We start from the raw sequence: 57,671 nt of genomic DNA on the forward strand, positions 1-57,671 counted from the left end.
GAAAAGCTTTACTAGGAGCTAGCTCCTAGTAAAGCTTAACAAATGGAAGACTTCAAAATAACATTTTAGGTCTCACATCATTGACAAAGGTACATAATGACAGATCCCTTTCTCTAAAAAGATTACTTTTTTATTTATATAAGATTTTTTTCACAATCTATCTTGACAAAATCGTAAGATTACTATACTATTATTGCAATTCAATTAAATAAAACCGAATGATGTTCATCAGGAGAAGATAGTTTTTTCAGCTATCGCCGAAGGAGTTAAACTCTCAGGTGCCTTTTATGAGGTGGGACTGATTTACTGACGGACTTCTGGAGAGACCTCTTTAGTGAGGCGCCGAAGGGGCAAGGCATGGCTCAATCTCTCAGGCAAAAGGACAGAAGAAAATACACCCTCAATCTTTTGGGATTTTTCAGCAAGCCTAAAAGAGAACGTGGGTTGTTTTAGATACTATCTATCCTTCAGTAAGTTAAAGAGAGTTGTGGCTAGCAGCTGTCTTTTTTTCTTTGATGACCATCCTTCACTGGAGGATTATGATGATTTCTTTTTTTACAAGTTTAAATAATCTTGTCTGGGGCCCACCCCTACTTATCCTTTTAGTCGGTACAGGAGTCTATCTGACCCTAAGACTCAAGCTCTTACAGGTGTTCAAACTTCCTAAGGCTTTCCGCCTAATCTTTACTGAGGATAAAGGCGAAGGGGATATTTCTAGTTTTGCAGCCCTAGCTACTGCTCTGGCTGCAACTGTCGGTACCGGAAATATCGTAGGAGTGGCGACAGCTATCAAGACTGGTGGCCCAGGAGCTCTTTTTTGGATGTGGGTGGCGGCTTTCTTTGGTATGGCTACCAAGTATGCCGAGGGCTTTCTAGCCATTAAGTACCGCACCAAGGATGCCAATGGTGACATCTCAGGTGGACCTATGTATTACATCATTAATGGTATGGGCAAAAAATGGTCTTTTCTAGCCATCTTTTTTGCCATATCAGGGGTTTTGGTCGCTTGGTTTGGGATTGGGACCTTTGCTCAGGTCAACTCCATTACGGCATCGCTAGAGCATTCCTTTGGTCTTTCACCCAAAATCGTTAGCATTATAATTGCTCTGATAGCTGCTACCGTTATCTTTGGTGGTATCCAGTCTATTTCTAAAATTTCTGAAAAGCTGGTTCCTTTTATGGCTGGTCTTTACATCTTATTTGCTAGTATTATTATCCTGGCTAATCTCTCAGAATTGCCCAAAACTCTATCCTTGGTTTTTGTCTCTGCCTTTTCACCGACTGCTGCTGTCGGTGGTTTTACAGGAGCAGTGGTACGTGATGCCATCCAAAAAGGGATTGCGCGTGGGGTCTTCTCTAATGAATCTGGTCTTGGTTCAGCACCTATCGCGGCTGCCGCGGCCAAGACTAACCAACCCGTCGAGCAGGGACTGATCTCCATGACAGGAACATTCATCGATACCATCATCATCTGTAGCTTGACCGGCTTGGCCATTCTCATCACCGGACAATGGACCAGTTCTCTAGAGGGAGCTCCATTGACTCAAGCCGCCTTTGCTACATCTTTTGGGGATTTGGGGAGTCACGCGCTGACTCTATCGCTAGTTTTATTTGCCTTCACAACCATTCTGGGGTGGTCTTACTATGGTGAACGTTGTTTTGAATTTCTATTTGGCGTGCGTTTTTTAAGTGCTTATCGCTTGATTTTCGTTGTCATGGTGGGACTGGGGGGATTTTTAAGTCTTGATCTTATCTGGATTATCGCTGACATCGTTAATGGTCTCATGGCCATTCCAAACTTGATTGCGTTATTAGCGTTATCACCGATCATTGTAAGTGAGACAAATCGCTATTTTTCCAGCAAGGCAAAGTCTAAATAAGAAAAACTAATTTTTGAGTATTTGACAAATGAATTCCAATCGCTATATAATAGACGACGGCAGTTTTGAATCACGATTGCCATCATTTACCATCTTATTAACTTACAGAAAGAAAATACGATTTTTATGTACGAATTACTGTCATCGATTGATGGCTATGTCTGGGGACCGCCACTACTTATACTGCTAGTAGGAACTGGGATATACTTGTCTGGTCGTCTAGGCTTTATCCAAATGTTGAAATTACCAACTGCTATCAGGCTTATCTTTACGGATAATGCTGATGAAGATGGGGATATTTCCAGCTTTGCCGCTCTAGCAACGGCCCTTGCAGCAACTATTGGAACGGGGAATATCGTCGGTGTAGCAACTGCTATCAAACTTGGTGGTCCTGGAGCTCTCTTTTGGATGTGGGTCGCTGCCTTCTTTGGGATGGCTACAAAGTACGCTGAGGGCCTTTTAGCGATCAAGTATCGCGTCACTGATGAAAATGGTGAAAAAGCTGGCGGACCTATGTACTACATCACCAACGGACTTGAAAAAAAATGGAAGTGGCTAGCTATTCTCTTTTCCATTTTTGGTACAATGACCGCACTCTTTGGTTCTGGAACATTTACACAGGTCAATTCGATAACCGAGTCCTTGCGGAATACAACAGGACTATCGTCTCAGCTAGTTAGTCCTATACTGGCTATCCTTGTTGGCATTATCATATTTGGCGGTATCCAATCGATATCCAAGGTTTCTGAAAAAGTAGTCCCTTTTATGGCGGGTATTTATGTTCTAGCAGCACTAACCGTGATCATCTTTAACGCTCATAATTTGATCCCAAGTCTGCTCCTCGTTTTCAAGTCAGCTTTCACAGGTCAAGCTGCTATGGGTGGTTTTGCTGGAGCAGGTTTCATGTTAGCTATCCAATCGGGAGTTGCACGTGGAGTATTCTCTAATGAATCTGGCCTAGGATCAGCACCTATTGCAGCTGCTGCTGCTCGGACTAATGAACCAGTCGAACAAGGATTAATCTCTATGACAGGAACCTTCATCGATACTATTATTATCTGCACGTTAACAGGTCTATCCATTATTATCACAGATGCTTGGTCGACAGATCTCAACGGCGCTGTTCTAACACAATATGCTTTTAGCACTATTTTTGGCGATATCGGTCAAATAGCTTTGGCTGTCAGCCTTGTTCTCTTTGCTTTCACAACTATCCTTGGCTGGTCTTACTATGGTGAACGTTGTTTTGAATTTCTATTTGGTAGCAAGGCTATCCTCCTCTATCGCATCATTTACGTCCTAATGATTGCTATCGGTGGCTATATTAGTTTAGAGACAATTTGGGTGCTAGCAGATATCGTTAATGGTCTCATGGCTTTTCCCAATTTAGTGGCACTTTTGGGGCTCTCTCCGGTCATTATCTCTGAAACGCAAAAATACTTTGCTAAAAAGAAATAATCTGGAACTCTGCTACTATACTGAAATAGCAGGAAAGTCACGGGAACGAAATTCATCTCAGTCACCCTTTTAATAGCATAAATAACAAGGAGTTAGTGACTATTTCTTAAATGATTAAGAAATAGTCACCGATTCCTTTTCTTATGGTATAATGGTCAAATGATTATTAGCGAAAGGAAATACAATGTCTAATCCATCTGGAAATCTTCGCCTAGCCAAACGAGGACCTATTTTAAGTATTTCTGCCTATCTTCTCTTAACAATTGGGAAACTAATTTTCGGTTATTTATTAGATTCATCATCACTTATCGCCGATGGATTTAACAACCTCTCTGATATTGTTGGCAATGTCGCCTTACTTATTGGCCTTCATTTAGCCAGTCAGCCAGCGGATGAGGACCATCGTTTTGGACATTGGAAAATTGAAGATCTCTCTAGTCTTATCACATCATTTATCATGTTTTTGGTTGGTTTTCAGGTATTAATCCAAACCATTCAGAAAATACTATCAGGTAATGAAACTAGCATTGATCCCCTTGGTGCTATTGTCGGCCTTGTATCGGCTATGGTTATGTTTAGTGTTTATTTCTACAACAAGCGACTTTCCAAAAAAGTAAAATCTAGTGCTCTTGTCGCTGCCTCTAAAGACAATCTCTCTGATGCCCTAACATCTTTGGGAACTTCAGTTGCTATTATTGCAACCTCACTACACTTTCCTATTATTGATCAACTAGTCGCAATCATTATTACATTTTTTATTTTAAAAACAGCCTACGACATTTTTATGGAAGCCACTTTTAGCCTTTCGGATGGCTTTGATCAATCTCAACTCAGGCAATACGAGACAGCCATCTTAGAAATTCCTAAAATAGCAGCTGTCAAATCCCAACGCGGCCGCACCTACGGTAGTAATATCTATCTTGATATTGTTCTAGAAATGAATCCTGACCTCTCTGTTTACGAAAGTCACGATATTACAGAACAGGTCGAAAAAATGCTTAGTGAACGTTTCTCAGTTTATGATATTGACATCCATGTTGAACCTGCTGCTATCCCAGAAGATGAGATCATTGGCAATGTTGTCAAAAAACTATATAAAAATGAAATGATTATTTTGTCAAAAATTCCAGATTTTGAACAATACATTTCTGAAAATTTTTTTATGATTGAAGCTGATGGACAAATTCTTAATAAAGATCAAGTTATCAATCAAAAAATCTTTTACCCTGCCAACTTTACCAACTTTCAAGTCCAAAACATCAGTCAAAAAACCAAATTACTGACCTATACTTTAGAAAATAAACAACACATGAGCCTTTGGCGCAGAAATAAAAAATGGTATCTCATCTATCACCAAATTACCAAAATAGATCATCATTAACCAAAAAGTGAAGCTGAATTTTGTGTTCAACTTCACTTTTTTACTTACTTTCATTAGTCTAAGTGTTTCTGATTGACTTAGACTCCCCTTAATCTTCTTTATAAACTGGTAGTGCTCCAAAACTTTGAGATGTTGGCATAATCTCGATACGATTAACATTCATATGTTCAGGCTGTTCAAGCAACCAGACAACCGTTCTAGAGATATCTTCTGGTCGCAGACTGTTCGCTTTTTCATAAACTTTATATACCTTATCATCATCGCCTTTAAAGCGAACATTTGAGAACTCTGTTCCTCCAGCAAGGCCAGGTTCAATATTGGTTACTCTAACATGGGTTCCAGCTAAATCAGCTCGAAGATTTAACGAAAATTGCTTGACAAAAGCCTTAGTTGCCCCATAAACATTACCGCCCGGATAAGGATAAGTTCCTGCAATTGATCCGATATTAATCACATATCCCAATTGACGCTCTACCATACCAGGTAAAATTTGACGAGTCAGATAGGTTAGTCCCATCACATTGGTCATAATCATCGTTTCCCAGTCTTCAAAAATAACCGCGTGAGCCTTTTCAAGTCCCAAAGCTAGGCCAGCATTATTGATTAGAATATCAACTGTTCTAAATCGCTCCGGAAGCTTACTTAGAGCTAAAGAGATATTTTCTTTTGAAACAAGATCCATTTGAAGAGGAAAAAAGGCATCTCCTAACTCCTTTTTCAAAGCGTCTAAACGTTCAAGGCGACGGCCCGTTCCGATAACTTGATAATCTTTTGCTACTAAATCTCTAGCAATTGCAGCGCCAAAGCCAGAAGTTACTCCAGTAACTAATACAGTTTTTACCATAATGAATGTTCTCCTTTTTGTACGACAAAAGCCGAGTATGTACTCAGCTTTTTGCATTATTTTTCCTCTAGCGCTTGGGCAGCTGTGATAATACCAAGTTTGTAAATATCATCAGCACTTGAACCACGTGAAAGGTCATTAACTGGTTTGTTGAGACCTTGAAGAATTGGTCCCACAGCATCGAACATCCCTAAACGCTGAGCAATCTTATAGCCAATATTACCTGATTGAAGGTCTGGAAAAACAAATGTATTGGCTTGGCCAGCAACATCACTGTCTGGCGCTTTAATAGCAGCTGTTGCTGGAACAAATGCAGCGTCAAACTGCAACTCACCGTCCAATGCTAAATCAGGAGCTAATTCTTTAGCAATCTTAGTCGCTTCTACTACCTTATCAACTTGTGATGATTTTCCTGATCCCTTGGTTGAGAAGCTTAACATCGCGACTTTGGGATCAATATCAAAGATACGCGCTGTCTCAGCTGTGTTTACTGCAATTTCAGCCAATTCTTGAGCATTCGGATCAATGTTAATGGCACAGTCAGCCATGATATAACGTTCATTAGTATTTTCACGGTTCATCAAGAAAACACCTGAGGTACGAGAAATACCTGGTTTTGTTTTGATGATTTGAAGAGCTGGACGAACAGTATCAGCTGTTGAATGAATGGCACCTGACACCATCCCATCAGCAAGTCCCATTTGAACCAACATAACACCAAAGTAGTTCACATCATGAAGCACTCTCTCTGCATCTTCTAGAGTTGCTTTTCCTTTACGCAGTTTAACAAACTCCTCTTTCATCGCTTCAAAATCCTCATAAGTTTCAGGATCGATAATTTGCGATTTTGGATCCTCAAAGCCTAATTTTGCCAACAAGGCTTTAACCTCATCTGGCTTACCTAAGATAATAGGATCTACCAAACCTTCAAATTTCAAACGAGCAGCGGCACGAACTACACGTTCGTCATTACCTTCGGGAAATACAATCTTAACATGTTTTCCAGCAATTTTTTCACGTAATCCACCAAAAAGTGAACGAATACTCATGTTTTACAATACCTCTATCTATTATTTTTCTAGTGACATGATAACGTTTCCGAAATCATTTGTCAAGCCGAGCTCATGAACCACACGTTCTTTTTTGAACGGATCGAAAAATGAAAGTGTATGGCAATGCAAGGCTTGTCTGGTAATACCTAAGTCCATCCGTCCACCATACAAATCATCCCCTAAAAGAGGAAAGCCCAGGTGTGCAAAATGAACACGAATTTGATGGGTTCTCCCTGTATGTAGTTGGATATCAACCAGATGAACCTTGCCATACGAGGCAACCACCTGGTAGCTTGTATGAGCATACTTTCCTGATTTGTGAACACGCCTTGTGATGATTGAGTCCTCGTCGCGCGCAATAGGTGCAATAATTTCTCCTTTTGAAGGCAACTCGTCATCACCTGACACCAGCGCATAATACCGTTTCTCAATAGCTTTTTGCTGTAGTTGCTTATCCAATCGCGCATGAGCGTAACCGTGTTTAGCAAATAACATGAGACCACTTGTATCACGATCTAGACGAGTCACAATATGAACCTGCAAATTAGGATACTGTTTTTTCATAAAGTAGCCTTTTACAAAATTGGCCATAGTATTAGAATGATTGACGCTAGGAATACTAGCAACCCCCGAAGGTTTATTGAGTACTAAAAAATGATCATCTTCAGCAACGACCGATAAAGGAACCTCAATCGGTTCTAGCTTCTCGTAAGGCAATTCATCTGGAATATCTACCGTAATAGTGTCTCCAATATCTACCATGTAAATAGCATTTCTCTCATGACCATTGACATAAATAGCACCGCCCTTGAATTTGATTTTGGCTAGGAGACCTTTTGAAATATCATGCTCTTTTAAAAGCGACTTTACCTTACCAGGTCGATGCACATCAAATGAAAATCTCATGAATCCAAATCTCCAATGAAAGCATCTTTTACTCGTGCCCAGAAACTGGTGTGACTCGGTGTCGCTAAGAAGTGAATCTTAAAATTAGAAATATAAAACTCCACTTTAGCAACATTCTTATAGTGATAAGTTTTGTTATCGATCGAAACCGTATAAGTTCCCAAGCGCTTAGGAACAATCACAATGCGGTCATCTTTGGGAATAATAATGGAAGATCCCAATGTCCGAAACACACGATTATTAATAGATGAAATTTCAGTCATTTGAAGGGCTTCAATAGTTGGGTGTAAAATGGCACCACCTAAAGATTTGTTATAGGCAGTACTGCCTGTTGGCGTCGCTACTAAGATACCATCACCTCTGAACCGCTCAAATTTGACTTTATTAATCATAACATCTGCTACCATTGTTTTCTCAATCCGCTTTACAGTAGCTTCGTTCAGTGCCCTCGCGCGGTAAACCCTACCATCATCCAAAGTCACTTTGACCTTCAAAATCGGATAGGAGATGCTGTCTCCTTTATCGTTGCGAAGATTATCAATCAGCTTATCCACTTCAAAATCACGGTAATCCGTATAAAATCCGAGATGACCGGTATGAATACCAACAAAACGTACACGATCTAATTCTTTTTCATACATATGGAAGGCTGATAAAAGCATGCCATCACCGCCGATAGTAATGATAACATCTGGATTTTTTTTACTCAAATAAAAATCAGGCGCATCTCGAAGCGCATTAAATAACTTGGAGGCAATACGCTTACTCTGGTATTTGCCATTTGCGATTATGGCCACACGCATTGGCTTATCTATAATATTCGTCTGTGTCATCACTATTTCCTACACCATCACTTAAACTTCTACTTACAGGGTCGAAAAGTAATTGCGCTTCCTGGATATCCTCCCTAATTTTACGCATTTCCTCATCCAACTCTAAGGCAATTTTAGCGGTAACCTCCAAACGCTGTTTAATATCATCTGGAAAGTCCCCGCGGTATTTATAATTCAAAGAGTGCTCAATTGTTGCCCAAAAATTCATGGCTAACGTCCTAATCTGAATCTCAGCAAGAACCGTTTTTTGCCCATCTATAGTATCTACAGGGTATTCGACAACCACATGATAGGAGCGATAACCACTAGATTTCATATGCCGGATATAATCTCGCTCTTGAACAACCGTTAAATCATGTCTCTGCCTTAGAAGTCGTAAGACTTCGTCAACGTCATCCACAAACTGAACCATCACCCTCAAACCCGCAATATCTTGAATATCTTGAGCGACATTTTCAAGAACAACACCTCGGAGAGCCATCTTCTCTTGAATGCTTTCAACGGATTTTACCCGTCCAGTGACAAACTCTATTGGAGAATGCTTTTGTTGCTTGCGGTATTGCTTACGAATACCTCTAAGTTTTATTTTTAATTCACCGACAGCCTGAATATAAGGATCTAAAAATTCTTCCCAATCCATTGTCATCTAGGACTCCTATCTAACTAATCTCAACTACATGGTACTTTCTTGAAAAAAAGAGGACTTTTTTATAAAATGAACCTACCAATCATTATATCATAATATTCAGACCAAAAAAGGAAAGCGCCTATGAGTAATCTCGAAATTGAATACAAAACCATGCTTAATAAAGCTGAATTTAACCACCTCCAGAGTCTCTTAATGCACGTGCCGGCAATTACCCAGACCAATTATTATTTTGATACTCCAGAAGGAGATTTGCGCGCTCAAAAACTCTCACTTCGTGTCCGTACCTTTGATAAATTGGCTGAATTAACCTTAAAAATTCCCGAGAAAGTGGGAACAATGGAGTACAATGTTTCCTTAACTAAGGAGCAGGCGCGTGAGATTATTGATAGTAGCTGTTTTCCCGATTGTCGTGTCCGCGAACTTCTAACAGAAAAGCAGATCCCCCTTGAAAACTTAAGAGTACTGGGCCATCTGACAACTATTAGGCGTGAGACAAAATTACCGATAGGCTTGTTGGCTTTAGATAAGAATCACTATGCCGATTGTATCGACTATGAACTTGAGCTAGAAGTCACCGATCCCGAACAGGGACAAAAAGATTTTGATGAATACTTGGCGCAACATAACATCAGTTTTAAATATGCCAAAAGTAAAGTGGCGCGTTTCGTGGCTACATTGAGAACCTAAACTAGTAACCGCTCGTAGGACAACCTACAAGTGGTTTTCTTTTATCGTTTAGAGGAGAAAGAAGTCTCCTTCAGGTTTTGATAGCTTGTCATCTGGCAATAAAGAATTAGATACTGTTCGAGACAGGAAAATTAGGAAATATAACTGCTCATTCCTTACAGTCAGGGGACTGTTTGAAGAATAAAACTAGAAAGTTACCATCGTCTGACATCATTTAAGAACAGTCTGAAAGCAGAATTTATTTCTATCCGTCCATAGTTCCCCAAACGGTGAAAATCCTTCGACCACTGTGCTGATCGAAGCATTAAAAAGTGTTCGTAAACGTTTGTCCGAGCTTTTGCTCAATACTGAAAACTAGTTTCATAAATATGCTCTCCTTCTGGTCCATTATCAAGCTACAGTATCATGGCTAGCTATTTCTTACCTTGATTACTTTTCCCTAATAAATCAAGAATGAATTTTTCACGTTTTTTTGATAGAATATAAGTAATTATGATTTAAGGAGCATTTTGTCATGGCACAATATAAAGCCACCCCTCAAATGAAAGTCTTCTCTCTCACTTCTAACACAGATATTGCTGAGAAGATCGCTAAAGCTGCCAACCTACCGCTGGGTAAAGTATCTTCTCGCCAATTTTCTGATGGTGAAATTATGATCAACATTGAGGAAAGTGTCCGTGGTGACGATATTTATATTATTCAATCCACGAGCTATCCTGTGAATGATCATCTTTGGGAATTGCTGATTATGATTGATGCTTGTAAACGTGCAAGTGCTAATTCAATCACTGTTGTCATGCCTTACTTTGGCTATTCACGTCAGGACCGTGTTGCGGCTTCGCGGGAACCGATCACAGCAAAATTAGTATCCAACATGCTTGTGAAGGCAGGGGTCAATCGCGTTGTCACACTCGATTTGCATGCTGTTCAAGTACAGGGCTTCTTTAACATTCCCGTTGACAATCTCTTCACTATTCCACTTTTTGCTGAACACTATATCAATAAAGGCCTTACAGGCGAAGACGTTGTCGTCGTAAGCCCTAAAAATTCTGGTATTAAACGTGCGCGTAGCCTTGCAGAATATCTTGATGCACCGATTGCCATTATTGATTATGCTCAAGAGGACGATAGTCAACGTGAAGAAGGCTATATTATTGGTGATGTTACTGGTAAAAAGGCTATTTTGATTGACGATATCCTCAATACTGGAAAAACCTTTGCTGAAGCTAGTAAAATTGTTGAACGTGGCGGTGCGACTGAAATTTACGCTGTTGCTAGTCACGGACTTTTTGCAGGAGGTGCTGCAGATATCCTTGAAGCTACTCCTATTCAGGAAATTTTACTAACGGACTCTGTTTCGAATAAAGAACGAGTCCCTAATAATGCTAGCTATATTACAGCGAGTGAGTTGTTAGGAAATGCGATTTGTCGCATCCAAGAGAGACGTCCGCTTAGCCCACTCTTCACCTATCACCATGACGAGGATTAAGAATTGTGATTTATCTTGATAATGCTGCCACAACCCCATTAACAGATCCTGTTTTCAAAAAAATGACAGAGGTTATGGCACTTCAGTTAGCCAACCCTTCAAGTATTCATGCTCACGGACGCTTGGCTAATCAAAAATTACGTGAGTATCGTCAAACTATTGCTGATTTACTAAATACCTCGGCTAACCATATTATCTTTACTTCTGGCGGTACTGAGAGCAACAATACGGCTATCAAAGGTTATGCTTTGGCACATCAAGATCAAGGAAAACACCTGATAACTACTGCAATTGAGCACCACTCCGTTCTCCACACCGTAGAGTATCTTGAAAAGCAATTTGGTTTTGAAGTGACTTATATTAAGCCCGTCAATGGCGTCATTCATACGGCCGATGTCGTAGCGGCTCTCCGTCCTGATACTATACTCGTCAGCATGATGTATGCCAACAATGAAACTGGAGATTTATTGCCTATTGCCGAGGTTGGGAAGATGCTTGAGCAACATCCTGCTGCTTTCCATGTTGATGCTGTTCAAGTCGCTGGGAAAATCGCTTTAGAGCCTGAAAAACTAGGGATCGACTTCCTTTCCCTATCTGCTCACAAATTTCATGGACCCAAAGGGGTTGGTGTTCTCTATCAGAACCAACAACACTTTGATCCATTATTACATGGTGGTGAGCAAGAGAATAAACACCGCGCTAGCACAGAAAATCTTATTGGTATAGCAGGTATGGTACAGGCCTTACAGGATAGTTGCGACAAGTTATCTGACAATTGGGCCTACGTGACATCACTTGCCAACCTCTTTTTAAAAGAATTATCCGGTCTTGACTATTACCTTAATTCTAGCGAAGGCGCCCTGCCTCATGTACTGAATATTGGATTTCCCAATGCCAATAATAGTGTTTTGCTGACCCAGCTGGATTTACAAGGTTATTCTGTTTCAACCGGATCTGCTTGCACTGCTGGAACTGTCGATCCTAGTCACGTATTAGCAGCCAAGTATGGACAAGAGTCTCATCGTCTCAAGGAATCCATTCGCATCAGCTTTTCTGAATTAAATACACCAGAAGAAGTTACTGGATTAGCTCATCTACTTCAATCACTTTTAGGAGAAAATTAATGGCCTTTGAAAAATCTGTTGGTCTCAAAGACTGTCGCTACCGCTATACCATTGACCCTCAAATCAAAAAATATACACTAAAAGACTTAACATTTACCGAAAATAAAGTCGGTCATTACGAACTTAGCCGACTTTTAGAGGAAGTTCCCAATTCGGGAAACGGATTTTTGCTACGAATCGTTATTCATAAAGAACTCACTGGTTTCAAACTCAACATCACTGATCCTAGTGGTTTGCGCATTGTCAATATTTTTAAATCCGAAGATCACCACATCCTTCAGGATAAATTTTATTTTCTAATGGATAGTCTAGTCGACCGTCATATTTTTACCAAGACAGAACAATAATAATGTGAAGGAGGAAGTTATGCTGACGATCAGTTATTTAAATGACGCTAATCAAACTAAAGAAATCACATATGATAGCTACGATGCCTATCGTCAAGCGCAAATGGCTTGTATGATTGGTATTTCTGATCACTATCCCGTGACGAGTGTCACTTATAAGGGGGAAACAATAGATTACACTGGTAATTTTGGAAACCTCTTCTACGCTTTAGAGAAAAAACAGTTAGCCTAATTCTTTAAGCACTTGTCTAGGACAGGTGCTTTTTTCGTACTAACATTCACAGACTATTACTACTTTCAAGCATGAAAGTTGCATTTTTCACAATCATTATTTAAAATAAATAGGTAGATTTTAATAACATGTTAAGTATTTGCCTTCTATAAAATTTCTGGCAAATACCATTTAGAAAAGGAGACTACTATGTCTGTTGATAAAGCGATACCAAAAGCTACGGCAAAGCGCCTTTCTCTCTATTACCGTATTTTCAAACGGTTCCATACAGATAATATTGAGAAAGCAAATTCAAAGCAAATCGCAGATGCTATGGGAATTGACTCTGCTACGGTTCGTCGCGACTTCTCTCATTTCGGAGAACTAGGTCGTCGCGGTTTTGGCTATGATATTAAGAAATTAATGAATTTCTTCGCTGATATTTTAGATGATCACTCAACGACAAATGTTACGCTTGTCGGCGTCGGAAATATCGGGCGTGCCTTGATGCACTACCGTTTCCACGATCGTAATAAAATGCAAATCGCTATTGCTTTTGATCGTGATGACAACGACATCGTAGGTACAGAGTCACCTGATGGTATTCCTATTTATGGCATCTCAACAATTAAAGAAACACTCAAGGGAACTGGCATTGAAACTGCTATTCTGACTGTGCCAAGCACACAGGCACAGGAAGTCGCAGACCAGCTGATTGACGCTGGTATTAAAGGCATTCTGAGCTTCTCTCCTGTTCACCTTACTGTTCCTAAGGATGTCGTTGTGCAATATGTTGATCTAACTAGCGAATTGCAAACTCTTCTTTACTTTATGAATCAAAAACAAAACTAAATCATGTCAAAACCTATTATTGTTGGAATTACAGGAAATCGCCGGGTGAATCCCGAAACTGGCGTGCTACGCGATTATGTTGGTCACGGCTTTGTTGAAGGGGTTCAGCGTGCAGGTGGTATTCCTATGATTTTGCCTATTTCATCAACAACTACCGCAAGGCAATATGTTAAGATGGTTGACAAAGTTATCTTAACTGGCGGTCAGAATATCAACCCAGCTCTTTATGGTCAAGAGAACTTAGCTACTAATACAGATGATGATTTTTTTGAAGAACGTGACCTTTTTGAAATTGCTATTTTAGCTGAGGCATTAAAAGAAGGCAAGCCGATCTTTACCGTCTGTCGTGGCACTCAACTCATGAATGTGACTCTAGGCGGGAGCCTCCATCAAGATATTGAGAATCACTGGCAAGATCAACCTGGAGACTACTTGTCACAAGATATGGTAGTCGCCAAAGACTCTCCGCTATACGCTATTTATGGTGAGCATAATCGAATTAATTCTTTTCACCACCAAAGTATCGATCATTTAGCAAGTGAATTAGAAGTCATTGCTAAAGACCCCAAAGATGGTACGATTGAAGCTGTTCAGTTTAAAAATTCATCCGTTCCATATCTTGGCGTTCAGTGGCATCCGGAATTATTGATTGATTATTGTCCTGTTGACCAGAAATTGTTTGACTTTGTGGTTAATGACCTTTAAAGAACATCTGATTCTTCTCTAAAACTATAATAATCGCGGTGCCCGATAATCAAGTGATCCAAGAGCACCAATCCCATATCGTCACAACTTCGTTTGAGTTTTTCCGTAAACAACAAATCGTTTTCACTTGGCGAAACTGTCCCGGATGGGTGATTGTGCACTAAGATCAATGAGGTAGCCATATTTTTACAAGCATAATGTAAAATTTCTCTAGGTTCTGCTATCGAACGTCTAACCGTACCAATAAAAAGTGTTCTTTGCTCCATGATACGATTCTGCGTATCTAAATAGAGAACAATGAGATGTTCTTGCTTTTTGCGCCCAATTTCTGACATCATTTTTCGAGCAACTTGCTGACTCCCCATAATTTGCTCCGAACGATTGTAATCAGCTGCTTGGATACGTTTAGCTAACTCTAACATGGCTTTAATTTCTGTTGATTTGGCTAGGCCAATGCCTGGTATTGCTTGCAATTCTTGCAAGGATAAATCTTGAAAATCTGCCAAACTTCCTAATTGAGCTAATATGGACTGTGAAAGAGCCAAAACTGGCTCTTTTTTCGTACCCGTTCGCAACAGAATGGCCAATAATTCTTGATTACTCAATTGCTCTGCTCCTAATTGCATCAGGCGTTCTCGCGGTTGTAAACGGTCACTAGGCATGGTAATATGATACATTGCTAACTTCCTCATCTTCTTTCAAATATGTCTATCTATTTATTCGATAATTTCACGAAAACTTTTGCAAAAAGTGCCTAATTCATGAACCTAGATGAATGCTATTTTGACTGAGTGACTCTGCTAGTAAAAAATAATATTTTCAGACAGAGACAGCCCAAACTGATACACTCCGCTGTTATCAAGCAATCTATAGAACTGTTTGAGACGGATAAATTAAGAAAATGAAACTTTCCATTCACCACTGTCCGTGCTACAACTTAGATAGGAGATGAAGAAAATACACCTTCTTCACCGCTTCGGGTGATTTCATGAACGCTTCAGCAGTTCTCTATATCCAATCTTTAATAGCCACTCTCTCGGATATCAAATCTGATTGCTATCATTTTAAAAAGGCCTAAAAAGATTTTAGCTACAAACTTCTAGTGCATTTTGGGAACAAATACTGAAAGATCAACTAAAAAAGCCAGAACCTACTGTTCTAGCTTTCTATCATAAAGAAATCGTTAAGGGAATTTTTGAACCTAATCCGGTTGTCTTTTCTGAACATCATCTTTGATCACTTGGTAAATAGTGCCCGCAACTGGGACGCCTAGAATCATACCAAAGATACCACCGATAGCCCCACCTAAAGTAATCACTAATAGGACCCACATTCCAGGTAGCCCAATGGAATTTCCCACCACCTTAGGGTAAATAATGTTCCCCTCTAGCTGTTGTAAAATGACCAAAAAGAGAAGGAATAAGAGGGCTTGGGTAAAGGATTCTGTTGCAATCAAGATGAACCCTACCGTCGCTCCAATATAAGCTCCAACAACAGGAATCAAAGCTGTGAAAGCAACAAGCACACCCACAGTCGCAGCATATGGAAAGCCAAAAAGTAGCATACCTACAGCTGTTAAACTTCCCAAAATAACAGCTTCTAACGTTTGTCCGACAAAGAAGTTATGAAAGCGATCATGAAGGATATCAGTTAAGTAAAACAGGTAGTTAGCCCATTTTCCAGCATACACTGTTACCAAAGCATGTGTTTGACGAATTAACTGTTCCTTGTTCGCTAATACATAAATCGAAAATACCAAGCTGATGAAAACATTTAAAATCGTTGACGCAATACTAGATACTGAAGTCAAGATATTAGTTAAAAAACCAAGCAGTTGTTGCAAGATTTGTTGCGTGTACTTTGAAATGGTAGCACTTAAATCAGCATTCTCACCAAATAGATCTAACGCATGATTAACAATATCATTATCATTTAAATCTGCGATGATCTTTGAAATAGCTTGCGTATCAATCCTCAATAATAACTGAAGACTGGCTATTAAATCTGGTATCACAATTGAAAATATCCAAACTATAATGACCATAAATGTCAAGTAAGACAAAACCATAGCGATTGATCGTTTTAACTTAACGATAGGCTTAAAAGGTAGCAAGATAACCAGCCACTTCTCATAGGCATACATGACAATATTAATAACGTATGCAATACCAGCGCCATAAAGAAATGGCTTAAGGGAAGCCCATAATGTAGCGATAATATGACTACCTTTGTCCCAATTTTGATAAATGGCAAAACATAGGAAGAAGGTTAAAATGATGTAACCTAGTTCTTTTTTTCTTATTTTCACAGAATCTCCTTTAATCTTCTATCATAGATAGGTCTTTAGCTGTTCCGATATAAGCGCATAGGCCTTTTGGCTAAGGTGTAAGCCATCTGTCGTGTTATCGTCGGCTAGATCACCATCCTCATCAAGTAAAAGGGGGTATAGATCAATAAACACCGCATGAGGCAACTGTTTTAATCGGTGATTTAAAGAGCTAATCAACCGATTATTGCGAAGTTTGACCTTCTCTTGATAGACTGCTTTCTCACTAACCGGTAAAACAGACAAGAGGTAAACAGTTGTAGAAGGAGATTCCCTTTTCAAGGAACTCAATATTTCCTCGATATTGCTAACGATATGATCCTCACCATAGTCAAGGCCAATATCATTAGTTCCAATCAAGAGAAACAACTTCTCCGGCTCAATCGCCAAAACCTGATCATGCAAATGATGTTTTAGCCAGTTAGTATCTGTTCCTGCAATACCGCGATTTATCAAGAGCTTTTCTCTGCCCAAGTATTTTTTAAAAGGAAAAAATTCAATAATTGAATCACCAGCAAATACAATACCTTGTTTTAAGTCACCTTGATTAGCAGCAATACAGCTCCTTAATTTATCCTGCTGATACTGAGCTAACTCCGGGCTAATCACTTCTTTCATAACATCTTCTTTCTATAAACTAATCTATTACAATTTATTATACACTTTTTTGAGGAGCTACGTCATCTTATTATGTCAAAGATTCCCCAAGGGTCTTTATTTATCTGTAAACTTTGTGTTACAATAACCATATGCGAATCCAACAATTACAATATATTATTAAAATCGTAGAAACTGGCTCTATGAATGAAGCCGCCAAACAACTCTACATTACACAACCCAGTTTATCTAATGCCGTTAGAGATTTGGAACATGAAATGGGCATTACCATTTTCATTCGAAATCCCAAGGGCATTACCTTAACAAAAGATGGGGTTGAGTTTTTGTCGTATGCTAGACAAGTAATTGAACAAACAGATCTCCTCGAAGAACGTTACAAGAATCCTACGGCTCAACGTGAGTTATTTAGCGTTTCTTCACAACACTATGCTTTTGTTGTTAATGCTTTTGTCTCTCTCCTTAGTAAAACAGATATGACACAGTATGAGTTGTTCTTGCGTGAAACACGGACCTACGAAATTATCGATGATGTGAAAAATTTTCGCTCTGAAATCGGTGTCCTCTTTCTAAATGGTTACAACCGGGATGTCTTAACAAAAATGTTCGATGATAACCATCTGGTCGCAACTAGTCTCTTCACAGCCAAACCTCATATTTTTGTTAGCAAAAAAAATCCATTGGCGCAAAAGTCTAGCATCAAACTTGAAGATTTAGAGCCTTTCCCTTATCTCAGTTATGATCAAGGTGTCCATAATTCTTTCTACTTTTCTGAGGAAATCATGGCACAGGTTCCAAGACCAAAATCTATCGTAGTATCCGACCGGGCAACACTTTTTAATTTAATGATCGGTTTAGATGGTTATACGATCGCTACAGGGATTCTAAATAGCAATCTTAATGGTGATAATATCGTATCCATTCCACTAGAGTTTGATGATGTGATTGATATCGTCTACCTAAAGCATGAAAAAGCTAATTTATCAAAAATGGGAGAAAAATTTATTGACTATCTCCTTGAAGAAGTCCAATTTAACTAATCCCCCTCAACTCTTTGCAAAGACACTTCTATTTTACTAATAGACAAAAAAGACAAACTCAAACTAAATCGGTTTGTCTTTTTTAATGCTCACTATCGGCCGATCGTCAACAATCACTGTATTTCTAAAGGCTAATTAGAAGCAAAAGCGCCTATACCCCTAACTATCAACCTATGACAAGTCCATAAATGATAGTCTAATATTAGCCTTTTTGGAGTTCTTCAAGAATCAGCTGATTCATCTGATCAAAATAGAAATTGTCACGGTCATAGGCAATATCACAATAAATGGCTAAATCGATAATTTTTTCTAAAAATACCGATGATGAAAAACCAGTTGTTCTATACAATTCCTCCTCGTCAAAGGGCTGAATTAAATGCGCCAAGGGGTTACGAACTGATTTTTCAAATTCGCGCAAGTCTTTAACCGTCTGCTTGATTTTGGAATCAAGCTTGGTCAGTTGGATGAGCTCCGACAAGCTACTAGATGTCACCTTACCATCGCGCTTTTCAGCAACATAGGCTTGAATGGTTGCATTTTCAGAGGCATGCATCTTGTGGAATTTCCAGGTATCGTATTGGGATGACTTGGAGTTGTTGATGTAGCTATCTAGCTCAGGGATCTCATCTTCTAGTAGTTTTAAGAATAAGCGGTACAAAATAGGACTAACAGCACGTACAAAATCAATAATCTTGCCATTTCGCAGCTTAGCTTCTAAGTCCAAAATGTAATTGGCCAACAATTCTTTCTCATAAGGATTGCTGACCAAGTTACGCTTAAAATGAGCTTCACAAGCCCGTCGGTCAGCCTCTTTTTCAAATAGAAAAGCAACATTAAGCTCTCGGCGTTCGTTCAAACTCTGTAATAAGAAGGAAAGAGGCTGGCTAACCTTTTGGTCCAAAACCTTAGACAAATGATGGTAAGCGTAAAGGTTTAACAAGACCGAAATTTTATCGATATCAATAGCCATATTAGTCTGCAATCAGTGTTTCGAGACCCACCTTCATCATATCTGTGAAGGTATTTTGACGTTCTTCTGCTGTTGTGTCTTCCTCTGGATTGACCAAACTATCTGAAATGGTCATGATAGCTAAAGTATCAACACCATGCTGGGCTCCCAGATAGTAAAGAGCTGCTGCTTCCATTTCGATAGCCTTAACACCAAGCTCACCTAACTTCATGTTGCGCTCTGGCATGTTTGAGTAAAAAACATCAGAAGACAAAACATTACCGACATGCGTGGTCAAGCCGAGATCTTTAGCGATATGGTAGGCTTTATCGAGCAATTGGAAATTCGCAATTTGTGGGAAGTCATACTCTGGGAAATCGTTGCGAATGATATTAGAGTTAGTCGCTGCCGCTTGAGCAAGGACCAGTTCACGAACATGAACATTCGGATCAATAGAACCAGCTGTCCCAACTCGAATCAGCTTTTTAACACCATAATCAACGATTAGTTCACGTGCATAGATGGAAATCGATGGCATCCCCATACCTGTTCCCATAACGGAAACGCGTTCCCCCTTGTAAGTTCCAGTGTAGCCGAACATATTGCGGACTTCGTTAAAGCACACAGCGTCTTCAAGGAAGTTTTCCGCAATAAATTTAGCACGTAAGGGGTCTCCTGGAAGGAGAATTTTATCAGTAATTTCGCCAGATTTGGCGGAGATGTGGATTGACATAACTTGAGATATAAAGGTCGAAAAGAAAGCGAAATAAAAATAGGAAGCTGTCAAGTAAATCCTGATTTGTTTGACAGCTTATCTTTTTTACAAGCTTCCCGACCGTATTCAGTTCAATGAATACAATCTAACCTTTCCTTTCTGTTTTTTTTTAGATGTAAGCCAGAGCCTGATTTCAATGATCGTGAAACTCTGAACCTTTTTCTTGTTTGAATTCTTTCCTGTTTTCCTCTAATCTGCTAGTTTTCTTCTCTTGGTCATAAAATATTATCATGGTTAATCCATTACCAAGAAAAACTACACTAAATAATTTTTGAGATGTGAGTAAAAAGACAAGTACAGTTACAAAAGATATAAAAGACGCTATCAGATAACAATGCTCAGTCTTAATATTTTTCATTTTACAGGTCTTACAACTCAGTCAAAATCGCTTTTACCAAACCTTTAAAGTCTTCCTTGATGTGTGTTGTCACTTCAACCACTTCGTCATGATTCAGTTCTGATTGGAAACCGGCAGCATAGTTAGTGATGGCTGAGATTCCCAAGACCTTCATACCAGAATGAGCTGCAACAATAACTTCTGGAACTGTTGACATGCCAACAGCATGAGCTCCCATAGTTTTGAAGGCACGAATTTCTGCTGGTGTTTCGTAAGTTGGTCCCGTTACACCGATATAGATACCCTCTTCAAGGGGAATAGCTTGGTCTTTAGCAACGCGGTGAGCTACGTCTCGATATGCTTTTGTATAGGCATCAGACATGTCAGGGAAGCGCGGGCCAAACTCTTCTAGGTTTTCACCAATAAGAGGGTTGGTTCCTGTCATATTAATATGATCATTAATCACCATTAAAGTGCCTGGTCCATAACCGATACCACCAGCTGCATTAGTTACTAAAACTCCCTGACAACCCAAGGCTTTCATGACACGAACTGGAAAGGTAACAACTTCCATCGGATTACCTTCATAGAAGTGAAAACGTCCCTGAAGTGCTAATACTTTACGGCCAGATAAGTCACCAAAGACTAATCTCCCAGCATGACCAACTACCGTTGATTGTCCCCAGTTTGGGATATCAGCATAATCAACAACAACTGCATTTTCAATTTCTTCTGCCAATTCTCCTAGACCAGAACCTAAGATTAAACCAAATTCTGGTGACTGAACCCCTCTACTTTCTAGGAAAGATTGAGTAACCCTAATTTTTTCTAATAGTGACATATAATCTCCTTTTCATGATTTGGGATAGACAATTTCGCCATCCTCTTTAGTATATGGACTTGGTAAGCTAACAGGCAAAATATCTAGCACTGTCTCTGATGGACGACACAAGCGTACTCCTTTACTCGTTACCACAATAGGCCTATTAATTAAAATGGCATCCGCCATCATTGCATCAATAACTTTTTCATCTGATAAGTTCTGGTCTGATAAGCTATGCTTATCAAATTCAGGTACATTTGTTCTAAGCAACTCCCTGGCGCTGATATTCATCTTATCTAATAAATCAACAAGTTCAACTCGACTAGGAGGCGTCTTTAGATATTCGATAATCTGAGGCTCAATTCCTGCATGTCGAATCATAGCTAGAACATTACGAGATGTCCCACAAGCAGGGTTATGATAAATCGTTATTTCTTTCATTGGCTTACCTTTTTATTGCAATTCAGATAGGAATGATTGTCCAATCATGGCCTTATCCACACCGAAGTTTTCAGCAATCGTTGCCGAAATATCCGCAAAATACCCTTTTGGTATCACGCCACTACCTGTAAAGGATGGGCTGTAGGCCAAAAGTGGAATGTATTCACGCGTGTGGTCAGTACCAGCATAAGTAGGGTCATTCCCATGATCTGCTGTGATGAGAAGCAAGTCCTTGTCCCCCAAGAGGTCGGTGATTTCTGGCAAGCGGGCATCAAATTCTTCCAAACAATCACGGTAACCATGGGCGTTGCGACGATGACCATAAAGGGCATCAAAATCTACCAGGTTGGTAAAGGAAAAACCCTTGGTAAATTCAGGATCTTTCAAGGTTTTAAGAAGGGTATCTACCCCGTGATTATTGGACTTGTTATGCCCTTGATCGTGGGTAATGCCTGAGCCATTGAAGATATCGTTGATTTTTCCAATGCCATAAGTTGAGATCCCAGCATCAGCCAACTTATTAAGCACAGTCGGCTCAAATGGCGAAACGGCATAGTCATGACGGTTGGCTGTACGGGTAAAGTTACCAGGTTCTCCAACATAAGGACGAGCGATGATACGACCTAATAAAGCTGGGCGTTCCAAAGTAATGGAACGGGCGTACTCACAAATGCGATAGAGTTCCTCAAGCGGAATAACTTCCTCATGAGCTGCAATCTGAAGCACAGGGTCTGCGGAGGTGTAGATGATAAGTTCGCCTGTCTCCATTTGGCGAGGACCAAAATCATCAATGACAGCCGTTCCAGAGTAAGGCTTGTTTGCCTCGCGGATGACCTTGCGACCTGAAAATTCTTCGATTTTTGTTAAGATTTCTTCCGGAAAACCATTCCAGAAAGTATCAAAAGGCTCCGTAATGTTAAGCCCCATGATTTCCCAGTGACCGGTCATAGTATCTTTACCAAGTGATACTTCTTCCAATTTTGTCGCATAGCCAGTCGGATTTTCTTCGGCTGGTACCGTTTTTAGCGGTGTCTCACGTGGAATGTTGCCAAGCCCCATTTTAGCCATATTAGGCACATTAAGGCCAACAGTTTTAGAAATATGACCCAGGGTATCAGAAGCCCCATCAGGAACTCCTGCATTAACAAAATCATTAGCATCTGGAGCGGCACCAATACCAACAGAATCTAGCACCACTAAGTGAATACGATCAAAAGTAGACATATTTTTCCTATCTAAGGGTGGTTACGGTTAGCACCCTAATACCTCTATAACCTAAAGGTTATAAAATAATTGATTACTTTACTTAAATCTTTATTAGGCCTCTAAGACCTTAACACCATCTTGACCAGCCACAATGACTTTATTAACCATGCCATTAAAGAGGCCATGCTCAACAACTCCAACCATGGCTTTTAATTCTTTGCCTAAGGCAATCGGGTCATCAATCTTCCCAAGATCAAGATCAATGATATAGTTTTTCATGTCTGTCACAAAGCGCTTACCATCTTGTTCACGATATGAGGGCTTGTAGCCTTTTTTTTCAAAATGACGAAAAAGTCGATCAGCACCATATTGAACCACTTCAACTGGTAATTTAAAGGCACCAAGTTGATCAACCAACTTCGAATCATCAACCACCCAAATATATTCCTGGGTAGGGGTTGCGACAATCTTTTCCATCAGAAGGGCACCGCCACCACCCTTGATGCCATTAAAGTTTGGATCTACCTCATCAGAGCCATCAACAGTGATATCAATCACATCAATATCATCTACTGATTTTAAAGAGATTCCTAAACTCTCAGCTTGCTTTGTGGTTTGACTGGAGGTCGTCACACCAATGATAGATAGTCCTTCTTCATTGACCCGACGCCCTAATTCTTCAACGAAATAATAGGCTGTTGACCCGGTTCCTAAACCGACTACCATCCCATCGGTGACATATTCAGCAGCCTTAACACCCGCCAATTTTTTCAATGCTTCCATGAAAAACTCCTTATCGAATTATTACTTCTTCATTATAGCATGAAAGCGAATCCTTGTTAATGTATTAGGTACTACTTTTAATCTTGTTCTTTATAGAGAACGGTGCTATAATAGGTAAGCATTGATTTTTAGGAGACCATTCATGAACAACAATGATGACATTATTCAGCTTATCACTGAACGTAAAGAGGAACTAGGCTTATCCCTAAGCGAGCTCTCACGACAAGTAGGAATGGCAAAGTCAGCTGTTTCTTGCTATTTAAACAAAACGCGAGAATTTCCTCTTAACCGCATCCCACAATTTTCACGCGCCTTAGACTTAAGACCTGAAACATTACTCGGTATACCGAAACCGTTAGATCATCACTTATTTCAACAGCTCAATCATAAACGACAAGAGCAAGTTATCGCCTTTCTTAATGAACAGTTCTTACAACAGGAGGCAGAAAAACAAGAAGCTACAGATCAGCTCTATCCTGTACAAACAGTGACACAGTTGGCTGCAGGGCTAGGTTACGCCTTTAATGATTATGATTTTGAAACCGTTCATGTCCCTTCAGAACCTCCTCGGTATGACCTCGCTTCCCTTGTTAATGGCGATTCGATGTACCCTACCTATCGTAACGGAGATGTCGTCTATCTGGTTGATAGAGGGTTCACCACTTATAACGGAGAGGTCTGTGCAGTCGCCATTAATGATCGCACTTATTTAAAACAAGTCTATTTAGAAAAAGAACAACTTCGCTTAGTATCTATCAACCCTGATTATAAAGATATTATTATCCCCTTTCCTCCTGAAGAGGATACCCACATTAAGATTTATCACGTCGTTGGAAAAGACACAACAGTCGCGATTTGAATCACTTCATAATGATTAAACCACGAAAGGATCACATGGAATTAATTTATGAAACTTTTACTACTGTTGCAGGAACTCAATATCGTAAGAAGAATTTCGAAAAAGCAATGGGGATGTTTATAGCTGACGCCACTTCTGACGTTAGATTAGTAAGAGAACCAGAAAACGAACACGATCATCTAGCCATAAAAGTCTATATATTCGATATTTTCATTGGCTACATTCCTAAAAAGGGTAATGGACCATTACGCAAGCTAATTCGGAATGAGGAACTTTTTATTTCTTGCAAGGCTGAACCTAGTTATGATGAATATAAAGATGAAGATAAATGTATTCTTTTTATAAAGGTATTCAAAAGATAATAGAAAGGTAATAAAATGGGATTGTTTAATTTTGGAAAACCAAAAGATAAAATTTTGAAGAAATACTATTCTGATTATCCTGAGAAACCATATATTAGCGAAGGTCGTGATATTAAAAGTTGGGAACAGCTTATTGCATTTGATCCTAAAAAGTTGGTTAGTAAAGACAAAATGCAACGAAACTCTGACGGCCTGTTGCCTGGACATATTTACCAAATCTATTGGATAGATAAATATAAACCGAACAAACAATTTCCTGTTTACTTCGAGTATGAATTTGGAATTGATTTTGAAGCGAAGAAAAAATTTCTAGAGCAGAGCGGTTATATATTTGGCGACAATGCAACGGATAAGGGAAAATACGTGCTTGAGAAATATCACGATATCATTGAAACAAAAAATAACCAAAATAAATTACCAAAGTTAAATTTACAGAAAGAGCTTGCTGCTTTTGATAAAGAGCAAAAGAAATTAGCTGAATTAGGGATCGAATCTAATGAAAATCGCAACGGTAGGAAAGGATTTGTTATTCAAAACAACGCCATTGTAGATTATACGAATAAAGACTTTGATTCTGCTAAAAAAGGCTTCTTGATGGCAATGAATAAATGTGATTTCTACACCCCTGGAGGTGTGGACTACCTCGCGAAAATTTACCGAAAAGAAAAAGATTATCAAGCTGAAATCGAGTTAATTGAAAGAGCTCTTAAGAAATTTAACTCTGAGCCTGAAACGAATTGGAGCAAATCTAAAATTGCTAAGTTAGAAAAACGGTTAATCAAAGCAAAAGAACTTAGAAACAAATAAAAAATCCCCACACTCTCACCGACCAAAGCTGAGTGCAGGGTATCCGTACAATAAAGAAAGGCATTAAATGGCCCTCTTTATTGTACCCATTTTATCAAAAAATGAAGGGGTAAGCAATGGCATATTTTAGGAAGCGAGCCAACGGCTGGGAATATCGTATCAGCTACAAAGACAATATTGGTAAGTACCGTCAAAAGTCTAAAGGTGGCTTTAGAACAAAGTCCGAGGCTACTCATGCTGCAAACCAAGCTGAATTGGAAATAGTTGAGGGTATAACTGCTGATAAAGAAGTAACATTAGCAGACTACTTTAAATCTTGGTATACAATCCATCGTGCACCCTCTATTACCGCTGGCACAATCAAGCATTACGAAACCGCAACAACAGCCATTGCAAAATATTTTGATCAAATCAAATTAATAGACATAACACCATCGAGCTATCAAGCAACTTTGAACGAGATGGGTAGACATTACCGAAAATCAACCCTGCGACTAATCCATGCGAAGATAAAAGCATGTGCTAAGTACGCTGTCATGGATAGACTGATAAAAGTAAATTTTGCTGAACTTGCTAAAGTCAATTCTGAGATTGAACCTAAAACACTTGATAAAAAGTTTTTAACGCAAACAGAATACCTTGACTTAATTGCGTTTACAAAAGCCAATCCATACGAACACCGACAATTACAAATCTACCTTTTGGCAGTTACAGGGATGCGTGTCGGTGAATCACTTGGTCTAACCTGGGATGATATAGATTTCGACAATCATCAGCTAACCATCAATAAAACATGGGATATCTATGCTAAAAATGGTTTTTCACCAACAAAAAATCAACAATCTATCAGGACAGTACCGCTAGATAATGATACAATAACTTTATTAAAAGAATACAAAAGCGAAAAATGGATAGAAAATAAGTTTAACCGTTTATTCTCGGAAAATACCCATTCCTACCTCAATAAGCGTTTAAAAGTCATTGTTGGGCGTTCTGTACATGTCCATTCCTTGCGTCATACATACGTTAGTTATTTGCTGACAAATGGCATCGAGGTGCTGACTATCTCAAAATTGATAGGACACAAAGATCCAACAATCACTTTAAACACTTACTCACATTTACTTAAAGAAAAAGAGATTTTAGACTACGACAAAATAAAAACACTCTTTTAAAAAAATTTGGGGCATATTTGGGGCAAGATCCATTAAATAAGCGATATGAAAGGAACTCTATGATTACTAAAGAATTTGATACCATTACCGCTATCTCAACCCCACTAGGAGAGGGCGCTATTGGTATCGTCCGGTTGTCCGGGAGTCAAGCTATCTCAATTGCTCAGAAAGTCTTTAAAGGAAAAAATTTACAAGATGTTGAAAGCCACACCATCAATTATGGGCATATCATCGAAAATGATACGATCATAGATGAAGTTATGGTGAGTGTCATGCGTGAACCGCGCACTTTTACGCGCGAGGATGTTGTCGAGATTAATACCCATGGCGGTGTTGCCGTAACAAATGAGATTTTGCAACTTTTGATTCGCTCAGGAGCACGTATGGCGGAGCCTGGAGAGTTTACCAAGCGCGCTTTTCTTAATGGCCGTGTCGACCTAACTCAGGCCGAAGCTGTCATGGATTTGATTCGGGCGAAAACAGATAAGGCGATGGCCGTTGCTGTCCAACAGCTTGATGGTTCTTTAAAGACCCTTATTACTAATACCCGTCAAGAAATCCTGAACACATTGGCACAAGTTGAGGTAAATATTGATTATCCTGAATACGACGATGTCGAAGAAATGACCACTGCTCTCATGCGTGAAAAAACACAGGAATTCCAGAAACTCTTGGAACATCTTTTACGTACAGCCAAGCGAGGTAAAATATTACGAGAGGGCTTATCAACAGCCATTATCGGAAGACCCAACGTTGGAAAATCAAGTCTTCTAAACAATTTATTGAGAGAAGAAAAGGCCATTGTCACAGACATCGAAGGAACAACCCGTGATGTTATCGAAGAATATGTCAATATTAAAGGGGTTCCACTGAAATTGATCGACACCGCCGGCATCCGTGAAACCGATGATATTGTTGAACGGATAGGTGTCGAACGCTCCAAAAAAGCGCTTAATGAAGCTGACTTAGTTCTACTCGTTCTGAATGCTTCTGAGCCACTTACGCAACAAGACCAGACCCTACTAAACATCAGCGCGAATAGTAATCGTATTATCTTACTTAACAAAACCGATCTCGACGAAAAAATTGAGCGTGATCAACTTCCAGATGACCTTATTGCTATCTCTGTTTTAGAAAATCAAAATATTGATAAAATTGAAGATCGCATTAACCAACTCTTCTTCGAAAATGCGGGGAGCATTGAAAAAGATGCTACCTATTTATCAAATGCACGGCACATTTCGTTAATTGAACAAGCCGTTGAGAGTTTAAAAGCAGTGAACGAGGGATTGGAAATGGGCATGCCAGTTGACTTATTGCAAGTTGATATGACACGCACCTGGGAAATTTTGGGTGAAATAACTGGGGATGCTGCCCCTGATGAATTGATTACACAATTATTCAGCCAGTTCTGCTTAGGTAAGTAGAACGAGACCACAGCTGGAATGTCAATTCATTGAGGTTGAGATTAACACTGGTCTCTCACTATGAGACTTAGACTTCTTCTCGCTATACAACTCTGGGACTGTTTCACTTCTCATTTTGTGAGTTCTACATTGTAGAAGATAAAAGGCTCCTAATTCAGAATGCCTTTGCTATTTAGGTACATGGAGATGATAAGACTAAAAAGCCAATCTTGCAAAATGCTGCAAGATTGGCTTTTTATTATGTAACTTTTAATCCGTCTCACTTTGCAAGATGCGAAACAAATAGTCGTTGGGGAGGCAATCTAACCTCTCGATTTTTGACTCGCAAAACACATTAACGCAGTTGTTGATTTGCTGAAGAGGTTCAGTGAACCGTTTCAAGTTGGAGATAAGAAGAGTGATGCAATCCGCTACTCTTTGCGTCTTAGGTCACCAACAAGAGATAAAAACTTGTAGATAAACTCTTTTTCAACCTTTTGCGCTCTTGCCCAATCCCAGGGTTATGTCACTAAACGCTTATTATTCCACAGCTGAACCAGTCAATTTAGCTGCTTCAGAAATGTAGTTTTTATAAGTGTCTTCTTTTTCCATCTTAGCAATAACTTTGTTGATGGTTTTCTGCAAATCTTTGCTGGCATCACCTTTAGGCATTGCTACTGCCTTAGCATCACCTTCACCTGTTTTAAGAGCTGTTCCTGCCAAAGCAAGGTCTGCATTTTGAGCGATATAACCTTCTGCTACTGGTTTCTCAAGGTCAACTGCATCAACAACACCTGATTTCAATTCATTAATAGCTTCTCCCATAACAGTCAAAGAAACAATTTGAGAATCTTTCAATTGCTCTTTTGCAAGACTCTCTTCAATAGTGCCTTTTAAAACAGCTACTTTTTTACCAGAAAAATCCGCCACTGACGAAAAATTAGCTTGATCATCTTTACGAACTAAAATAGCATTTTCAGTCGTGTAATAAGGATCAGAGAAGGCGTAAGCTTTTTCACGTTCGCTTGTCACTGAAAGACCTGAAATGGCAATATCTGCCTTCCCTGTCTTGAGACTGGCTAAAACATTATCAAAACTCATGGTTGAGATTTCAAGATCAACCCCTAATTCATCTGCAATATCTTGAGCTAAGTCAATATCTGCTCCTACAACCTTGTCTTTGCCATCTACCAAGGCTTTAAATTCAAAAGGCGCATAATCCGGACTAACAGCAACAACTAGCTTACCTTCTTTTTTGATATCTTCCTGAAGGTTGCTAGTCTCTGAAGAGCCACAAGCAGCTAAAGCAAAGCTAGATACCAATAAAGTTGCTCCAGCAATTAATTTTTTAATGGTCATATTCGATATCCTCTTTTTTAATACGTTTGATATTAATATTATACGATATTTATAAATAAAGTCAACAAAAATGTATTTTTATTCATTCTTGTGCAGAAATTGGGATAACCGCCTTAGACCTTCTTCTAAAACTACTGTTTCTGTGCAATATCCCAATCTGACAAAACCTTCTCGATCGAATCGATTTCCAGGCACCAATAAGACTCCAGTTTCTTCTAAGAGCTCTTTGCAAAAAGTTTCGATGTCTTGAGTTACTTGCAACCGCACAAAACTTGTTGAAACCTTAGGTGGTAAAATAGCTTCTGCTAAAGGTTCGCGATACAACCATTCTGATAATAAGGCAAAATTCGTATCAAGCAATTTCTGGTTTCTTTTTAGAATAAAAGTTTTATTTTCCAGAGCATATGTGGCAAGATAATCATCAAAAACGCCTGCGGAAATCATCGTATAATCACGATAATCACGTAGACAATCAATCAAGTCCGCATGTGCTGCTACCCATCCAACACGTATACCTGGTAGTGAAAAACTTTTCGATAAACTGTTGACTGAAATGCCTTTGTCATACAAGTCAACGATTGCAGGAATCTCAACCTGCTCATCGAAAGAACGATACACCTCATCAACTAAAATATAAGCTCCTACAGCTTCCGCCAATTTAACCACATCTTTCAAAAATGCCTCTGACATCACTGCGCCAAAAGGGTTGTTGGCATTGTTTAAACAAATCATTTTGGTCTTTGGGGTGATAAGCTTTTCCAAATCAGAAATATCTGGTAGCCATCTCAGTTCTTCTTTCACTTGCCAAAAATCAACTGTTGCTCCAAGGGACTGTGGAATATCATAAAGTTGTTGGTAAGTGGGATAGAGCGAGATGACATGGTCACCAGGGTTAATCAAGGCATAAAGCGCTAGCAAATTAGCACCAGTTGCGCCATTGGTTTGCAGTACCTGTTCACTTGATACAGTTTGATACAAATCAGCTACAGCCTCTTTGAATTTTGGAGAGCCTTCGATCCATCCATAATCTAACCTTACCTTAGTAAAATCCGCTAAGAATTCTTCTAAGGAATCACCAGTTAAGTCAAATAATTCCTTTAAGTTGAGAGCCGAAATAGATACTCCTGCAATGTCATATATAGCCTGTGTCTCATAAGTATTCAACCATTCTTCAACACCAAAACGAGGTAACTTCACCTGCTAATCTCCTACTCTTTCACTGATAAATCATAAGCTTCTTGGACAAAGGTATTGATTTTATCCTCTTCTTTCAAGGATTTTATAACATCGTTAACTTTTTTAGTCAATTTCTTACTACCCTTTGGCATAGCAACAGCATAAGCATCCGCATCCTCTGAAGGGAGCTCGACTGAAGAAACAGCTAAGTTTGCGTTCTTTTCAAGATAACCTTTTGCAATTGCTTCTTCCAAAACAAGGGCACCTGCTTTGCCATTAGCTACTTCGGAAACCATTTCGCCGACTTTCGTTAATGGGGTAATATTAGCATCTGTTAGATTATCTTTGGCAATTGTCTCTTGGATACTGCCTTTTTGTACCACAACGGATTGGCTCGCGAAGTCATCTACAGTATCCAAAGCTTGAAGCTTGTCTTTCTGTATTATTATAACATTCTTTGATTCATAATAGCTATCGGAAAAATCATAAGATTTTTGACGCTCTTTAGTTGCTGAAATGCCTGAGATTGCCAAATCTGCTTTTCCAGATTTTAGGCTAGCCAAGACATTGTCAAAACTCATGGCAGAGAATTCAACGTCAACCCCTAATTCATCTCCAATAGCCTTCGCCAATTCAACGTCAGCTCCGACAATGGTATCTTTACCATCAATCAGGGTCTTAAACTCAAATGGCGCAAATTCAGGGCTCATAGCGACTACCATTTTACCCTTATCTTGAATTTTTGCTAAATTATCTGTATTTTTATCCGACGAACAAGCTGCTAAACTAAAACCTGCCAAAGCGACTGTTGCTAATGTTACGATCTTTTTCATATCAAACTCCTATATGCATAATATTTATGTTTTATATATCATATTTTATTTTTATTCACATGTCAATACGTTTTTGAATAATTATTTATTCTTAGCACTTGCCCTCATTACAAATATGCAAAAAAAGAGCTGGTTTCCCAACTCTTCTTGACTGCTGTCTATTAGTTATAGCTATGCCAAATGTCTTCGTTGTACTGTTCAATCGTACGGTCAGATGAGAAGAAGCCTGCTTTGGCAATATTGTTGACAACTTTACGGTTCCACTCTTTACGATCTTCGTAGTCTGATAACATTTTTTCCTTGACTTCAATATATTCTGCGAGGTCAATTAAGGTCATGAACCAGTCTTTATTTAGCAATTCATTGTACAGACGTTCTAAACGCTCTTGGTTGCCGACAGCAAGAAGCTCATCTGAAACAATAAAGTCAACCGCTTCTTTGATCTTATCATCACCATCATAATAGTCACGAGACACATAACCTTCATTAGCATAGAGGTCAATAATAGTGTCTGAATCCTTACCGAATGTGTAAATATTATCCATACCAGCTAATTCTGCAATCTCGACATTAGCACCATCCATTGTTCCTAAAGTCAAGGCACCATTTAGCATGAATTTCATGTTACCAGTACCAGAAGCCTCTTTTGAAGCTAGAGAAATCTGTTCAGAAATATCTGTGGCAGGAATGAGGTTTTCAGCAACAGTGACATTGTAATTCTCTACAAGGTGAACATTGAGATACTTACTCACTTCAGGATCATTATTAATCAATTCTGACAAGCTCAGAATGAGGTGGATAACATCTTGAGCGATGATGTAAGCAGGTGCTGCTTTCCCACCAAAGATAACTGTTAACTTACGTTCTGGAAGATTACCACGCTTGATTTCTAAATATTTATGAATGACATAAAGAGCGTTCATTTGCTGACGTTTATACTCATGGAAACGTTTAATTTGAGTATCGATGATAGAATTTTCATCAAGGTCAATACCTTTGTTTTCTTTGAGATAACGTTTCAAGTTCAGTTTGTTTTGATGTTTGATAGCATCTAATTGTGCATGAACACCCTCATCATCAACAAAAGCTGACAATTTTTCAAGTTTAGTAGCGTCAGTAAGATAAGCATCACCAATGAGTTCTTTGAGATAAGCTGCTAAATCTTGATTGGCAAACTCTAACCAGCGGCGGAAAGTAATCCCATTCGTCTTGTTATTGAATTTTTCTGGGTAAAGCTCGTAGAAACCTTTTAATTCACTATTTTTTAGAATTTCTGTATGAAGCGCCGCAACCCCATTAACACTGGTTGCAAAATGAATATCCATATGAGCCATGTGAACCCGACCAGATTCGTCAATAATATGTAAATTGACATCTGGAACATCCTTGGCGATTAACTCATCCAATTTTTCAATAATGTCAACCAAGTGTGGGACAACTTCATTGAGGTAATCCAGCGGCCATTTTTCAAGTGCTTCAGCCAGAATAGTGTGGTTGGTATAACCTACCATTTCTTTTACAATTGATACGGCTTCTTCAAAGTCTAAACCATGAACCTCCGTTAACAATCGAATCAATTCTGGAATGACCATTGAAGGGTGAGTATCATTGATTTGCACATAGGCATAATCTGCTAAGTCGTGGACATTTGAACCACGCTCAATTGCTTCATCAATCAACAACTGTGCGGCATTGGATACCATGAAATATTGTTGGTAGATACGCAACAATTCTCCTGATTTGTCAGAATCATCTGGGTAAAGGAAAAGGGTCAAGTTTTCTTTTATCTTGGTCTTATCAAAAGTAATCCCGTCTTCAATCAAGTCATAGTTTAACCCGTCAATATCAAAGAGGTTGAGGTAGTTCTTAGTATCCTTATGGTATCCTAAAATATCTAAGCGATCGAGACGTGATGTCAGTGTGAAATCTTTAAACGGCACTTCATAATGCACATCTGTTGGTACAAGCCAAGAGTCATCTTCGATCCAATCATTTGGTTCAGCACCTTGTTGGTTATCTTTGAAAACTTGTTTGAAAAGACCAAAATGATAGTTAAGACCTACACCTTCACCATTAATAGCTAGAGATGACATGGAATCGATAAAGCATGATGCCAAACGCCCAAGTCCACCATTACCAAGTGATGGTTCTGGTTCTAGGTCCTCAATCTCACTCATATTCTTGCCAGCTTCAGCAAGAGCACTTTTCACTTCCTGATAAACACCAAGGTTGATCAAATTATTAGAAAGCAACTTACCGATTAAGAATTCTGCCGAGATATAGTACACTTTACGTTTGGCAGTGTTTTTAGGCATCTCCACTGCGGCTTCTTTAACGTAATGCAACAATTCCTTATAAATCGCTTCATTGCTTAACGATGCTAAATCTTGTCCCTTATCACTTAGGTAAGTTGTAAATGCTTTAGTCATGATTTTCTCCCTCTGTATCTTCCTCAACTTGAATCACTGTTTGATTGGCACGAGCATATAGCTCTGTAATTTTCGTTAAAAAGGCTTTTTTCTCTGCGGTTAAATCTTCAGATAACATCCGCCATTCCCAGTTACCGCCGAGTGTATTTGGTGTATTCATCCGAGAATTAGCATCTTTATCTAATAAGTCTTGCATGGTAGCAATAGCAATATGACTGACACTCGCATACAAGCTACGCAACATCGCTTCTGTGATTTTTTCACCCTTTCCACGATGAATGTAGGCATTTAGGTAATCTTGTTGTTCTGACGTCAAATTGTCATACCAGCCATTAACCACTTCATTGTCATGAGTCCCCGTATACGCTACGGTATCTGGCGTGTAATTATGTGGGATGTCAATACTTTGACCTTCCACATCGTAAAAACCAAACTCCATAATCTTCATCCCTGGAAAGGCTGTATCTTCTAAAAGTTTTTCTGCTTTTTCATCGATATAGCCAAGGTTTTCAGCGATGATTGGTAACTCACCAAGTTCATTTTTAACCGCTTCAAATAACTTATAGCCCGGACCTTCAGACCAATGCCCATTGATCGCTGTATCATCTCCTCCAGGAATTTCCCAAAAATCGGAAAAGCCTTTAAAATGATCGATCCGCAATTTATCATATAGTTTGAAACTTTCTTGGATACGATAAATCCACCAAGCAAAACCAGTTTCTTGGTGCAAATCCCAGTTATAAATAGGATTTCCCCAGAGCTGACCGGTATCGCTAAACTCATCTGCTGGAACTCCAGCAATCGTGATTGGCTGACGATTGTCATCTAATTTAAAGAGCTCAGCCATAGTCCAAGCTTCGACACTATCTGCAGACACATAGATGGGCATATCTCCAATGATCTGAATGCCATTTTGATTGGCGTAATTTTTTAAATCTAACCACTGTGAGTAAAAGAAGTACTGAGTTACTTTATGGTAGAGAATTTTATCAGCTAATTTTTCGCGATAAGCTAACAAAGTATCTTCATCACGTTGAACAATCTTTTTATCATCCCACTCTTGCAAAGCTTTATTGCCAAAATGCTCTTTTATCGCCATAAAGTCTGCAAAATCTGTTAACCAACCATTGGCTGTTTCAAATGTCTTTAATAACGATTGGCCTTCAACACTAGCCAGAAAACCTTTAACAGCTTTTTCCAAAATAGGACGACGTTGATCATAAATCAAAGCGTAATCAACAACCTCAGGGTTACTTCCAAAATTGATACTTGCATAGTCTGCTGGAGATAAGTATCCTGCTTCGGCTAAAAATGCAAAATCAATAAAATGGGTATTTCCAGCAATAGCTGAGAAAGACTGATATGGCGAGTCGCCATAACTTGTTGTTGTGAGTGGTAGAATTTGCCAATAAGTCTGTTTGGTATCTACAAGAAAATCCACAAAATCATACGCTTCTTTCCCAAAAGAACCTATTCCAAAGTCTCCCGGTAAAGAAGAGATATGCATGAGGACACCACTTTCGCGTTGGGTCATAACTAATCCCTTTCCTTTGTTGTGATATACAAATCATAACGCAAACGCTTGCGTAAGTCAACGATTTTTCGAAAAAAAGTTAAAAATAGCTTTAATCCCTTAACAAAAACAGATCTGTAGTAACTTTTTGAAGCCACTAGCAGAGCCTTATAACACTCGAATAAACTGTTTTTATGATAACGTTTGCATAGATACTAGATTTTTGCTTTAAATGATATTATTCATGCTTACTGTAGGTATAATGTTATGATTACTCATATCACCACGACAAAAAACCTCTGGGATACAAGCTCAGCTATATCTCAAAGGGGTTCATCTATAATTTATTAGTATCGTGTCAAGAACGCAACTAATTTAAGGAGACATTGCGTCCAATCTGCGCTCTTATTGTGATAAAGACCGTCTGTTACGAATGGATTCCCTTTCTTTCAAGGTGAAAGGAACAATAATTTGTTCACATTCAGGTTCCGTTGTCGACTGAATGATTTCCAGTAACCTTTTGAAGCTTGCTTCTCCTAAATGATCGATATGGACATCAAATGTTGTTAGATAGGGATGTATCAAAGTTGAAAAGATCGAATCATTAAAGGTAATGATCGAGATATCGTCTGGCACCTTAAGTTGATAGTAGGACAATAGTTGCATCAGACGGATGGTAACACGGTCAGAGATGACGACTAGGGCACTTGGCTTAGCTTCCTCAATAGCTGTCATCAACTCATCTACCTTTTTCGCATCAGAAGGATCAAACAAGACCATTGGGCGATAAGCGAGGTCAAGCCTCAACATCCCTTTGACATAGCCCATAAACCTTTCCGAAGCCAATTCTGACTTCAAATCATCTGTGACAAAAAAGATATTATCATGTCCCTTGTCATGCAAGTACTCTACAGCTGTACGACCCATAAGCTGGTTATCATTATTAATATATGTGATCTGCTCATCATTCCCCTCAGGGGCACCCACAATCACAAAAGGAATGTTATTTTGAAGTAGGTAAGTCTTTATCGGATCCTCTTGATCAGAGTATAAGATAATAAACCCATCGACACGTTTTTGCTGATGCATCAAAGTAACTTGTTCCAACAAATCATCTAGGGACTTACCAGTTGCAATAGAAATGGTGAAATCTTTCAATTTTGCTTCATGCGTAATTGTCGATAGAATCCGCATAAAGAAGGGTTCACTTAAGCGGTCTGGTGTTGCCAATGGTGGAAAAACCAATCCAATATTGTGGGTCAGACCACTGGCTAACATTTGAGCAGCAACATTAGGCACATAACCCAATTCAGCCATGGCTTTTCTGACCTTGTCTTTGGTTTTCTGTGAAATAGAACGATTATCTTTGAGAACTCGACTAACAGTTGATGGGTTTACACCAGCTCTTTCTGCGACATCTTTTATGGTAGCCATGACCTAACCCCTTTATCTTTTCTTTTGATTGTTCTAGTTTACACCACTTCACAATCGTTTTCAATGACTTTTGCCACTTTTTGCAATGACAAAACCATTTTCTCTTAAGATTTTATTTTCAAAACCCTGTTGTAATAATGTTTCTTCAACAGCAAGCGTTTGCTCTTCCTTTTTATTAAAGTAAGCGACTAGTTCTGTATCCTGATAGTTTATGGAAAAGACAAGCAAGCCATTTTGTGATTTCTCTCGGTCAAAATTTAAGTGTCCCAAACTCAAGTGATCACTAAATTTCTTTCGAAAGGCAATAAGTTCTTGATAAAAAGCAAATAGATGTAAATCTTGCTGTGTCTTGTCCCATGGCATGCAGCGACGGTTATCAGGATCTGGTCCACCGGATAATCCAACCTCGTCACCATAATAAATTCCGGGACTGCCTTTCTGTAAGAAAATAAAAGCAAGGACTTGTTTCATAAGCTCCTTATTACCTTGACAACGATAAAGTAATCTTGGGGTATCATGTGACGTAGCTAAATTCAACATTACTTGGTTTGTTTGCTCACGATAAAGCATCCGCTGTCTAGCCAATTCATGCATAAACTCTTCACTACTAAAACTATCATCAGCAAAATAATGAAGAATAGCATCTGTAAAGCCATAATTCATGACAGCATCAAACTGGTCTCCCATAAGCCAACTTTGAGAAGAATGCCAAATTTCACCTAGGATATAAAAATCCTTTTTAGCATCATGACAAGTGTTTCGAAAATCTCGCCAAAACTCATGGTCTATTTCATTAGCAACATCAAGACGCCAACCATCAATATCAAAGGCTTCTATCCAATACCTAGCGACAGCTAAGAGGTGTTGGCAAACTTTTGGATGACTGGTATTTAACTTGGGCATATTGCTAGCGAAAGCAAAGGTATCATAACTAACCCTTGCTGACTTTGCATCAGTCAGCCTTGGTGCTCGCAATGGAAAATCTCGAATATGAAACCATTCCTTATAAGGAGAGGATGCCCCCTGCTTCAAAACATCTTGCCACTCCTTAGCATAATAACCCAAATGATTAAAGACCGCGTCTAGCATCACTTTCATCCCACGAGAATGGCAGGCATCAATGAGTTTTTTTAATAAATGTTTATCGCCAAAATGTGGGTCTATCTCAAAATAATCGATAGTATCATACTTATGATTAGTTTGAGCAGTAAAGATTGGGCAGAGGTAAATCCCATTAATGCCAAGTTCTTCTAAGTAATCTAAATGGTCTAAAATCCCTTGTAAATCACCACCAAAAAAATCATTGTATTTTGGCTTCCTCTTAGAATTCCATGCTAGCACACCATCAGGGTCGTTTCTTCTATCGCCATTAGCAAAGCGTTCTGGAAAGATTTGATACCAAACCGTGTGCCGAACCCACTCGGGAATCTCATAACCACTATTATCATGCACAAAAGGAAATCTGAAGTAAATCTCTTCCATCAATAGAATCTCTTCTTTATCTGGAAAAATTCCTCTGTCCGTATAAAGCCATCTAGAATCATCCTGTAAGGTTATCCTAAAAACATAGGATAAGCGTTTAAAGACTGGCTCAATCTCAACTTGATAAAAACAAGTGTGACTCGTTTCTTCAACTGAAGGAACTAGAGTAGCATCCTTATACCATTGCCATTTCTTTAATAGATAAGGATCACCACCCATCAATTCAACCCTTTTAATCATTTGAATAGCAGCTGAAAACCTAATATGAAGTTGACCATTTTTATAGATATAGGCCATCTCACTATCCGGTCTATGATGAAAACTAGCAAAAATAAGTGCTCGTGATGTCATAAAAAATCCTTTCTTTTTTTAAATCTATTATACAAATTTTCTAAACTAGCGCAAGCGATTGCTCAAAGTTATAGTCTTTTTGAACTTAAAAAGCCTTAAAAATAGGGAGTTTCAAAAATTTTTTTGATTTTTGTCAAATATGACTTGACAATTCTTGCAAGCGATTGCATAATAGAGTCATAAAGAATTTTCTTAGGAGGAAATCGCTATGAAATCATGGCAAAAAGTCGCATTATTTGGAGCTAGCCTTTCACTTGTTGGGGGAGCCCTTGTTTTAGATTCAGCACCCGTCAATGCTGCTTCTAAAAACACGATTAAACTTTGGGTTCCAACTGGAGCTAAAAAGTCTTATCAAAAAGTTGTTAAAGATTTTGAAAAAGATTCTGGCTTCAAAGTAAAAATCGTTGAATCAGAAGATCCAAAAGCACAAGAAAAAATCAAAAAAGACCCTAGCGCTGCTGCTGACGTCTTCTCACTTCCACACGACCAACTCGGTCAACTAGTTGAGTCAGGTGCTATTCAAGAATTACCTAAAAAATACGCTAAAGAAGTCAAAGATGATTCAACAGACCAAGCTCTTACTGGTGCGCAGTACAAAGGGAAAACCTATGCCTTCCCATTTGGTATCGAATCCCAAGTCCTTTACTATAACAAAGAAAAACTTTCTGAAGATCAAGTGAAATCTTATGAGAGCATTACTGAAAACGCTACTTTTGGTGCTAACCTAAAAGAAGTTAATGCTTATCACATCGCTCCTCTCTTCATGTCAGTTGGTAATACTCTCTTCGGTGAAAACGGTGAAGATGTTAAAGGGACTAACTGGGGTAACGAAGCTGGTGTTAATGTCTTGAAATGGATTGCCAGCCAAAAAGATAATAAGGGATTTGTTAACGTAGATGCTAATAACACCATGTCTAAATTTGGTGATGGCTCAATCGCTGCTTTTGAATCAGGACCATGGGATTACGAAACAGCTAAAGAATCCGTTGGCGAAGATAAACTTGGCGTTGCTGCTTATCCAACAGTAAATATCGGTGGTGAAGATGTGCAACAAAAAGCCTTCCTTGGTGTTAAACTTTATGCCGTAAACCAAGCGCCTGCAGATGGCGATGCTGAACGCATCGCAGCAAGTTATCAATTAGCATCATACTTGACAAGTGCTGATAGCCAAGAGAACCAATTTGAAGAACGCTCTATTGTTCCTTCTAATAAAGAAGTACAGGAATCAGACGATGTTCAAGATGATCAATTGGCTAAAACAGTCATTACGATGGGATCTTCTGAAGATTATACTGTTGTTATGCCAAAACTCAGCCAAATGACTGCATTCTGGACTGAAAGTGCAGCTGTGCTCAGCGATACTTACAACGGTAAAATCAAAGAGAGCGATTACCTCAAAAAACTCGAACAACTTGATAAAGATTTAGCAGACGCTAAATAATCTGATTACATTCCGAATCACAATCAACCCGCAGGTGGAGATCGACTCCAACACTTTTGTTGTGAGATTCCCTCCACCTTTTATTGTTTCAGAATTCCTATTCGCTAAATCTCCCAAAACCTATCCTTTTGTGGATTTATCCAGTAGAAATTCGATTATTTTAAGGAGACATTTTATGACTAGGTCCCTCTTTTTTGAAGATGTTAGTGTCACAGAAGCCCTTAAAAAAGGTGGATGGGACATTAAACTCTCAGCTATTATCATGGGCTTTGCCAATCTGGCTAATAAGCAAATCATTAAAGGCCTCTTATTCTTAGGTACAGAGATTGCTTTTCTTATCTCCTTGGTAACTCAGGTGATTCCTGCATTAGGCGGACTAATCACTCTAGGAACCAAGGAACAGGGAATGACGACAAAGACAGTTAATGGCATTGAAATATCTGTTGCTGTCGAAGGTGACAACTCTATGCTCATGCTTATCTTCGGATTAGCTTCTATTATTTTCTGTTTGGTCTTTGCCTACATTTACTGGTGTAATCTCAAGAGTGCGCGAAACCTTTACGTGATCAAACGTGAAAAAGCGAAAATTCCAAGTTTCAAAGAAGATGTTGAAACACTTTCTAACGGGCGTTTCCATATGACTCTAATGGCAATTCCTATGATTGGTGTACTGCTATTTACCATTTTGCCTTTGATTTACATGATTTCCTTAGCATTCACCAACTACGACCATAATCATTTGCCACCAAAATCACTCTTTGATTGGGTAGGTTTTACCAACTTTGGTAATATTCTTAGCGGTCGTATGGCAGGTACTTTCTTCCCAGTCCTCTCATGGACCTTGATCTGGGCTGTTTTTGCTACCGTTACCAACTTCTTCTTTGGTATTCTTTTAGCTCTTTTGATTAACACTAAGGGACTTAAATTCAAGAAAATGTGGCGGACAATCTTTGTTATCACCATGGCTGTCCCACAATTTATCTCCCTTTTGATCATGCGTAACTTGCTCAACGACGAAGGACCGCTTAATGTACTTTTGCAAAAAATAGGATTGATTGAAAACGGCCTTCCTTTCTTATCTGATCCAACTTGGGCCAAGTTTTCGATTATCTTCGTCAATATGTGGGTAGGTATTCCAGTCACTATGCTAGTGGCTACTGGTATCATCATGAACCTCCCACAAGAGCAAATTGAAGCTGCCGAAATTGATGGGGCAAGTAAATTTCAAATCTTTAAATCCATCACTTTCCCACAAATTCTCTTGATTATGACCCCAACCTTGATTCAACAATTTATTGGTAACATCAACAACTTTAATGTCATTTACCTCCTCACTGGTGGTGGTCCTGTTAATTCCGAATTTTACCAAGCTGGATCAACCGATCTCTTGGTAACCTGGCTCTACAAATTGACTGTAACAGCCGCAGACTATAACCTGGCTTCTGTTATTGGTATCCTCATCTTCGTCCTCTCAGCAATCTTTAGCTTGCTGGCTTATACACGAACTGCATCATACAAGGAAGGAGTTGCTAAATAATGAAATCTAAACGCCGTATGCAATTAGGGTTTGTCTACACCCTCTTAATCGTACTTTCCATTATCTGGCTCTTTCCCATCGCTTGGGTTATTCTAACCAGTTTTCGTGGTGAAGGAACAGCCTATGTCTCTTACTTCATTCCCAAAATATGGACTTTGGAAAACTACACCATGCTCTTTACCAACTCCTCCTTTCCTTTTGGTCAATGGTTCCTTAATACCTTGATTGTTGCCACTGCAACATGCATCATTTCAACCTTTATCACAGTTGCCATGGCCTACTCACTCAGTCGTATTAAATTTAAATTCCGTAATGGTTTCTTAAAACTGGCACTGGTCTTGAACATGTTCCCAGGTTTTATGAGTATGATTGCCGTTTACTATATCCTTAAGGCTCTTAATCTTACCCAATCTTTAACAGCTTTGGTTTTGGTTTATTCCTCTGGAGCAGCTCTTGGTTTTTACATTGCCAAAGGTTTCTTTGATACCATTCCTTATTCTTTAGATGAATCTGCCATGATTGATGGAGCAACTCGTAAAGACATCTTCTTTAAAATCACCTTACCACTGTCAAAACCCATTATTGTTTATACTGCTTTGATGGCTTTCATTGGTCCATGGATGGACTTCATCTTTGCACAGGTCATCCTAGGTGATGCCACAAGCAAATACACTGTTGCGATTGGTCTCTTCTCCATGTTGCAACCCGATACCATCAATAAATGGTTCATGTCTTTCACAGCCGGTTCCGTCCTCATCGCCGTACCGATTACCCTTCTCTTTATGTTTATGCAAAAATACTACGTCGAAGGCATCACAGGCGGTTCTGTTAAATAAGAAAAATGCTTTGGAGTTTTTCCAAAGCATTTTTTGTTACTAATATTCTCTAAGCGACCTGATTTGCTTTCCTTCAGCATCAAAGTTACTATCATCTAACCAGGTTTCCAATCGTTTTTTCTTCTCTGGCCACTCTTGATCTATAATGGAATACCAATCCGTATCTCGGTTACGGTTTTTGTAAATCACAGCCTGTCTAAAGCATCCCTCATAGGTGAACCCTAACCTCTCGGCTGAAGCTTTAGAAGCCTGATTGAGAGAGTCACATTTCCATTCGTAGCGACGATACTGTAATTGTTCAAAAACATAGGCCATGACTAGATATTGCGCTTCTGTCGCCATTTTAGTTTTCTGCAGAAAATCTGAATAAAGCACCCAGCCCATTTCAGCGACACGGTTCTTAGTATCAATACGCATCAGGGAGAAGGTACCTACAGCCTTACCCGACGATTGGTCAACAATGGCTAGGTAATAAGGATCTTTGGATGATAATAGTATCTTAAAGAAATCACGAAAGGCATCCTTATTGTCAAATGGCTCAAAAGGTATGTAGGTAAACTTTTCTGGAGATGTTAAACAGCTATAAACCTTAAAAAGATCATCAAAATGGCTATCTCTGATTTTCTCGACACGAACACTTTGTCCAGGTAAGACATCAATATGAGGGTATTGGCCTTCAGAAGCATTTTCCAAAGGCTCACCAATCCATTGACCAAAAGCATTTTGTGGCATAAATTCTCCTTTTAATCCATGGCTTTCAACTCTAAAACCATATCGCGGATTTGAGCTGCTAATTCAAAATCAAGCAATTCGGCAGCTTCTTGCATTTGTTTTTGCAATTTTTTAATAGCTTCTTGACGTTCGGATTTAGTCATAGCGGTGTAATCAACCGTTTCTTCAGCTACATCTGAATCGGCAGCTTTGGAAATGGCAATCAAATCACGAATGTCTTTCTTGATGGTTTGCGGCACAATGCCATGTTCTTCATTGTACCGTATCTGAATCTCACGACGACGGGCTGTTTCGTCCATGGCACGTTGCATAGATTCGGTGATTTTATCCGCATACATGATGACATGGCCTTCTGAATTACGCGCGGCACGTCCAATGGTCTGAATAAGCCCTCGCTCATTGCGGAGGAAACCTTCCTTATCAGCATCCAAGATAGCGACCAGACTAACCTCTGGCACATCAATCCCTTCACGGAGCAAGTTAATCCCGATTAGCACATCAAAGACACCCAAACGAAGATCACGAATAATTTCCGTCCGTTCTAAGGTCTTAATGTCCGAATGCATGTATTTAACCTTGACACCCATTTCTTTCAGATAATCCGTCAAATCTTCCGCCATCTTTTTGGTCAAGGTCGTGATAAAGGTACGCTCGCCTTTTTCAGCACGGATGGTGATTTCTTCCAGAAGATCATCCATTTGTCCCATGGTTGGACGGACTTCCACTTCTGGGTCTAAGAGGCCTGTCGGACGAATGATTTGCTCGATAACCGTCTCAGTCTGTTCATTTTCATAATCACCTGGCGTCGCAGACACATAAACAATCTGATGCACATGGCTTTCAAATTCTTCACGACGAAGAGGTCGATTATCCAAAGCCGACGGCAACCGAAAACCATAGTCCACTAACATCTGCTTACGCGACCGGTCACCATTATACATGCCTTTGATTTGTCCCATGGTCATGTGACTCTCATCAATCATAATCAGAAAGTCCTCTGGGAAGAAATCAAGAAGCGTGTAAGGTGGTTCTCCCTCGCTACGGCCATCCATATGACGAGAGTAGTTTTCGACACCGTTGGTGTAACCCATTTCTCGCAGCATTTCAATATCGTATTCCGTACGCTGTTTGAGACGTTGGGCTTCCAGCAGTTTGCCTTCTGCTTCAAAGACTTTTAGCTGGTCTTCCAATTCTGCTTGAATTTTAGCAATGGATTGCTCCATGTGCTCATCATTGGTTACAAAGTGAGTCGCAGGAAAGAGTACCAAATGGTCGACGTCACCTAGGTTTTTTCCTGTTAAACTCTCAATTTCTCGGATACGGTCAATTTCATCACCGAAAAATTCTACACGAAAGGCATGTTCGTCACGAGAAGCTGGAAAAATTTCCACCACATCTCCGCGTACACGAAAACGTCCCCGTTGAAAATCAATATCATTACGCTCAAACTGAATATCTACCAATTGATTAAGCAGTTGATCCCTTGAAATTTCCTGACCTGGACGTAAAGAAACAGCAGAATCAGCATACTCCTTTGGCGAACCTAAACCATAGATACATGAGACAGAGGCCACAACAATGACATCATTACGCTCTAAAAGAGCTGACGTCGCCGAATGCCTCAATTTATCAATCTCGTCATTGACCGAAGAATCTTTCTCAATATAAGTATCTGAAGAAGGCACATAAGCCTCTGGTTGGTAATAATCATAGTAGGAGACAAAGTACTCAACAGCGTTATCCGGGAAAAATTCTTTAAACTCCCCATAGAGCTGACCAGCCAAAGTTTTATTATGCGCAATGACCAGTGTTGGTTTATTGACCTTACTGATCACTTGACTCATGGTATAGGTTTTTCCCGTTCCTGTGGCCCCCAGTAAAATCTGAGCCTTCTCACCACCTTCGATATTGTCAACCAGAGTCTCGATAGCTTTCGGTTGATCTCCGGAAGGTTGGTATTTAGAAACTAGCTTAAAGGTATTATGTTCTTGTCTATCTATCATGTTTTCTATTTTATCATAGCACTTCCTTTTAATAGGAAAAAAAGTTTTTAAAAAAGGATTGCGTTCTCATCCAATCCTTAACTAATACTCAATGAAAATCAAAAGCAGACTAGGCGACACAGATAGCAGATAGACCTGAAGGTCATCAAATCAAGTCAACAAAGTCTGCTTTTGATTTTCGAAAAGTATAACTATACTGATCCTGTCTGTCTTTGTTGTCTCTTTATGAGATAAAGAATTCCTAACATAAAGCAAACTTCGACCAAACAAGTAATCAAACTCCCTTCCGTACCAAAGTATCCGCCTGATAGCCAGTCAGGAGCATTGGGATTATTCACAAAATGAAAAATCGAGGGACCTGTTTTTTTGCCTGATACTTCAATACCATAAATATTGCCTTGGACAAAATTCCAAGCCCCATGAAGTCCAACAACACTCCAAAGGTTATCACGATAAAGCATGTATAGAGCCATCATAATTCCTGATAAAACAAGATCTAAAATAGACAAGAAGGTAACATGGTCGTTTCCCAGATGTATGAGTCCAAATAAGAGACTGGATAAACCAACAGCAGCTGAAATGCCAAGACGACTATTTATCAAAGGAAGCAACCAACCACGCGTTAGGAGTTCTTCAGTACCGCCTTGAATTAACCAGAAAGGAATAATGGAAATGACAAAAAGCAAGGTGGTAGCTGAGAAGTCAACAGTTTGAAAATAGCTTCCACCTAGTAGACAAACTAGTAAAAGTGAAAGACTAAACTGAATCGTACCAAGACCAAAACCAAGAAGTAATTCTTTAAACCACTTTTCCTTGTAAAAGCCCAAGGTAACTATGGAGCGTTTTTCCACCCATTTTACCCATGCCAAAAGCAGCATAGCGACAGAAGCAAAGGCTAATAGTTCAACATGTAAGCTATACACAAGTTTAGAAAGTTCAGCATTCTGTAGCTGTCCAAAGACAAGAAGGAATCCCCAAAATATAATACCGACAATTATCCCAAAGATAAGAGTACCCAAAAAAAAGAATCCTTCGATCATTCCACAACCCAAAAGTACCAGCAACCAGGTTGGCCATCTATGATAGCGCTCAAACTGTTTTGGATTGGAAAGCATTTTCTTCATATTTAAAACTCCTTTAATTTACTATATTCATTATAATATTATTTTAAAAAGAACGCATAATTTGCACGTTTTCTTTGTATTATTACCATTTTGATAGATTTCTATAGAAATCTATCGTCGTGATGTTAGGTTTTGTAACACCACTTCCTTAAAATCTTGCTATTTTTTAAAGATTTTGCTATAATGAGCTATAATTTTTTTATTTAAGGAGATGAACATGAAGACGAAATGTAAAGCCATTATATTGGCACTTTTTTCTGTTTTCTTTGTGTTCGGTGCTCGTGTCGCTGCTGATACGATTGACGTTGTCTCTGACACCGCTTATGCACCATTTGAATTCAAAGATTCCGACCAAACTTACAAAGGTATCGATGTTGATATTATTAATGAAGTTGCCAAACGTAAGAATTGGGATATTAATATGACTTTTCCTGGCTTTGATGCCGCAGTAAATGCTGTACAAGCTGGCCAAGCAGACGCCTTGATGGCTGGTACAACAGTTACTGAAGCTCGTCAAAAAGTATTTACCTTCTCAGATACCTACTATGATACAGCTGTTGTCCTATATACCAAAAAAGGGCACGACATTTCGAAGTATAGCCAATTAAAGGGCAAAACTGTTGGTGTCAAAAATGGAACGGCTGCGCAAGCCTTCTTAGATGAAAACAAAACGAAATATGGCTATAGCGTTAAAACCTTTGATACTGGCGATCTAATGAATAATAGTCTTGACTCTGGTTCCATTGACGCTGCTATGGATGATCAACCCGTTGTCCAATATGCTATCAAACAAGGTAAAGACTACGCGATCAATATGGATGGTGAAGAAGTCGGAAGCTTTGCTTTTGCTGTCAAAAAAGGAAGCAAATACGAATATCTAGTTGACGATTTCAACCAAGCTCTGGCTGATATGAAAAAAGATGGCACTTATGACCAAATCATGTCCAAATGGCTAGGTGATGAAGCCGCATCTGGTGAGCTCATTTCAACCGGTGATGCCAAGGCTAAAGCCCAACCTCAAAAAGATCAATATATCATTGCTTCAGATACCTCATTTGCCCCTTTCGAATACCAAAACGACGCTGGTGAGTACACTGGATTTGATATGGACTTGATCAAGGCCATCGCCAAACAACAAGGTTTCACAATCAAAATTAATAATGTCGGCTTCGATGCTGCCTTAAATGCCGTTCAGTCTAGTCAAGCCGATGCTGCTATCGCTGGGATGACCATCACTGAAGAACGTAAAGGTACCTTTGATTTCTCAGATCCTTACTACACGACTAACATCATCTTAGCTATCAAAAAGGGGAGCGATATTGCTTCATATGAAGACCTCAAAGGCAAAACTGTCGGAGCTAAAAACGGTACTTCTTCATACGATTTCTTAGCTAAAAACAAGGATAGCTACGGCTATCAGCTCAAGGCTTTTGATGAAGCATCAACAATGTATGATAGTTTGAATTCTGGATCGATTGATGCGCTTATGGACGATGAGCCAGTTTTGGCTTATGCTATCGAACAGGGGCGTCAATTTGAGACACCTATCAAAGGGGAACCTTCAGGACAAGTTGGCTTTGCTGTTAAAAAAGGCGCCAATCCAGAATTGATCGAAATGTTCAATAATGGTTTGGCAGCTCTAAAAGAAGATGACACTTACGATGATTTGGTCAAGAAATATTTGAGCACTTCGACATCCGAAACAGAGCAGGCAAAGACAGTCGATGAGACAACCATCTCTGGTCTAATCAGCAACAACTACAAACAGCTATTATCTGGTCTTGGCACAACTCTCAGCCTAACCCTCATTTCCTTTGCCATTGCCATGATTATCGGAATCATCTTTGGTATGATGGCTGTAGCACCTAACAAGACCCTACGTGTGATCTCATCTGTCTTTGTTGATGTAGTACGTGGTATTCCATTGATGATTGTTGCTGCTTTTATCTTCTGGGGTATTCCAAACCTTATTGAAAGTGTTACAGGAAAACAATCACCAATCAACGATTTTGTCGCTGCTACCATTGCCCTTTCCCTAAATGGTGGTGCTTACATTGCTGAAATCGTCCGCGGTGGTATCGAGGCCGTTCCTATTGGACAAATGGAAGCCAGCCGAAGTCTTGGTGTTCCTTACAAAACCACGATGCGCAAGGTTGTCTTACCACAGGCCGTTAAACTGATGCTTCCAAACTTCATCAACCAATTTGTCATTTCCTTAAAGGACACTACTATCGTATCAGCTATTGGTTTGGTGGAACTCTTCCAAACTGGTAAAATTATCATTGCACGTAACTACCAATCATTCCGTATGTATGCAATCCTTGCAATCATTTACCTAGTCATCATTACTCTATTGACTAAGTTAGCAAAACGTCTAGAAAAGAGGCTTAAATAATGGCAGAATTAAAAATTGATGTCCAAGATTTGCACAAATCCTATGGTGATAATGAAGTCCTAAAAGGTATCGATGCTAAATTTTATGAAGGTGATGTGGTTTGTATCATTGGTCCTTCTGGTTCAGGAAAATCAACTTTTTTGAGAACCCTCAATCTTTTAGAAGGTATTACCAGTGGTAAGGTCATCATTGATGGGTATGAACTCTCAGATCCTAAGGCTAACATTGACAAAGCGCGTGAGAATATCGGGATGGTTTTTCAACACTTCAATTTATTCCCACACATGACAGTTCTTGAAAATATCATGTTTGCTCCAATTGAACTTGGCAAATTGGGCAAGGCAGAGGCCGAAAAACAAGGCATGGACTTGCTTGAAAAAGTTGGTCTAGCTGAAAAACGTGACGCCCTTCCAGCCAGTCTTTCAGGAGGACAAAAGCAACGTGTAGCCATTGCGCGCTCACTAGCTATGAATCCTGATATCATGCTCTTTGATGAACCAACTTCTGCTCTTGACCCTGAGATGGTCGGTGACGTTTTAAACGTTATGCGTGATTTGGCTAACCAAGGTATGACCATGTTAATCGTTACTCACGAAATGGGCTTTGCCCGTCAAGTAGCTAACCGAGTAATCTTTACAGATGGTGGTCAATTTATCGAAGATGGTACGCCAGAACAAATCTTTGATAACCCACAACATCCACGACTAAAAGACTTCCTTGATAAAGTTCTTAGTCACTAATATAAGCAAAAAATCATTCCAGTTTTACGATTGGAATGATTTTTCTATTGTCTGTAAAAAAGTATTAGCTTCTTCTCTGCTTTTCAAATGAAAACAGGTCTTATTCGAATAGCGATTGATTAAGGCTACTATTTTAGGACGATTCGTCTTGGGGAAGCCTTTGATGAAATCCAAAAAGTCATCGTCTAGCGTTTCTTCAACCCAGGGCATATCCGGCCGAACAGTTCCTACTCTATTCATTACGCCTTCTAGACAGACCTCCAATGGGTAATCCAAAAAGACAATGGTATCACATGCTTTAAAACGTAACTCTAAGCTACTGCCGTAATTACCATCAATAATCCAAGCTTCTTGATTAAGTACCTTCATTTGGCGTTCTATAAATAAATCTCTTTCTACAGTTGTCTTATTAGGCTGCCAATTCATCAAGTCCAAGTGATAAAGGGGGAGTTTAGTGATATGAGAGAGTTTCCTAGCTAAGGTTGACTTTCCTGAACCAGGACACCCAATAATAATAACTTTTTTCATATCCTTATCATACCAAATATTGACAGCGATTTCAAAATATGGTATAGTCACCTTAATCATATCTTGGAGGTAAGGAGCACATGATTCACTAAAGAACAAAATGGGATAGCTTTATCAAGTTTTGTTTTTTAGTGTGCTCTTCTATTCCTGGCTTACATGTTTTTCAGGTCTCTTTGCATACCCAAACTCTCTACTTGATAAAGCAGAGAGTTTTTAGTTTGTTTAAAGGAGGCATTTATGTTACAAATACAGCATTTAACACTGACGCAACAAAAAGATTTACAAGACCTAGTCAAAGACCTCGATTTAGTTGTTAATAAAGGCGATAAATTAGCCATCATTGGTGAGGAAGGAACAGGTAAATCAAGTCTAATCAAGGCTATCATTGATCCTAATACTGTCACAGAGTATCTTAAGATTCAAGGAAAAGTCATCAATCATTTTCTTCATATCGGTTACCTGCCACAACATCTCTCAACTACTCAATTAAATCAGAGTGTAACAGATTTTCTTTATCAAGATATAGACTACAGTCTTTTTGATTTTTCGGTATTTTATAAAATGGCGAATCGTTTCCATATTGATATAGAAATGTTTGAATCTAACCATCAAACATTAGCCAGCTTATCAGGAGGTGAAAAATTAAAAATACAGTTCCTAAAAATGATAGCCGAAGACCCAGATTTACTAGTATTAGATGAGCCGTCAAGTGATTTAGACTTAGAGAGCCTTAATTGGTTGGAAACTTTTATTGCTCAATCTGATAAAACGATTATTTTTATTTCTCACGACGAAGCTTTTCTAGAAAAAACAGCTACTGCTATCCTTCATCTTGAACTACTAAAAAAACGTACAGCACCACGCGCTAATTATTTTAAGGGAAACTATAAAGATTATAAAGAACAGCGTAAACTGACTTTTGAGCGGCAACTCAAACGTGCCAACAAAGAACGAGAGGAACATCAAGATCGCATGGAGCGAAGCCACCGCATCCACCAAAACGTAGAACATCAACTTCGAAATACAACAAATGACGTTGCAGGAAGATTATTAGCCAAAAAACTAAAAGCAGTCCTTTCTCATAAAAAACGTTATGCTAAAGAAGCCGAAAATTTTACGGAAATTCCACAAGATATGGATGCTATTAACCTCTTTTTTTCAGAAATCATACCTCTCCCAGCTAAAAAAACCGTGCTCAACTGGGAAAAAAAGAGGTTGGAAACTGGTCAACTAATTGATTTAGCGATAAAGGGACAAGATAAGTTGGTTATTACAGGGCAAAATGGTATTGGTAAAACACGATTACTCAAAAAAATCTTAAGAAACATTAGTCAAAGAGGAGATTTTTCAGTCGGCTATATGCCACAAAATTATGAAGAACTAATGTCTCCAAATCTTTCTGCACTTAATTTTGTAACCGAAGTAGGTGAAACAGAAAAAGCAAGAACACTTCTAGCAAGTCTACGCTTCACCTCTGAAGAGATTTTTCATCCTCTCACCGCGTTATCTGGTGGTCAAAAAGCTAAACTCTTCCTAGCTAAAATGGTTTTAGCTGGTAATAATATCCTCATCTTAGACGAACCAACAAGACACTTCTCACCCACTAATCAACCGATTATCAGACATATCCTAAAAGGCTTCCCAGGTGCTATTATCAGCGTATCTCATGATATAAACTATATTATGGAAGTAGGTCAAAAGCATTATCAGCTAACTAAGGTAAATCTAAAATATTTAACCTAAGCACTTTCCTCTCATTACGGTATTTTGATACAATAGAATAATCCTATCAATAAAAGGAATCTTATGATTATCAAACTACTTGCTGTCTTACATGATATTTACAAACATTTTCTCACCTATAGTCTTAGAACAGCTTTTTTACAGGTGACCATTACTATTGGTGGATCCTACTTACTTTCCTGGCTTTTTCGTGGTATCCTTATTTTTTCCGGTTACCCTGGTCTGTCCATTGACAATATCTTTAGCTTTTTTAGCAATCCTGTAACTTTTGCCCTTTTGCTGATTTATCTAGTGGTTCTAGCTTTTTTAGTCTTTTTAGAATTTTCCTTTTTAGTGGAAATGCTACGCTATAAAGATATTCCAATACGCCTTGGATGGCAACGCTTGAGCACTGATTTTCGAGATTTTCTGAGCACCATCAGAGGACCACACTTTCTAACCTTTTTAGGCTATCTTATCCTTACCATTCCCGTCTTACCACTCTTTTTTTCATCAGCCCTCATCGAAAAACTATATATTCCCTCTTTTATCACCGGTGAACTCCAAAAATCTTTAAACGGGCAAGTTGGACTAATTATCGCTTACTTAGTGATCTTTTATCTGAATGCCCGTCTTATTTACACTCTTCCTCTCACAGTCACTCGAAATAAACATCGTTTCACTGAAAATCTCAAAACCAGCTGGCAGATGACCTCTGGTAAGTCCATCTTTTCCCTAACCGGCATAGCGATCATAACACTGCTTATCTCACTCTTTGGCCTAATATTGGCTTCATTACTTCTTGGGCTGGCCTACAGTCGTTTTTTGGGTCATTCGAATCCCCAATTACTCATTCAGACAGTCTTGCTTAGTCTGGTTTGGGGCATTGTTTTTAGTACCAATCTTATTATTAAGTTAGCTTCTGTTGCTTATCTTGTTTTAAATTTAGAACACCAAGATGTTATAGATGTTCAAGCCAGTCCGGAGCATAAGAAAAGTCGCCTTATCCGTTTATTTCTCTTGAATACCCTCATTGCTTTAGGTGCATTTATTTACAATGCCGATAAATTGAACAAGGGAAATCCCAATAATGTCGCTATTATCGCTCATAGAGGTTTCGTTGAGAAAGCTGTTGAAAATACTATCCCAGCACTCGAGGCTTCTAAAGAAGCTGGAGCTAATATGGTTGAGATTGATGTCCTCATGACCAAAGATAAACAATTTGTAGTCGGACACGACGATAATCTCAAACGACTAGCAGGTCAATCAACCATTGTCAGTAAATCTCAAGCAAAAGATATTATTGGAAAGACGGTTCGGCAAAATGGACATACCAGCCATATTGTCTCTCTAGCCGAATACATCAAGCGAGCCAATCAGCTAGACATTCAACTGATGATAGAGGTCAAACCAACACGGAACAATCGTAAAGTATTTGCTAAAGCATTTACTAAAGAAATCGCAAAACTAGATCCTAACCAGAAACACAAGGTCATGTCTATTGATCTCGATGTCATTCACGACATTGAAAAAATGAGACCTGCCATCCAAACCGGCCATGTCATCACTTTCCAAATGGGATCATTTGCGACAGAAGCTGTCGATTTCTATGCCATCGAAGAGTTTTCTTATTCCAACTATATCGCAAAACAGGCCCACGATCATAATAAACGCATTTATATCTGGACTATCAATACTGAAGAACAATTGGAATCATACCTACAATCCTCAGCCGACGGAATCATTACTGACTACCCTGACATGGCTAGGCGCGAGCAGAATGATCTTATCACCAATACCGATTACCTTTCTTATCTCAGTCGTGTCTTAAATCTCCGCTGATCATTTCCAATCAATAAGAAGCAATCGGCACTGCTCTCTTGGTCTTAAGCTCCTAGTTGCAAATTTAGAGTACTATAAAGTAGCTAAAAAGTATGCTTGTTCCCAAATATTTAGGGACCAAGCATGCTTTTTTCTACCATTTGTCAAGCCTATCAAGGTATTTGTTGAAAAATATTTTGAGTTCAATAGTCAAAATAAGGAAATTGTTTTCTTTTGGACTAAAGTTTCGTGTCAAAAAGAGTACACGAAATTAACACCTTATGTTGAAAATTTTTGATAAGGTGTTAGAATAGTATGGCATAACCAACTTTATTGATTTTGAGTCGAAGCGTAATCGTAAAGTTTGTTATGCGTGATGAGGTAATACATTGTCCTTATGAGGCGATGTATAGAGGCAATCGTATGCGGCTTAGTTGAAGCTATTTGCGATTGTCTTTTTCGTTTCTCATAAAAGTCTGCGATATGACAAGGATTAGTGTGACTAGCTGAAGCGATATTGTGAATACACTTGAAGAGAATCTTTCGAGCATAAGGATTTCCTCGTTTGGTGATGTGTTCCTTGGCAAGGAAGTTCCCAGACTCATAGTGTCTCAGGCCAATGCCGATAAAAGCATTGATTTGATTGGCGGACTGAAAACGGCGAATGTCACCGAGTTCACCAATAATACTTGTTGCAGTAGTTTCTGCGATACCAGGGATAGAAAGAAGAATCTCGTATTCTGGTAATGGCTGAGCTAGTTCCACCATTTGGTCTAGGACAGTTTGTCTCTGTTCAGAAAGTCGAAGCAATTCTTGAGCATAGTAACGGACCTCTTCAATGACAGGAGAGGTTTTCTTGACTGCACCATAAGATTGCTTGGCTAAGTTCTGTAACTTTTCAGCTAGAGCGGATACTCGCTTATCAGAGATATGTTTTGATGTCGAGTAACGAACACTATTTTCTAATTTATTTATGTCTAAAGCTAGCACATACTCTTTACTTGGAAAGGCGGTCACCAAATTCCAGTATTGTTCCCCAGTTGGTGTTGAGAGGAGTTTCTCTATCTCAGGGAAGGTGACTTGTAAGACCTTGTGCAGACGGTTTTTAGCTCGAACAATGTCCTCGGTTAGATTCTGATAGAAACGGCTGAGATCCCGCAAGTTTTGGTAGACTTCTTCTTGGACATAGGTGGATTTACGATTCAGCACAAATTGAGATTGAGCCAGTTTTTCGGCGTCAATTTGATCTGTTTTCCGCACACGCAAGCTATCTAGTTGCTTCTTAGCTTCTAAGGGATTAAGCCGTGTGTAAGCGTAGCCATGATTATCCAGAAAAGCTTGAAGACGACGAGAATAGACACCTGTTGCTTCAAAGATGATTTCTGGCTTATGGACGGTTTTCAAATCGCCAAGTAGCCGAGCAAAGCCGATGGCATCATTGGTCATTGAATAACCATGAATTTTCTCACTATTGATAACAATAGCCACTTCCGAACTTGCCTTACTCACATCAATCCCAAATACTGCACGCATGATATTACCTCTTTGTCTTGAATGATTCCTTGTTTTAGTGATTTCATTTTCAATACACGACGTCAAGCGTCCCACATATAGTCTTTTGAATTAACTTTGATACATCGTCACTTTCGACTTGCCTTACTCAAGTACTGTCCGCGTCTCAGTTCCTTGTCTGAAAGTTAATTCATTTGACTATACTTTGATAAAATTCTACCTAAAGCAGGTGTCTTGCCAGTTTTTATTGCGACGTCTAGCGCCTAAAAGCCCTTCGACTTAACAAGACACCTCTACTTTATCATAAAGAAAAAGTAGCGAGTACTCTCTCCCGTCGGAGATTTCTTCACTACTAATCTTAGTATGTTTTTATTCTGCTGCATCCAGCTGGGCCTCTTTAGCCTTTCGTTCACGCTCCAAACGCAGTTTGCGATTGGGATTCAACTGATTGAACAGTTCTTCTAACTTGGCAGCATTCCAAACATCGGCTGCCGAAACAAAATTACCATCTTTATCTTTAAAAGATATAGGTTTATCTCCCATAACAACCTCCTGCTTTATTGATTTTCAATCGAATAGTAATAACTATCAAAAGTGCCTGCATTGCAAGTATAGGCACCTGGAACCATTTTACAAAATGTCATACCAACTTTTTTCATAACTTTGCCTGAGGCAGGATTTTCCTTAGCATGATAAGCTACGATACGGTTAACCTGAACATCCTCAAACAAAAAGCGAATGATTTCTTTCAGTGCTTCTGTCATTAAACCTTGATACCACCATTTTTTTCCTATCTCATAGGTAATTTCAAGTTCTGCATTTTCCTCGCTAAGCTCTATGACAAAGATACGACCAACGGGTTGAGAGGTTGATTGTAAAACAATGGCCCAATTATAACGATTAGCTTGATCATTTAAGGACAGCCACCAATCTGTGAATAAACCATTTTTTTCTACAAGATCAGCAACACAAGACATTTCATCATAACTTGTCCACTTCCAAACATCAAGCTCAGACCAACAGTTGTCAAACATGGGCTCAGCATCTTCTAACTGAATTTCCTTAGAATCAGTCGGTCTGTTTCGAGTTGCACTGTTCCTTTGTGATTCATTCGTTAAAACTCCAACTAATTTTGAAAGACATCGTCAATCACTTCGCTAGCCATTTCTCAACTCATGACATAGAACACAAAGGAGAAAGGGCTAATCTTACTATTTTCGTAGTTATAGTCAAATGAATTAGGTTTCAGACACAGAACTAAGATGTAGAGAGTTCCAGAATACGACAAGTTGAAAACGACGATGTATCAAAGTTAATTCAAAAGACTATCGTAATATTGATAGGTAGTCCACCATAGTATCTACCGCAGTTCTTCAGTTACCTTTATGACTAGAAGAGCTTCCAACACTAGTCACATTGAACACGGTCTACCTTCTATGCAAAAAGATCGATTTTCCTAGAAGCTACGCTTCTTCATTCCATCACCTATTTTTATTGTGACTGATTAATGGACTTTGTATACTAGTCTACGAATTCAAATTCAAAGTTGCCAATACGTACGATGTCCCCATCTTTAGCACCACGTTGACGAAGGGCGTCATCGACACCCATGCCACGCAATTGACGGGCAAATTTCATGAGAGATTCATCTCGTTCGAGATTGGTCATAACAAAGAGTTTTTCAAGTTTCTCACCAGAAAGGACCCAAGTGGCATCATCATCACGTGAAATATCAAATGGTCGTTCATCTGGATTGAAGCCGTAGTATACCTCATCATCCTGCATATCTGATTCATCATAAAGCAAGAATTCATCTGTATTATCCAAGAGTTCAGACGTTGCTTCAAGCAGATTTTCTAAGCCTTGGTGGGCAATACTTGAAATTGGGAAAATCATTGGCAATTCGTCAAATTCATCGTAGTCTTTTGCCAATTGCTCTTTAAATATTTTCAAATTTTCCTCTGATTCAGGCATATCCATTTTATTAGCCACAATAATTTGCGGACGCTCCATCAAGCGCAAATTGTATGATTCCAACTCATGATTGATGGTCTTATAATCTTCATATGGATTACGCCCTTCACTAGCAGACATGTCAATCACATGAAGGATTACACGAGTACGCTCAATATGACGCAAGAACTGTGTTCCCAAACCAACACCATGGTGAGCTCCTTCGATCAAACCTGGTAAGTCTGCCATGACAAAACTCTCACCAGATTTGGTGCGAACCATACCAATATTAGGCACAATAGTTGTAAAGTGATAAGCACCAATCTTAGGTTTAGCTGCTGAAACAACACTTAATAGCGTTGATTTCCCAACTGATGGGAATCCAACCAAACCGACGTCTGCTAAAATTTTCAATTCAAGTTCAAGTT

Annotated in this window: 53 protein-coding genes and 1 riboswitch (1 of these 54 running past the window's edge); of the genes, 23 read left to right on the forward strand and 30 right to left on the reverse strand. The window is 39.1% G+C overall.

All coding sequences use genetic code 11. The features are described from left to right. The first annotated feature begins 307 nt into the window (after window positions 1-307). Window positions 308-396: riboswitch (glycine riboswitch) on the forward strand. Between the two features lie 146 nt (window positions 397-542). The 3 genes from G574_RS0103315 (at window position 543) to G574_RS0103325 (ending at window position 4,719) form a co-directional block, all read left to right on the forward strand. Then, entirely contained in the window at window positions 543-1,880 is a 1,338-nt protein-coding gene (locus G574_RS0103315; protein WP_029690941.1) for an alanine/glycine:cation symporter family protein, read from the forward strand. A gap of 126 nt (window positions 1,881-2,006) precedes the next feature. Further along, window positions 2,007-3,338, forward strand: coding sequence for an alanine/glycine:cation symporter family protein (locus G574_RS0103320; RefSeq protein WP_029690942.1), 1,332 nt, complete (start codon window positions 2,007-2,009; stop codon window positions 3,336-3,338). Window positions 3,339-3,522: 184 nt separating this feature from the next. After that, entirely contained in the window at window positions 3,523-4,719 is a 1,197-nt protein-coding gene (locus G574_RS0103325; protein ID WP_029690943.1) for a cation diffusion facilitator family transporter, read from the forward strand. A gap of 88 nt (window positions 4,720-4,807) precedes the next feature. Here the strand turns inward: G574_RS0103325 and G574_RS0103330 are convergent, their stop codons facing one another. From G574_RS0103330 to yjbM, 5 genes are read right to left on the reverse strand one after another with little or no spacing between them, the layout of a single operon-like run. Continuing rightward, window positions 4,808-5,563 (reverse strand): SDR family NAD(P)-dependent oxidoreductase, encoded by a 756-nt coding sequence (locus G574_RS0103330; protein WP_029690944.1) that lies wholly within the window; start codon window positions 5,561-5,563, stop codon window positions 4,808-4,810. Between the two features lie 56 nt (window positions 5,564-5,619). Next, window positions 5,620-6,612 (reverse strand): phosphate acetyltransferase, encoded by a 993-nt coding sequence (gene pta / locus G574_RS0103335; RefSeq protein ID WP_029690945.1) that lies wholly within the window; start codon window positions 6,610-6,612, stop codon window positions 5,620-5,622. Between the two features lie 21 nt (window positions 6,613-6,633). Beyond that, entirely contained in the window at window positions 6,634-7,521 is an 888-nt protein-coding gene (locus G574_RS0103340; protein ID WP_029690946.1) for an RluA family pseudouridine synthase, read from the reverse strand. Beyond that, on the reverse strand, window positions 7,518-8,354 hold the full coding sequence (locus tag G574_RS0103345; protein ID WP_029690947.1) for an NAD kinase: 837 nt from the start codon (window positions 8,352-8,354) through the stop codon (window positions 7,518-7,520). Before G574_RS0103345 ends, G574_RS0103340 begins: the two co-directional genes overlap by 4 nt. Continuing rightward, window positions 8,329-9,000 carry a GTP diphosphokinase gene (yjbM, locus tag G574_RS0103350; protein ID WP_017770051.1) on the reverse strand — a complete coding sequence of 224 codons (672 nt, stop codon included), beginning with the start codon at window positions 8,998-9,000 and terminating at the stop codon, window positions 8,329-8,331. Before yjbM ends, G574_RS0103345 begins: the two co-directional genes overlap by 26 nt. 123 nt (window positions 9,001-9,123) lie before the next feature. Between yjbM and G574_RS0103355 the strand changes: the two genes are divergently transcribed. The 7 genes from G574_RS0103355 (at window position 9,124) to G574_RS0103385 (ending at window position 14,418) form a co-directional block, all read left to right on the forward strand. Then, a complete protein-coding gene (locus G574_RS0103355) occupies window positions 9,124-9,690 on the forward strand; it encodes a CYTH domain-containing protein (protein WP_017770052.1) in 567 nt (188 codons plus the stop codon). Window positions 9,691-10,204: 514 nt separating this feature from the next. Further along, on the forward strand, window positions 10,205-11,179 hold the full coding sequence (locus G574_RS0103360; RefSeq protein WP_029690948.1) for a ribose-phosphate diphosphokinase: 975 nt from the start codon (window positions 10,205-10,207) through the stop codon (window positions 11,177-11,179). A 5-nt stretch (window positions 11,180-11,184) separates the two neighbouring features. After that, window positions 11,185-12,303 (forward strand): cysteine desulfurase family protein, encoded by a 1,119-nt coding sequence (locus G574_RS0103365; protein WP_029690949.1) that lies wholly within the window; start codon window positions 11,185-11,187, stop codon window positions 12,301-12,303. Continuing rightward, on the forward strand, window positions 12,303-12,650 hold the full coding sequence (locus G574_RS0103370) for a DUF1831 domain-containing protein (protein ID WP_029690950.1): 348 nt from the start codon (window positions 12,303-12,305) through the stop codon (window positions 12,648-12,650). The genes G574_RS0103365 and G574_RS0103370 overlap by 1 nt, the downstream gene beginning before the upstream one ends. A 19-nt stretch (window positions 12,651-12,669) precedes the next feature. After that, the gene (locus G574_RS0103375) at window positions 12,670-12,882 is read left to right on the forward strand and encodes a DUF4649 family protein (protein WP_029690951.1); all 213 of its coding nucleotides are present in this window, start codon (window positions 12,670-12,672) and stop codon (window positions 12,880-12,882) included. Between the two features lie 189 nt (window positions 12,883-13,071). Beyond that, window positions 13,072-13,713 (forward strand): redox-sensing transcriptional repressor Rex, encoded by a 642-nt coding sequence (locus G574_RS0103380; RefSeq protein WP_029690952.1) that lies wholly within the window; start codon window positions 13,072-13,074, stop codon window positions 13,711-13,713. Between the two features lie 3 nt (window positions 13,714-13,716). Continuing rightward, entirely contained in the window at window positions 13,717-14,418 is a 702-nt protein-coding gene (locus G574_RS0103385; protein ID WP_029690953.1) for a gamma-glutamyl-gamma-aminobutyrate hydrolase family protein, read from the forward strand. Here G574_RS0103385 and radC read toward each other — a convergent pair. The 3 genes from radC to G574_RS0103400 all read right to left on the reverse strand — a co-directional run bounded on the left by radC (window position 14,415) and on the right by G574_RS0103400 (window position 17,362). Next, window positions 14,415-15,095 carry a RadC family protein gene (radC, locus tag G574_RS0103390; RefSeq protein WP_029690954.1) on the reverse strand — a complete coding sequence of 227 codons (681 nt, stop codon included), beginning with the start codon at window positions 15,093-15,095 and terminating at the stop codon, window positions 14,415-14,417. The genes G574_RS0103385 and radC overlap by 4 nt on opposite strands. A gap of 524 nt (window positions 15,096-15,619) precedes the next feature. Continuing rightward, a complete protein-coding gene (locus tag G574_RS0103395) occupies window positions 15,620-16,726 on the reverse strand; it encodes an AI-2E family transporter (RefSeq protein ID WP_029690955.1) in 1,107 nt (368 codons plus the stop codon). Between the two features lie 21 nt (window positions 16,727-16,747). Then, the gene (locus G574_RS0103400; protein WP_029690956.1) at window positions 16,748-17,362 is read right to left on the reverse strand and encodes an SGNH/GDSL hydrolase family protein; all 615 of its coding nucleotides are present in this window, start codon (window positions 17,360-17,362) and stop codon (window positions 16,748-16,750) included. 131 nt (window positions 17,363-17,493) lie between these two features. Here G574_RS0103400 and G574_RS0103405 point away from each other — a divergent pair, with 131 nt between their 5' ends. Next, window positions 17,494-18,399, forward strand: coding sequence for a LysR family transcriptional regulator (locus tag G574_RS0103405; protein ID WP_029690957.1), 906 nt, complete (start codon window positions 17,494-17,496; stop codon window positions 18,397-18,399). Between the two features lie 202 nt (window positions 18,400-18,601). Here G574_RS0103405 and G574_RS0103410 read toward each other — a convergent pair whose 3' ends face one another. The 7 genes from G574_RS0103410 to rpiA form a co-directional block, all read right to left on the reverse strand. Next, window positions 18,602-19,369: a hypothetical protein gene (locus tag G574_RS0103410; RefSeq protein WP_029690958.1), complete on the reverse strand. Its 768-nt coding sequence runs from the start codon at window positions 19,367-19,369 to the stop codon at window positions 18,602-18,604. A gap of 1 nt (window position 19,370) precedes the next feature. Beyond that, the gene (gene deoD / locus G574_RS0103415; RefSeq protein ID WP_029690959.1) at window positions 19,371-20,081 is read right to left on the reverse strand and encodes a purine-nucleoside phosphorylase; all 711 of its coding nucleotides are present in this window, start codon (window positions 20,079-20,081) and stop codon (window positions 19,371-19,373) included. A gap of 175 nt (window positions 20,082-20,256) precedes the next feature. Continuing rightward, entirely contained in the window at window positions 20,257-20,481 is a 225-nt protein-coding gene (locus G574_RS0103420) for a hypothetical protein (protein WP_029690960.1), read from the reverse strand. Between the two features lie 10 nt (window positions 20,482-20,491). After that, window positions 20,492-21,301: a purine-nucleoside phosphorylase gene (locus G574_RS0103425; protein ID WP_029690961.1), complete on the reverse strand. Its 810-nt coding sequence runs from the start codon at window positions 21,299-21,301 to the stop codon at window positions 20,492-20,494. 12 nt (window positions 21,302-21,313) lie between these two features. Continuing rightward, window positions 21,314-21,724: an arsenate reductase (glutaredoxin) gene (arsC, locus tag G574_RS0103430; RefSeq protein WP_029690962.1), complete on the reverse strand. Its 411-nt coding sequence runs from the start codon at window positions 21,722-21,724 to the stop codon at window positions 21,314-21,316. Between the two features lie 12 nt (window positions 21,725-21,736). Next, window positions 21,737-22,948 (reverse strand): phosphopentomutase, encoded by a 1,212-nt coding sequence (locus G574_RS0103435; protein WP_029690963.1) that lies wholly within the window; start codon window positions 22,946-22,948, stop codon window positions 21,737-21,739. A 93-nt stretch (window positions 22,949-23,041) separates the two neighbouring features. Beyond that, window positions 23,042-23,713: a ribose-5-phosphate isomerase RpiA gene (gene rpiA, locus G574_RS0103440; RefSeq protein ID WP_029690964.1), complete on the reverse strand. Its 672-nt coding sequence runs from the start codon at window positions 23,711-23,713 to the stop codon at window positions 23,042-23,044. A gap of 142 nt (window positions 23,714-23,855) precedes the next feature. Between rpiA and G574_RS0103445 the strand changes: the two genes are divergently transcribed. The 5 genes from G574_RS0103445 to mnmE all read left to right on the forward strand — a co-directional run bounded on the left by G574_RS0103445 (window position 23,856) and on the right by mnmE (window position 28,343). Then, on the forward strand, window positions 23,856-24,572 hold the full coding sequence (locus G574_RS0103445) for an XRE family transcriptional regulator (protein WP_029690965.1): 717 nt from the start codon (window positions 23,856-23,858) through the stop codon (window positions 24,570-24,572). A 35-nt stretch (window positions 24,573-24,607) separates the two neighbouring features. Next, window positions 24,608-24,934 (forward strand): HIRAN domain-containing protein, encoded by a 327-nt coding sequence (locus G574_RS0103450; protein WP_029690966.1) that lies wholly within the window; start codon window positions 24,608-24,610, stop codon window positions 24,932-24,934. Window positions 24,935-24,949: 15 nt separating this feature from the next. Then, window positions 24,950-25,741, forward strand: a complete 792-nt coding sequence (locus G574_RS11075) for a hypothetical protein (RefSeq protein WP_051130522.1) — start codon at window positions 24,950-24,952, stop codon at window positions 25,739-25,741. 116 nt (window positions 25,742-25,857) lie between these two features. Then, window positions 25,858-26,916: a site-specific integrase gene (locus G574_RS0103460; protein WP_029690968.1), complete on the forward strand. Its 1,059-nt coding sequence runs from the start codon at window positions 25,858-25,860 to the stop codon at window positions 26,914-26,916. A gap of 59 nt (window positions 26,917-26,975) precedes the next feature. Then, window positions 26,976-28,343 (forward strand): tRNA uridine-5-carboxymethylaminomethyl(34) synthesis GTPase MnmE, encoded by a 1,368-nt coding sequence (gene mnmE / locus G574_RS0103465; RefSeq protein WP_029690969.1) that lies wholly within the window; start codon window positions 26,976-26,978, stop codon window positions 28,341-28,343. A 519-nt stretch (window positions 28,344-28,862) separates the two neighbouring features. Here the strand turns inward: mnmE and G574_RS0103470 are convergent. From G574_RS0103470 to G574_RS0103500, 7 genes are all read right to left on the reverse strand, one after another. Continuing rightward, a complete protein-coding gene (locus G574_RS0103470; RefSeq protein WP_029690970.1) occupies window positions 28,863-29,681 on the reverse strand; it encodes a transporter substrate-binding domain-containing protein in 819 nt (272 codons plus the stop codon). A 78-nt stretch (window positions 29,682-29,759) separates the two neighbouring features. Further along, window positions 29,760-30,878 (reverse strand): aminotransferase, encoded by a 1,119-nt coding sequence (locus G574_RS0103475; protein ID WP_029690971.1) that lies wholly within the window; start codon window positions 30,876-30,878, stop codon window positions 29,760-29,762. Window positions 30,879-30,889: 11 nt separating this feature from the next. Continuing rightward, complete coding sequence (locus G574_RS0103480) at window positions 30,890-31,690, reverse strand: transporter substrate-binding domain-containing protein (protein WP_029690972.1); 801 nt, start codon at window positions 31,688-31,690, stop codon at window positions 30,890-30,892. Between the two features lie 161 nt (window positions 31,691-31,851). Continuing rightward, window positions 31,852-34,119, reverse strand: coding sequence for a glycogen/starch/alpha-glucan family phosphorylase (gene glgP, locus G574_RS0103485; protein ID WP_029690973.1), 2,268 nt, complete (start codon window positions 34,117-34,119; stop codon window positions 31,852-31,854). Next, on the reverse strand, window positions 34,112-35,653 hold the full coding sequence (malQ, locus tag G574_RS0103490) for a 4-alpha-glucanotransferase (protein WP_029690974.1): 1,542 nt from the start codon (window positions 35,651-35,653) through the stop codon (window positions 34,112-34,114). Before malQ ends, glgP begins: the two co-directional genes overlap by 8 nt. Window positions 35,654-36,037: 384 nt before the next feature. After that, the gene (locus tag G574_RS0103495) at window positions 36,038-37,066 is read right to left on the reverse strand and encodes a LacI family DNA-binding transcriptional regulator (RefSeq protein ID WP_029690975.1); all 1,029 of its coding nucleotides are present in this window, start codon (window positions 37,064-37,066) and stop codon (window positions 36,038-36,040) included. A gap of 60 nt (window positions 37,067-37,126) precedes the next feature. Further along, window positions 37,127-38,899, reverse strand: a complete 1,773-nt coding sequence (locus tag G574_RS0103500; RefSeq protein WP_029690976.1) for a glycoside hydrolase family 13 protein — start codon at window positions 38,897-38,899, stop codon at window positions 37,127-37,129. Window positions 38,900-39,107: 208 nt separating this feature from the next. Between G574_RS0103500 and G574_RS0103505 the strand changes: the two genes are divergently transcribed. From G574_RS0103505 to G574_RS0103515, 3 genes are all read left to right on the forward strand, one after another. Continuing rightward, window positions 39,108-40,340, forward strand: a complete 1,233-nt coding sequence (locus G574_RS0103505) for an extracellular solute-binding protein (RefSeq protein WP_029690977.1) — start codon at window positions 39,108-39,110, stop codon at window positions 40,338-40,340. Window positions 40,341-40,515: 175 nt separating this feature from the next. Beyond that, entirely contained in the window at window positions 40,516-41,877 is a 1,362-nt protein-coding gene (locus tag G574_RS0103510; RefSeq protein ID WP_017770424.1) for a carbohydrate ABC transporter permease, read from the forward strand. Then, entirely contained in the window at window positions 41,877-42,713 is an 837-nt protein-coding gene (locus tag G574_RS0103515) for a sugar ABC transporter permease (protein WP_029690978.1), read from the forward strand. Before G574_RS0103510 ends, G574_RS0103515 begins: the two co-directional genes overlap by 1 nt. Before the next feature lie 39 nt (window positions 42,714-42,752). On the opposite strand, the gene G574_RS0103520 is transcribed toward G574_RS0103515, so the two are convergent. From G574_RS0103520 to G574_RS0103530, 3 genes are all read right to left on the reverse strand, one after another. Next, window positions 42,753-43,418 (reverse strand): GNAT family N-acetyltransferase, encoded by a 666-nt coding sequence (locus G574_RS0103520; RefSeq protein WP_029690979.1) that lies wholly within the window; start codon window positions 43,416-43,418, stop codon window positions 42,753-42,755. A 38-nt stretch (window positions 43,419-43,456) separates the two neighbouring features. Continuing rightward, on the reverse strand, window positions 43,457-45,448 hold the full coding sequence (uvrB, locus tag G574_RS0103525; RefSeq protein ID WP_029690980.1) for an excinuclease ABC subunit UvrB: 1,992 nt from the start codon (window positions 45,446-45,448) through the stop codon (window positions 43,457-43,459). Between the two features lie 191 nt (window positions 45,449-45,639). After that, window positions 45,640-46,572 (reverse strand): CPBP family intramembrane glutamic endopeptidase, encoded by a 933-nt coding sequence (locus tag G574_RS0103530; protein WP_029690981.1) that lies wholly within the window; start codon window positions 46,570-46,572, stop codon window positions 45,640-45,642. Window positions 46,573-46,789: 217 nt separating this feature from the next. Between G574_RS0103530 and G574_RS0103535 the strand changes: the two genes are divergently transcribed. Together G574_RS0103535 and G574_RS0103540 are read left to right on the forward strand one after the other, a co-directional pair. Next, on the forward strand, window positions 46,790-48,967 hold the full coding sequence (locus G574_RS0103535) for an ABC transporter substrate-binding protein/permease (protein ID WP_029690982.1): 2,178 nt from the start codon (window positions 46,790-46,792) through the stop codon (window positions 48,965-48,967). Then, window positions 48,967-49,707 carry an amino acid ABC transporter ATP-binding protein gene (locus G574_RS0103540; protein WP_029690983.1) on the forward strand — a complete coding sequence of 247 codons (741 nt, stop codon included), beginning with the start codon at window positions 48,967-48,969 and terminating at the stop codon, window positions 49,705-49,707. The genes G574_RS0103535 and G574_RS0103540 overlap by 1 nt, the downstream gene beginning before the upstream one ends. Window positions 49,708-49,731: 24 nt before the next feature. Here G574_RS0103540 and G574_RS0103545 read toward each other — a convergent pair whose 3' ends face one another. Then, window positions 49,732-50,286, reverse strand: a complete 555-nt coding sequence (locus tag G574_RS0103545) for an AAA family ATPase (protein WP_029690984.1) — start codon at window positions 50,284-50,286, stop codon at window positions 49,732-49,734. 186 nt (window positions 50,287-50,472) lie between these two features. On the opposite strand from G574_RS0103545, the gene G574_RS0103550 reads away from it, so the two are divergent. Both G574_RS0103550 and G574_RS0103555 read left to right on the forward strand, forming a co-directional pair. Next, complete coding sequence (locus G574_RS0103550; protein ID WP_029690985.1) at window positions 50,473-51,978, forward strand: ATP-binding cassette domain-containing protein; 1,506 nt, start codon at window positions 50,473-50,475, stop codon at window positions 51,976-51,978. A gap of 63 nt (window positions 51,979-52,041) precedes the next feature. Continuing rightward, window positions 52,042-53,799 (forward strand): glycerophosphodiester phosphodiesterase, encoded by a 1,758-nt coding sequence (locus G574_RS0103555; protein WP_029690986.1) that lies wholly within the window; start codon window positions 52,042-52,044, stop codon window positions 53,797-53,799. 309 nt (window positions 53,800-54,108) lie between these two features. Here the strand turns inward: G574_RS0103555 and G574_RS0103560 are convergent, their stop codons facing one another. The 4 genes from G574_RS0103560 to obgE form a co-directional block, all read right to left on the reverse strand. After that, complete coding sequence (locus tag G574_RS0103560) at window positions 54,109-55,311, reverse strand: IS110 family RNA-guided transposase (RefSeq protein ID WP_029690988.1); 1,203 nt, start codon at window positions 55,309-55,311, stop codon at window positions 54,109-54,111. Window positions 55,312-55,659: 348 nt separating this feature from the next. After that, window positions 55,660-55,833, reverse strand: a complete 174-nt coding sequence (locus G574_RS11490; protein ID WP_029690989.1) for a hypothetical protein — start codon at window positions 55,831-55,833, stop codon at window positions 55,660-55,662. Window positions 55,834-55,847: 14 nt separating this feature from the next. Next, on the reverse strand, window positions 55,848-56,348 hold the full coding sequence (locus G574_RS10740) for a GNAT family N-acetyltransferase (protein WP_281167079.1): 501 nt from the start codon (window positions 56,346-56,348) through the stop codon (window positions 55,848-55,850). A 463-nt stretch (window positions 56,349-56,811) separates the two neighbouring features. Further along, on the reverse strand, window positions 56,812-57,671 hold the 3' portion of the coding sequence (gene obgE / locus G574_RS0103575) for a GTPase ObgE (RefSeq protein WP_029690990.1). It continues 454 nt past the right edge of the window; only the last 860 of its 1,314 coding nucleotides appear in the window; the start codon falls outside the window, past its right edge — the gene reads right to left on this strand; its stop codon occupies window positions 56,812-56,814.

The organism is Streptococcus hyovaginalis DSM 12219, from assembly GCF_000420785.1.
GTDB lineage: Bacteria > Bacillota > Bacilli > Lactobacillales > Streptococcaceae > Streptococcus > Streptococcus hyovaginalis.

Coding starts and splice junctions, on each gene's coding strand:
- G574_RS0103550 (WP_029690985.1), top strand. CDS start 50,473: ATGTTACAAATACAGCATTTAACACTGACGCAACAAAAAGATTTACAA.
- pta (WP_029690945.1), bottom strand. CDS start 6,612: ATGAGTATTCGTTCACTTTTTGGTGGATTACGTGAAAAAATTGCTGGA.
- G574_RS0103360 (WP_029690948.1), top strand. CDS start 10,205: ATGGCACAATATAAAGCCACCCCTCAAATGAAAGTCTTCTCTCTCACT.
- G574_RS0103515 (WP_029690978.1), top strand. CDS start 41,877: ATGAAATCTAAACGCCGTATGCAATTAGGGTTTGTCTACACCCTCTTA.
- G574_RS0103425 (WP_029690961.1), bottom strand. CDS start 21,301: ATGTCACTATTAGAAAAAATTAGGGTTACTCAATCTTTCCTAGAAAGT.
- G574_RS0103370 (WP_029690950.1), top strand. CDS start 12,303: ATGGCCTTTGAAAAATCTGTTGGTCTCAAAGACTGTCGCTACCGCTAT.
- G574_RS11490 (WP_029690989.1), bottom strand. CDS start 55,833: ATGGGAGATAAACCTATATCTTTTAAAGATAAAGATGGTAATTTTGTT.
- G574_RS0103375 (WP_029690951.1), top strand. CDS start 12,670: ATGCTGACGATCAGTTATTTAAATGACGCTAATCAAACTAAAGAAATC.
- G574_RS0103470 (WP_029690970.1), bottom strand. CDS start 29,681: ATGACCATTAAAAAATTAATTGCTGGAGCAACTTTATTGGTATCTAGC.
- G574_RS0103460 (WP_029690968.1), top strand. CDS start 25,858: ATGGCATATTTTAGGAAGCGAGCCAACGGCTGGGAATATCGTATCAGC.
- G574_RS0103435 (WP_029690963.1), bottom strand. CDS start 22,948: ATGTCTACTTTTGATCGTATTCACTTAGTGGTGCTAGATTCTGTTGGT.
- G574_RS0103530 (WP_029690981.1), bottom strand. CDS start 46,572: ATGAAGAAAATGCTTTCCAATCCAAAACAGTTTGAGCGCTATCATAGA.
- G574_RS0103315 (WP_029690941.1), top strand. CDS start 543: ATGATTTCTTTTTTTACAAGTTTAAATAATCTTGTCTGGGGCCCACCC.
- G574_RS0103450 (WP_029690966.1), top strand. CDS start 24,608: ATGGAATTAATTTATGAAACTTTTACTACTGTTGCAGGAACTCAATAT.
- radC (WP_029690954.1), bottom strand. CDS start 15,095: ATGTATCATATTACCATGCCTAGTGACCGTTTACAACCGCGAGAACGC.
- G574_RS0103330 (WP_029690944.1), bottom strand. CDS start 5,563: ATGGTAAAAACTGTATTAGTTACTGGAGTAACTTCTGGCTTTGGCGCT.
- G574_RS0103535 (WP_029690982.1), top strand. CDS start 46,790: ATGAAGACGAAATGTAAAGCCATTATATTGGCACTTTTTTCTGTTTTC.
- deoD (WP_029690959.1), bottom strand. CDS start 20,081: ATGTCAATCCACATCTCCGCCAAATCTGGCGAAATTACTGATAAAATT.
- G574_RS0103345 (WP_029690947.1), bottom strand. CDS start 8,354: ATGACACAGACGAATATTATAGATAAGCCAATGCGTGTGGCCATAATC.
- G574_RS0103355 (WP_017770052.1), top strand. CDS start 9,124: ATGAGTAATCTCGAAATTGAATACAAAACCATGCTTAATAAAGCTGAA.
- yjbM (WP_017770051.1), bottom strand. CDS start 9,000: ATGACAATGGATTGGGAAGAATTTTTAGATCCTTATATTCAGGCTGTC.
- G574_RS11075 (WP_051130522.1), top strand. CDS start 24,950: ATGGGATTGTTTAATTTTGGAAAACCAAAAGATAAAATTTTGAAGAAA.
- G574_RS0103510 (WP_017770424.1), top strand. CDS start 40,516: ATGACTAGGTCCCTCTTTTTTGAAGATGTTAGTGTCACAGAAGCCCTT.
- G574_RS0103320 (WP_029690942.1), top strand. CDS start 2,007: ATGTACGAATTACTGTCATCGATTGATGGCTATGTCTGGGGACCGCCA.
- G574_RS0103380 (WP_029690952.1), top strand. CDS start 13,072: ATGTCTGTTGATAAAGCGATACCAAAAGCTACGGCAAAGCGCCTTTCT.
- arsC (WP_029690962.1), bottom strand. CDS start 21,724: ATGAAAGAAATAACGATTTATCATAACCCTGCTTGTGGGACATCTCGT.
- G574_RS0103325 (WP_029690943.1), top strand. CDS start 3,523: ATGTCTAATCCATCTGGAAATCTTCGCCTAGCCAAACGAGGACCTATT.
- glgP (WP_029690973.1), bottom strand. CDS start 34,119: ATGACTAAAGCATTTACAACTTACCTAAGTGATAAGGGACAAGATTTA.
- G574_RS0103495 (WP_029690975.1), bottom strand. CDS start 37,066: ATGGCTACCATAAAAGATGTCGCAGAAAGAGCTGGTGTAAACCCATCA.
- G574_RS0103500 (WP_029690976.1), bottom strand. CDS start 38,899: ATGACATCACGAGCACTTATTTTTGCTAGTTTTCATCATAGACCGGAT.
- G574_RS0103405 (WP_029690957.1), top strand. CDS start 17,494: ATGCGAATCCAACAATTACAATATATTATTAAAATCGTAGAAACTGGC.
- G574_RS0103420 (WP_029690960.1), bottom strand. CDS start 20,481: ATGAAAAATATTAAGACTGAGCATTGTTATCTGATAGCGTCTTTTATA.
- malQ (WP_029690974.1), bottom strand. CDS start 35,653: ATGACCCAACGCGAAAGTGGTGTCCTCATGCATATCTCTTCTTTACCG.
- G574_RS0103410 (WP_029690958.1), bottom strand. CDS start 19,369: ATGGCTATTGATATCGATAAAATTTCGGTCTTGTTAAACCTTTACGCT.
- mnmE (WP_029690969.1), top strand. CDS start 26,976: ATGATTACTAAAGAATTTGATACCATTACCGCTATCTCAACCCCACTA.
- G574_RS0103400 (WP_029690956.1), bottom strand. CDS start 17,362: ATGAAAGAAGTGATTAGCCCGGAGTTAGCTCAGTATCAGCAGGATAAA.
- G574_RS0103385 (WP_029690953.1), top strand. CDS start 13,717: ATGTCAAAACCTATTATTGTTGGAATTACAGGAAATCGCCGGGTGAAT.
- rpiA (WP_029690964.1), bottom strand. CDS start 23,713: ATGGAAGCATTGAAAAAATTGGCGGGTGTTAAGGCTGCTGAATATGTC.
- G574_RS0103555 (WP_029690986.1), top strand. CDS start 52,042: ATGATTATCAAACTACTTGCTGTCTTACATGATATTTACAAACATTTT.
- G574_RS0103340 (WP_029690946.1), bottom strand. CDS start 7,521: ATGAGATTTTCATTTGATGTGCATCGACCTGGTAAGGTAAAGTCGCTT.
- G574_RS0103445 (WP_029690965.1), top strand. CDS start 23,856: ATGAACAACAATGATGACATTATTCAGCTTATCACTGAACGTAAAGAG.
- uvrB (WP_029690980.1), bottom strand. CDS start 45,448: ATGATAGATAGACAAGAACATAATACCTTTAAGCTAGTTTCTAAATAC.
- G574_RS0103505 (WP_029690977.1), top strand. CDS start 39,108: ATGAAATCATGGCAAAAAGTCGCATTATTTGGAGCTAGCCTTTCACTT.
- G574_RS0103560 (WP_029690988.1), bottom strand. CDS start 55,311: ATGCGTGCAGTATTTGGGATTGATGTGAGTAAGGCAAGTTCGGAAGTG.
- G574_RS0103540 (WP_029690983.1), top strand. CDS start 48,967: ATGGCAGAATTAAAAATTGATGTCCAAGATTTGCACAAATCCTATGGT.
- G574_RS0103480 (WP_029690972.1), bottom strand. CDS start 31,690: ATGAAAAAGATCGTAACATTAGCAACAGTCGCTTTGGCAGGTTTTAGT.